This window comes from Streptomyces sp. NPDC059718 (assembly GCF_042733315.1).
In the GTDB taxonomy this organism is placed as follows: Bacteria; Actinomycetota; Actinomycetes; order Streptomycetales; family Streptomycetaceae; genus Actinacidiphila.
The window spans coordinates 1-57,671 of record NZ_JBHWGA010000054.1; the positions used below are offsets into that span (position 1 = coordinate 1).

Consider the following 57,671-nt stretch of genomic DNA (forward strand, 5'->3'; position numbering starts at 1 on the left):
GATGGCGGTGGCGGGTGCGGCGGCGGAGTTCGTCCGGCCGTACGCGGTGACGGCGGTGGTGGGGGGTGTGGGGACGGTGTGCGTCCTGCTGGTGCCGGCGCGGGTGCGGGGGACTGCTCCGGCCGGCGGGGTGTGAGGGCGGCCGGGGCGGATACGCGTGCTCGTGGCGCCGCGGACCGTATGGGGCGGTCCGCGGCACCACGAGTGATGGGGGTGCCGGTCGGGTCAACCGGTCCCGGGTCAGCTGACGTTGACCCCGGTCCACGCGGCGGCGACCGCGTTGAACTCGGCGGAGCCGCTGCCGTACAGGTCCTTGGCCGCGTTCAGGGTCGCGGTGCGGGCCTTGGTGTAGTTGGTGGACGAGGTGAAGTACACCGTCAGCGCGCGGTACCAGATGGCGGCGGCCTTGGCGCGGCCGATGCCGGTGACGGTGGAGCCGTTCTTCGTCGGGCTGTTGTAGCTGACGCCGTTGATGGTCTTGGCGCCGCTGCCCTCGGAGAGCAGGTAGAAGAAGTGGTTGGCCACGCCCGACGAGTAGTGGACGTCGAGGTTCTTCACCGAGGACGACCAGTAGTCGGCGGAGGCACCGTCCTTGGACGGCTTGTCCATGTACCGCAGCGGGCTGCCGTCGCCGTTGATGTCGATCTTCTCGCCGATGAGGTAGTCGGGGGTGTCGGAGGCGAGGTTGGCGTAGAACTCCACCATGGTGCCGAAGATGTCGGAGGTGGCCTCGTTGAGGCCGCCGGACTCGCCGGAGTACGTCAGGCCGGCCGTGGCGCTGGTGACGCCGTGGGATATCTCGTGGCCCGCGACGTCGAGGGCGGTCAGCGGGTGGGTGTTGCCCGACCCGTCGCCGTAGGTCATGCAGAAGCAGCTGTCGTCCCAGAAGGCGTTGACGTAGTTGCTGCCGTAGTGGGCGCGCGACAGGGAGCCCTTGCCGTCGTTGCGGATGCCGGAGCGGCTGAAGGTGTTCTTGTAGAAGTCCCACGTCGCCGCCGCGCCGAACTGCGCGTCCACGGCGGCCGACTGGCGGTTGGAGGCGGAGCCGTTGCCCCAGACGTCGTCGGTGTCGGAGAAGGTGGTCCCCGTGCCGCTGGTGCGGTTGTTCAGGTCCGTGGTGTAGATGCCGCCGCGGCTCGCGTCCTTGAGCGTGTAGGTGCTGCCGGACTTCGTGGTGGTCAGCGGGACCGAGCCCACGTGGACGCCGGTGCCGATGCCGGTCTGGATGCCCTCGTAGGCCTGGATCACGGCGCCGGTGGCGGCGTCGGTGATGACGTTCAGCGCGCTGGGGGTGCCGTCGGCCTGGGTGCCGTGGACCACGGTCCGGTACGCCAGGCGGGGCGTGCCGCTGACGGCCCAGACGACCTTCTCGGGGGCCGCGGCCTGCCCGACCGCCTTCAGCGGCTCCTCGCCCTTGACGAGCGGGGTCTTCAGCAGGCCCTTGACCGTCGCCGCGGCCTTCTCCTCGGCGGCCGCGGCCGTGACGGAGGGCGTGAGCGTGGCGGGCGCGATTCTCGCGGTGACCGCGCGCGAGACGGACCGGGTGGCGCCGCTCTTGTCCTGGTGCACCACCAGGTCGCCGCCGAGCACCTCCAGGCCGGCGTAGGTGCGGTCGTAGCGCAGGTGACGGGTGCCGTCCGGGTCGACGACGACGTCCCTGACGGTCAGCTGCTCGCGGTCGCCGAGCCCGAGGCTCCCGGCGAGGCCGGCGGCCTTGCCGCGGGCGTCGGACAGGGCCTGCGCGTGGGAGGCGGCGAGGGCCGGAGCGGTGGGGGCGCTCTGGGCGTTCGCGGCGAAGGACTGGAGACCGCCGGCCAGGAGCGCCGAGGCGGCGGCGAGGGTGCCGAATGCCAGCTTCTTGCGCAATGTGACTCCTTGGGTCCCGTCGCGTGGGGGCGACGGGCGAGGACTCCGGGCAGGTGGGCGCCCGGAGCGGTGTGGGGGACGCGCGGTGTTCCGCGCGGCAAGGAGCCTCGCACCGAACGACGGGTTAATGACAGGTGCATTTCATGCATTGGCCGGTTCGTGCGACGACGGCCCCGGCCCATGCGGCCATCTCCCGGCCCAAAGGGTGACAACTCCGTCCCACGGGTAGGGGAAACCCTCCCCAGGGAGGGCGGCTTTCCGGTCACGATCCGTTGCCCGGGTGGCTGAAACACCGCGGTAATACGTGTGACGGGAGCCCGGCGTATGATCACGCGCACCATGGCGCCGGTGAGGCGCGGCGTCCCGCCCCGCGAGACGCGGCTGCCCAGCATGTGACCGACGGGTAGGCTCGGGCCTGTGCCCAAGCCGCTGAGCCTGCCCTTCGACCCCATCGCCCGTGCGGACGACATCTGGACCCGGCGCTGGGGGCGCGTGCCCTCGATGGTCGCGATCACGTCGATCATGCGCGCCCAGCAGATCCTGCTCTCCCAGGTCGACTCCGTCGTCAAGCCCTACGGGCTGACCTTCGCGCGCTACGAGGCCCTGGTGCTGCTGGCCTTCAGCAAGGAGGGCGCGCTGCCGATGTCCAAGATCGGCGAACGCCTCATGGTGCACCCCACCTCGGTCACCAACACCGTCGACCGGCTGGTCGCCGCCGGCTTCGTCGCCAAGCGGCCCAACCCCAACGACGGGCGCGGCACGCTCGCCTCCATCACCGTCAAGGGCCGCGAGGTGTGCGAGGCCGCCACCGAGGACCTCATGGGGATGAAGTTCGGGCTCGGCGCGTACGACGACGAGCAGTGCGCGGAGATCTTCGACCTGCTGCGGCCGCTGCGCATAGCCGCGGGGGACTTCGAGGAGTGACGCGCGCCACGGCCGGGGCCGGGGGAAGCGCCGGAATCGCACCGGTTACGCTCGTCCGCATGAAGCAGAGTGTTCTGACCCGGTACCGCGTGCTCGCCTACGTGACGGGCGTGCTGCTGGTGCTGCTGACCATCGGCGTGATCGCCAAGTACGCGCTGGAGGTCGACGGCGCCGCGGGCTTCACCAAGGTCGTCAGCATCGCCCACGGCTGGCTGTACGTCCTGTACCTGGTCTTCGCCTTCGACCTGGGCTCCAAGGCGAAGTGGCCGCTCGGCAAGCTGGCGTGGGTGCTGCTGGCCGGGACGATCCCCACCGCCGCGTTCTTCGTCGAGCGCAAGGTGAGCCGCGAGGTCACCCCGCTGGTGGCCCCCGCGGGTGAACCCGTCAAGGTCTGAGACCGGCCTGACCTGCGGTTTCCTCCCCTCGTTCGGCGGACGGGGGGATCCGCTGTCGACAGGTACTAGGACGTCCTAGTATTTTCGCCTTGTAGGGGTCATCCTCGTGGTACGGGGAACGGCCCGGCAGGCGAGAGAGGCGGAGACACGGCATGGACGCTGCAGCCATCGAGGAGGGGCGCAGCCGCTGGCAGGCGCGCTACGACACCGCGCGCAAGCGCGAGGCCGACTTCAGCACGCTCTCCGGCGACCCGGTCGAGCCCGTGTACGGCCCGCCCGCCGGCGCCGAGGTGCCCGGCTTCGAGCGGATCGGCTGGCCCGGCGAGTACCCCTTCACGCGCGGTCTGCACGCGACCGGCTACCGGGGCCGTACGTGGACGATCCGCCAGTTCGCGGGCTTCGGCAACGCCGAGCAGACCAACGAGCGCTACAAGATGATCCTCGAGGCGGGGGGCGGCGGCCTGTCCGTCGCCTTCGACATGCCCACCCTCATGGGACGCGACTCCGACGACCCCCGCTCGCTGGGTGAGGTCGGCCACTGCGGTGTCGCCATCGACTCCGCCGCCGACATGGAGATCCTCTTCAAGGACATCCCGCTCGGCGACGTCACCACCTCCATGACGATCTCCGGCCCCGCGGTGCCGGTCTTCTGCATGTACCTGGTGGCCGCCGAGCGCCAGGGCGTCGACCCCGGCGTGCTCAACGGCACCCTGCAGACCGACATCTTCAAGGAGTACATCGCGCAGAAGGAGTGGCTCTTCGCCCCCGAGCCGCACCTGCGCCTGATCGGCGACCTGATGGAGCACTGCGCGGCGGGCATCCCCGCGTACAAGCCGCTGTCGGTCTCCGGCTACCACATCCGCGAGGCCGGATCCACGGCCGCGCAGGAGCTCGCCTACACCCTCGCCGACGGCTTCGGCTACGTGGAGCTGGGCCTGTCGCGCGGGCTGGACGTCGACACCTTCGCGCCGGGCCTGTCCTTCTTCTTCGACGCCCACCTGGACTTCTTCGAGGAGATCGCCAAGTTCCGTGCCGCGCGCCGGATCTGGGCCCGCTGGATGCGCGACGTGTACGGCGCGAAGACCGACAAGGCGCAGTGGCTGCGCTTCCACACCCAGACGGCCGGCGTCTCGCTGACCGCCCAGCAGCCGTACAACAACGTCGTCCGCACCGCCGTCGAGGCCCTGGCCGCGGTTCTCGGCGGCACCAACTCGCTGCACACCAACGCCCTGGACGAGACGCTGGCGCTGCCCAGCGCCCAGGCGGCGGAGATCGCGCTGCGCACGCAGCAGGTGCTGATGGAGGAGACCGGCGTCGCCAACGTGGCCGACCCGCTGGGCGGTTCCTGGTACGTCGAGGCGCTGACCGACCGCATCGAGGCGGACGCGGAGAAGATCTTCGACAAGATCAAGGAGCTCGGCGCCCGCGCCGTGCCGGACGGCAGGCACGCGGTGGGTCCGATCACCTCGGGCATCCTGCGCGGCATCGAGGACGGCTACTTCACCGGGCGGATCGCCGAGGCCGCCTTCGAGTACCAGCGCGCCCTGGAGAAGGGCGACAAGAAGGTCGTCGGCGTCAACTGCCACACCGGCTCCGTGACGGGCGACCTGGAGATCCTGCGGGTCAGCCACGAGGTCGAGCGGGAGCAGGTCCGCGTGCTCGCCGGCCGCAAGGGCGAGCGCGACGACGCGGCCGTCCGCAAGGCGCTGGACGCGATGCTGAACGCCGCCCGGGACGGCAGCAACATGATCGGGCCGATGCTGGACGCGGTGCGGGCCGAGGCCACCTTGGGCGAGATCTGCGGGGTCCTGCGCGACGAGTGGGGCAGCTACACGGAGCCCGCCCGCTTCTGACGAACGACGCGGGGCCCGGTGGGGACAGTTGCGTGTCCCCACCGGGCCCCGCTGCCGTGCCCGCCGCCCCCGGAGCCCGGAGACGGCGGGCACGCTGCTCAGAACTGCTGGACGAAGTACGGCTGGAGGGTCATCCAGCCGTTGCCGCGGGCGCCGTAGCGGGTGCCGTTGTCGCTCTGCGCCAGCGTGTACCAGGAGTCGACGTAGTCCGGGTCGTCCGTCCACCAGTCGTCCGGGATGGCGTCCAGGACCGCGTTCACCAGCGGGATGTAGGTGCCCTGGTCGGCGATGGTCAGCAGGATTCCCGCGATGGCCTTGGCCAGGTCGCGGTAGTTGGTGCTGCCGTCGTCCTCCATCATCACGGCGTCGGCGAGGTTGTACTTGTACAGCGACCAGTTGACCAGGATCTGGTTCGGGCTGTACGTCGTCCCGTCGTTGTCCAGGTACGGCATGTCGACGGGGTCGACCCGCACGAGGCCGTCCTGGCCGAATCCCGTGACGAGGGTGTAGATCTCGGCGTCGCCCTTGACCCACGGCTCCTCGTCGTCGGAGAGCCGGACCTGGGTGATGCGCGTGGTCCAGAAGCCGGCCGCGGCCGCCGCGGCGGAGGACGGCGCCGCGGGGCGCCGGGCGGACGAGGTCAGGCCCTGGCGGCCCAGCTCCGACTGGAGGACGTCCAGGCCCGCGGCCAGTGCCTTGGAGCCGTCGATGTCGACGACGTACACCGGGTGGGTGGGAGCGCTACGGGCGTCGAGGCGGTGGGCCCGGCCCCGGCTGTCGTAGGCGGTGACGGTGCGGACGTCCTCGTCGGAACTGGCCGCGGCCACCCACGGGGTGACGCCGGAGGCCAGCGCCCCGCGCATCGAGTCGTCCCCGAGGCGCAGCCGCAGCAGGGAACCGACGTCAGCGCCGAGGCCCTTGGCGGCGGCGATCCGCCGGTCGGCGTCGGCGAGTGTGGGCCGCAGCTGCGGGCCGGCGAGCTCGGTGACGGCCACCTCGTCCGAGGCCAGCGCCGCGTGGCGGACGCGGGCGCGCCATGAGGCGTCGGAGAGGGAGCCGGCGATGGCGCGCGCCGCCTGTTCCTCCGCCACGGTGACGGCGGACGACGGGGCGTGGGCACGCGGGGTGGCGGTCGCGGGGAGCGCGGTGGCGCTCTGCGCGGCCGTCAGGGCGATCAGCGAGGCGGCGACGGTGGCGACGACGCCGCGCCGACCGGGGTGAGGGTGTCTCACGTGGATCGATCCTCCTGGGGGCGAGCGATCAATGGGCGCGCTGACAGGGTGGAACGAGGGAACGCCGAGCAACGGCCATGCCTGGCCGCCGGGTTGTCTATGCGAGTAGATGACCCGCCGGTAATCATGACGATGACATGCCATGCGGGCAAGAGGTGTCGCGGCTCCATCGAGGAAAGGGAAGCCGAACTCCCGGCGACGGCTAGGCCGTTGGCGTCGCCGCGAGGCCGCCCAGCAGGACGGTGGTGAAGCGGGCCGCCCAGTCGGCGTCCACGGGTTCGCAGCTGACGAGCGCGCGGTGCACCACGGCACCCGCGATGACGTCGAAGATCAGGTCGATCTGCGGCGCGGGGTCGCCGTCGTCCGGCGGGATCTCCCCGCGCTCCTGGGCGCGCCGGCGGCCCTCGATCACCAGGCGCTTCTGCCGGTCGACGATCGCCTCCCGGATCCGCTGCCGCAGTGCCTCGTCGTGGGTGGCCTCGGCGACCACCGCCATGAGCGCGGTCTTGGTGGCGGGCTGCTCCAGCAGGGCAGCGAACTGCAGGACCACGCCCTCCACGTCGGCGCGCAGGCTGCCGCGGTCGGGCAGTTCGAGCTCGTCGAAGAGCGCGGCGACCGCGTCCACGGCGAGTTCGTTCTTGTTCGCCCAGCGCCGGTAGAGGGTGGTCTTGGCGACCCTCGCGCGCGCCGCGACGTCGCCCATGGTGAGCTTGCCCCAGCCGAGCTCGACCAGGGCCTGCCGCGCGGCGTCCAGGATCGCCCGGTCGGCCTCCGCACTGCGGGGGCGTCCGGTCCTTCTGCCTGTTTCACGCGCGCACATGGCTGGGAACCCTATCCCCGTTGCGTATGGTGCGGCCTACAGTTACGCTACGGGTCGTATCGAAAGGGTGGCGGCCGCCGCGCGGGGTGGGGACCTCGTGCCGGACAGCGCGTCATCGTCGTGCGCCGCAGGTGGCGCTTTCGGGGGGCGATTCCCCGGGAACCGCGACGAGGGGGGAGGATTGGTCTCATGCAGCCACGGAACATGTCCATGAGCGGCGTGGTCGACCTCGCCGCGGTGAAGGCGGCCGGAGAGGCCAAGGCGAAGGCCGAGCAGGCCCGCGCGGAAGCCGCCCGCAACGGGGGAGAGCCCGCCGCCCCCGCCCTGGTGACCGAGGTCACCGAGGCCACCTTCGAGAGCGATGTCCTGCAGCGTTCCACCGAGGTCCCGGTCGTCGTCCACTTCTGGACCGACCGCGCGGACGCGAGTGTGCAGTTGCAGGACACGCTGGAGTACCTCGCCGCCTCCTACGCGGGCCGGATCGTCGTCGCGAAGATCGACGTGTACGCGAACCAGCTGCTGGTGCAGCAGTTCGGCGTGCAGGGCATCCCCGCGGTGTTCGCGGTGCTGGCCGGCCAGGCCATGCCGCTCTTCCAGGGCGCCGCACCCGAGGACCAGATCCGCGAGGTGCTGGACCAGCTGGTCGCCGTGGCGGAGCAGCGCTTCGGCATCACGGGCGTACCGGTCGAGGGCGGCGCCGAGGTGCCGGTCGCCGAGGAGCGGCCGCCCAGCCCGCAGGAGCTCGCGCTGTCGGCCGCGCACGACGCGCTGGACCAGGGCGACCTCGGTGGCGCGATCCAGGCGTACCGCAACGTGCTCTCGGACGACCCGGCGAACACCGAGGCGAAGCTGGGCCTGGCGCAGGCCGAGCTGCTGCAGCGGGTGCAGGGCGTCGACGCGCAGGCCGCCCGCAAGGCCGCGGCGGACGCCCCGGCGGACGTGGCGGCGCAGATCGCCGTGGCCGATCTGGACCTGGTCGGCGGCCATGTCGAGGACGCCTTCGGCCGGCTGGTGGACACCGTGCGGCGCACCGCGGGCGAGGACCGCGACACCGTGCGGCTGCGGCTGCTGGAACTGTTCGAGGTGATCGGGTCCGACGATCCCCGGGTGACGGCCGCGCGTGCGGCGCTGGCGCGGGTGCTGTTCTGACCTGATCACATAAGGTGGCCGTGCCTCGAAAGCCATTTCGAGCCTCGATCAAGACCGGCCGCGCTTTACCAAATCTTGATGAAGCGCGGCCGCTGTTACTTCCGGTAAGAGAGTGACGGGGCTCTGTCCGGATCCATCACCCGATGGGTGATTTTCACACCCCCGTCGCAACTACGCAGCGTAGCGGTTATGGTCTAGACCATAACTCCTGGGTTATCGCACCGTTACCCGCTAGTAACGACGCCCCTTGTGCAGCGGCGCCGAATGGACCACGATCGGCCAAGCCCGGTCCGTCGCCGAGCAGTCGGCATCCAGCCGTCCGATCGCCGAACGGGTCCCCACCGGGCCGGGACGCCGATGCTGTGCCAGCAGTGGACGCGGACCGCGGGCAGGGGGGTCTCTGCCGTCCGGCAGGGCCTGTCCAGCAGGTTGCGCGAGAGCGTGGCCGTGTGGTTGTCGCTCGGGGGTGATCGCCGATTTTTCGGACAGCGTCGTCCGCTCTTTCCCGCGTGACGGCCGTCGATACGGCGCTCTCCTTCCCGAGGACGTAGCACTTCTCCCATCCCGCCGCAATCCCCACGATTCCGGCCGGAGATGTACGTCCGAGAAGGAGGAAAGTCATGGAGTCGCTCATCCGCGGCGGTACCAGATGGAAGCGGTTCGCCGTCGTCATGGTGCCGAGCGTCGCGGCCACCGCGGCGATAGGCGTGGCCCTGGGTCAGGGTGCGCTCGCCGCGTCGTTCAGCGTTTCGGGCCAGCAGTTCAAGGTCGCCGCCCAGGACCTGGACGGTGACGGCTTCGTCCAGTACGGAGCCATCGACGTCCAGCACGGCGGCAAGCCGATCCCGGTCGCGGTCTCCGCGTTCGACAGCGCCACGATCACCGGACTGTGCCAGTCCGTGGTCGTGCCGACGCCGATCGGCGACGTCACGCTGAAGCTCGGTGCCGGCAACGACGGCAAGAAGGTCGAGGCGAAGAACCTCTACATCGACCTCGACCAGCTCGACGCCGATGCGGAGTTCACCGACATCAACATCGGTGTCGCCGCCGGTGACACCCAGCAGGGCCCCGGCATCAAGACCGGTGACAAGACCGACCCCGGTTCCTTCGCCCAGGAGGCCCGGAAGGCGCACCTCACCGGTGTGACCCAGACCGCGTGGGCGACCAGCGCGGGCACCTTCAAGCTCAGCGGGCTGAGCATGTCGGTGAAGGTCGGTTCCGGCAAGAAGTACGAGTGCTTCTAGCCTGACCAGAGGGGGTGGGGGGCACGGGATGCCCCTCACCTTCCTCACCCCTGACTCTTTCTAGAAACGCCAGTCCCAGGGAGCTGTTTTCCATGAGCGCCGAGACACACGGACTGAGGGGCCGGTTCGGCTATTGGCGGTTCCGCTTCCGCGTATGGCGCGGACAGCGGCCGTTCTGGGCAGGCCTGCTGACACTGCTGGCCGGACTGCCCATCGCGTACTTCCCGTACGCCCATCTCTCACTCGGCGCGCTGAGCCTGACCATGGCCACCACGGCCGGGTCCGGTTCACTGATCATCGGCGTGCTGCTGGTCGTACTCGGCCTGACCATGTGGTTCCAGTCGGCGGTGCGGGTCTTCTCGGGCGTCGCGTCGATCCTGCTGGCGCTGGTGTCGCTGGTGGTCTCCAACTTCGGCGGCTTCCTGATCGGCTTCCTGCTGGGCCTCATCGGCGGTGCCCTCGCCGTCTCGTGGGCCCCGGGCGTACCGCCCGCCGACGGCGGCGCGGACCCGGCGGAACTGCCCGGCAGCGGCAAGGGTGACGACGGTGACGCCGGCTACGTGCCGCCGCCCGGCTCCCCCTACGCGGCGGCCTACGGCGAGTACCCGGCCGACCCGGCCGCCGGCCAGGCGGGGACCGCCCCGCAGTACCCGGCGGACGGCGCCGAGACCGTAGACGCGAACGGGAGGCACAGTGCGGGGTGATGAGGTCCAGCCCGCTTCCGGGGTCGCCGCCGGCAGCGGCACCCGTGAGAGAACGGGGCCGCGGCACGCGGCGCCGAGGAAGTCGCTGCTGACCAAGCTGCAGATGCCCGCGGGCAAGGCGATAGCCCTGGCCGCGATGCCGACGGCTGTCCTGATGGGCATGGGACTGACGCCGAGGCTTGCCTCTGCCGACGAACTGCCGAAGAACCCGTTCTCGGGCACGAAGTGCATCGAGCAGCCCGACGAGCCGGCGGAGTCCGCGACGCCGAGCGCCACCCCGTCGGGCGGCGGCACCAAGACCCCGACCCCGGATCCGTCCGGGAGCCCGTCGAGCGACCCCTCGGGTTCCCCCGGTTCCGGTGACGAGGGCGGCAAGGGCGACGAGAGCGGCGGCGGTTCGTCCGGTGGCACGGGGACGACGGCGCCCACCCCGTCGGCCTCGCCCTCGGCGACCCAGCAGAACAACCCGCTGGACCCGCTGGGTGTCGGTGACGCCCTGGGCGACCTGCTGGGGCTCAACACGAAGAGCGAGGAGCCCGCCGCGGCGGCCCCCTCGGCGACCTCGACGCCCGCCCCGGGCGCGACCTCGGCCGCTCCCAAGCCGAGCGCCTCCACGGGCACGGTGAAGACGAAGGCCGAGGACACCACCGCCACGCTGAAGAAGACCGTGTCGGAGGCGGTCGAGAAGCTCTCGGAGACCACCGGGAAGGCGACGCAGACCCCGGACTCCTCGCAGAGCTCCCCGGCCGTGTCGGCGGACGGCAAGACCCCGTTCCCGTGCCCGACCCACGACGCGCAGGCCCTGGCGGACGCCGCCTACCAGGAGACGCAGTCCCTGCTGCCGGACGACCCGTGGGTCCTGCGCAGCAGCCTGCTGACCCTGACCGGGCTCGACTACAAGGGCATCGTCGAGGTCAAGACCTGGAGCGGGAAGGTCAAGAAGGTCCTGAAGTTCACCGCCACCGGCGTGGACATCAAGGACCTGCAGCAGGAGGTCGTGGGGCCGAACGGCACCGTCGGGCACGTGGACGCCCGCAAGGGCAGCACCTCCACGATCCGCAACGGCACGGTGACGATGTACACCGAGTCGCTGAAGGGCAACCTCTTCGGGCTCATCCCGATCGAGTTCACCCCGGACACCCCGCCCCCGATCAACGTGCCGGCCGCCTTCTTCACCAACGTCACGGTCAAGCAGGCCGGCCAGTTCGGCGGCACGCTGAAGCTCCCCGGCATGCACGTGTACAACACCGCGGACTGAGCCCCGCCGCACAGGACCCCTCCGGGAGCCGCACAAGGAAACGGCGGAGGGCGCCGTCCCCGCAGGGGGAGGTGCCCTCCGCCGTTCCCGTGTACCGGGCGGCCCGGCGGCCGGTCAGACCGCGCGGTGGCCGAGGTGGTGGACCCGCACCAGGTTGGTGGTGCCGGGGACGCCGGGCGGGGAGCCGGCCGTGATGATCACGGTGTCGCCCTCGGCGTAGTCGCTGAGCTTCAGCATCTCCTGGTTGACGATCTCGACCATCTCGTCGGTGGTGTTCACGTGCGGGACGACGGTGGTCTGCACGCCCCAGGTGAGCGCCAGCATGTTGCGGGTCGACTCGTCGGTCGTGTACGCCACCACCGTCTGCGGCACGCGGTAGCGGGCCAGCCGGCGGGCGGTGTCGCCGGACTTGGTGAACGCGACCAGGGTCTTGGCGTCCAGGTAGTCCGCGAGCTCGGCGGCGGCGCGGGCCACGGCGCCGCCCTGGGTGCGCGGCTTGCGGCCGTTGAGCGGCCACAGGCCCTGCTTGAGCAGTTCGACCTCGGCCGCCTCGATGATCCGCGACATCGTCTTCACGGTCTCGATCGGGTACTTGCCGACGCTGGACTCGGCGGACAGCATGACCGCGTCCGTGCCGTCCAGGATCGCGTTGGCGACGTCGGAGGCCTCGGCGCGGGTCGGACGGGAGTTGGTGATCATCGACTCCATCATCTGGGTCGCGACGATCACCGGCTTGGCGTTGCGGCGGCAGAGCTCGATCAGCCGCTTCTGCACCATCGGGACCTTCTCCAGCGGGTACTCCACCGCCAGGTCGCCACGGGCCACCATGACGCCGTCGAAGGCCGCGACGACGTCCTCCATGTTGTCGACCGCCTGCGGCTTCTCGACCTTGGCGATGACCGGCACGCGGCGGCCGACCTCGTCCATGACGCGGTGGACGTCGCGGACGTCCTTGGCGTCGCGGACGAAGGAGAGCGCCACCATGTCGACGCCCATGTGCAGGGCGAAGCGCAGGTCCTCGATGTCCTTCTCGGACAGGGCGGGCACGTTGACCGCGGCGCCGGGCAGGTTGATGCCCTTGTGGTCGGAGATGACGCCGCCCTCGACGACCAGGCAGCGGACCCGCGGGCCCTCGACGTCGATCACGCGCAGTGCGACGTTGCCGTCGTTGATCAGGACGGGGTCGCCGGCGCGCACGTCGGCGGGCAGGCCCTTGTAGGTGGTGCCGCAGATGGTCCGGTCACCGGGCACGTCCTCGGTGGTGATGACGAACTCGTCACCGGCGACCAGCTCCACGGGACCGTCCGCGAAGGTCTCCAGGCGGATCTTGGGCCCCTGGAGGTCGGCCAGCACGCCGATGGCACGTCCGGTCTCCACGGAGACCTTGCGCACCCGCTGGTAGCGCTCCTCGTGCTCGGCGTGGCTGCCGTGGCTGAAGTTGAAGCGGGCCACGTTCATACCGGCCTCGGCCAGCGTCTTCAGCTGGTCGTAGGAGTCGACGGCGGGACCCAGGGTGCAGACGATTTTCGCTCGGCGCATGAGGACGATCCTATCGGGTTTGTTCCGCTCCGGAATTTTCCCGTGCGGGGGAGGCATGGACGGTGCGGACGGCGGCCATAGAGTAGAGCCTCCGGGTGGCCGCAATGAGTCACCGGCCGGTGACCAGCGCGTACGTCTGCTGTGCGATCTCCAGTTCCTCATCGGTGGGGACGACCGCCACCGCCACCCGGCTGCCCGCGGCCGACACCACGCGGGCGGCACTGCCGCGCACCGCGTTGCGCACCGCGTCGAGCTCGACGCCCAGGCCCTCCAGGCCGGCCATGGCGGCGGCCCGGACCGCCGCGGAGTTCTCGCCGACGCCCGCCGTGAAGGCGATCGCGTCGACCCGCCCCAGCACGGCGGTGTAGGCGCCCACGTACTTGCGCAGCCGGTGGACGTAGACGTCGAAGGCGAGCTGGGCCGCCGCGTCGCCCTCGGCCATCCGGCGGGCGATCTCCCGCATGTCGTTGTCGCCGCACAGGCCCAGCAGGCCGGAGCGCTTGTTGAGCAGGTCGTCGATCTCCGCCACCGCCATCCCGCCCACGCGGGCCAGGTGGAAGACCACGGCCGGGTCCAGGTCCCCCGAACGGGTGCCCATCACCAGGCCCTCCAGCGGGGTGAGCCCCATCGAGGTCTCCACGCACTCCCCGCCGCGCACGGCCGAGGCGGAGGCCCCGTTGCCCAGGTGCAGGACGATGACGTTGACCTCCGCCGGGTCCCTGCCCAGCAGCCGCGCCGTCGCGCGGGAGACGTACGCGTGCGAGGTGCCGTGGAAGCCGTAGCGGCGCACCTGGTGGGCGTCGGCGGTCTCCCGGTCGATCGCGTAGCGGTAGGCGTGCTCGGGGATGGTGGAGTGGAAGGCGGTGTCGAAGACGGCCACCTGCGGGAGGTCCGGGCGCAGGTCGCGGGCGACCCGGATGCCGGTGACGTTCGCCGGGTTGTGGAGCGGGGCCAGCGGCACCAGTTCCTCGACGGCGGCGAGCACCTCGTCGTCGATCAGCGTCGGCTCGGTGAAGCGCGTGCCGCCGTGCACGACCCGGTGGCCCACCGCGGCCAGTTCGGGGGAGTCCAGGCCGAGGTCGCGGGCGGCGAGCTCCTCCGCGACCGTCTTCAGCGCCTCGGCGTGGTCCGCGACCCCGCCCGGCTCGCCGATCCGCTCGACGATCCCGGCCGCCGGCCGGCTGCCGTCGGCCATGTCCAGCAGCTGGTACTTCACCGACGAGGAGCCGGAGTTGAGGACGAGGACGCGGGTAGCGGTCACGGTGCCTTCCCTGTGGTGGCCGGTCACCGGTCGCCCTGCGCCTGGATGGCCGTGATGGCGACGGTGTTGACGATGTCCTGGACCAGCGCGCCGCGCGACAGGTCGTTGACGGGCTTGCGCAGGCCCTGCAGCACCGGGCCGACCGCCACCGCGCCCGCCGAACGCTGCACCGCCTTGTAGGTGTTGTTGCCGGTGTTGAGGTCCGGGAAGATCAGCACGGTGGCGTTGCCGGCGACCTTCGAGTCCGGCAGCTTGGTGGCCGCGACCTTGGCGTCGACCGCCGCGTCGTACTGGATGGGGCCCTCCACCAGCAGCTCCGGGCGCCGCTGCCGGACCAGTTCGGTGGCCCGGCGCACCTTGTCCACGTCGGCGCCCGAGCCGGAGGTGCCGGTGGAGTACGAGAGCATCGCCACCCGCGGCTCGACCCCGAACTGGGCGGCGGTCTCGGCGGACTGGATCGCGATGTCCGCCAGTTGCTCCGCGTCCGGGTCCGGGTTGACCGCGCAGTCGCCGTACACCAGCACCCGGTCGGCCAGGCACATGAAGAAGACGGAGCTGACGATGGCCGCGCCCGGGGCGGTCTTGATGACCTCGAAGGCGGGGCGGATCGTCGCCGCCGTGGAGTGGACGGCGCCGGAGACCATGCCGTCGGCGAGGCCCTGCTCCACCATCAGCGTCCCGAAGTAGGAGACGTCGGCCACGACGTCGTACGCCAGCTCGTAGCTGACGCCCCGGTGGGCGCGGAGCCTGGCGTAGAGCTCGGCGAAGTTCTCACGCAGCGGCGAGGTCTGGGGGTCGGTCAGGGTGCAGCCGGGCACGTCGACGTTGACACCGAGCTCTCCTGCCCGCTTGCGGATGGCGTCCTCGTCGCCGAGCAGGACGATGTCGCAGACGTCCCGGCGCAGCAGGACCTCGGCCGCGTGCAGGATGCGCTCCTCGGTGCCCTCGGGGAGGACCACCCGGCGGCGCCCGGTACGGGCCCGCTCGATCAGCTCGTGCTCGAACATCATCGGGGTGACGCGCTCGCCGCGGACCACCGACAGCCGTTCGGTCAGCTCGGGACCGTCCACGTGCTTCTCGAAGAGCCCGAGCGCCGTCTCCGCCTTGCGCGGAGTGGCCGCGCCCAGCCGCGCCTCCAGGGCGAAGAGCTCGGCGGCCGTCGGGAAGCTGCCGGTGGGCACCGACATGACCGGTGTACCGGGGGCCAGCCGGGCCGCCAGGGCCATGATCTCCGGGCCGGGCACCTCGTCCAGGGTGAGCAGGATGCCGGCGATGGGCGGGGAACCGGCGGAGTGCGCGGCCAGCGAGCCGATGATCAGGTCCGCCCGGTCGCCGGGGGTGATCACCATGCAGCCGGGGGTCAGCGCGCGGATGAAGGTCGGCAGCATCGCGCCGCCGAAGACGAAGCCCATCACGTCCCGGGACAGGCCGCCGTGGTCGCCGAGGAGCACCTCGGCGTGGAGCGCCTCGACGACCTGGGCGACCGTGGGGGCCGACAGCGCCGGCTCGTCGGGCAGCACGTACGCGGGCACCGGGAGCCGGCGGCGCAGCCGCGTCGCGGCCTCCTCCAGCACCTGCGGTGGCACCCGGTTGGCGATCATGGCGACGATGTCGCAGCCCAGGCCGGTGTAGGACAGGTGCGCGTTGCGGACCTCGTCCACGACCGAGTCGGCGGTCTGCTCGCGGCCGCCGACCACCGGGATCACCGAGGCGCCGAACTCGTTCGCCAGCCGGGCGTTGATGCCGAGCTCGCCCGGGAGGTTGGTCTCGTGGAAGTCCGAGCCGAGGACGAGCACGGTGGGGAACTCGGTGGCCACCAGGTGGTAGCGGTCCACCAGGCGGGCGATGAGCGCGTCCCGGCCCTGCTCGGCCTGGAGCGCGGCCGCTTCCTCGTAGGTCAGGCCGTGGGCGGTCGCCGGGTCCTGGGTGAGCCGGTAGCGGCTGCGCAACAGCTCGAACATCCGGTCGGGCGTGTCGTGGACCAGCGGCCGGAACACCCCGACGCGGTCCACCTGCCGGGTCAGCAGCTCCATCACGCCCAGCTCGACGACCTGGCGGCCGTCCCCCCTGCCGATACCGGTTACGTACACGCTGCGCGTCACGCGCTCTCTCCGTTCCTGCCCGGCGTGATCCACCCAGTCGGGTGGCGGATATCTGTTGACATTACCGTTCGGTGTGCGTATGGCGCGCGGCGGGTGCGGTGCGGACCTACGATGCGAAAAGGCGACCGTACACGCGACCGGAGGGAGCGTGGAGCGCCATGCGCATCGGAGTCCTCACCGCCGGCGGCGACTGCCCCGGACTCAACGCCGTGATCCGCTCGGTGACCCACCGCGCGCTGACCTACCACGGCGACGAGGTCATCGGCTTCGAGGACGGCTTCAAGGGCCTGCTGGAGGGCCGCTACCGTCCGCTCGACCTCAACTCCGTCAGCGGCATCCTCGCCCGGGGCGGCACCATCCTCGGTTCCTCCCGCCTGGAGCGCGCCCGCCTCCACGAGGCCGCCGACAACTGGCGCACCGTGTGCTCCGGCTACGGTCTGGACGTCCTCATCCCCATCGGCGGCGAGGGTACGCTCACCGCGGCCCGGCTGCTCGCCGAGGCCGGCATGCCGGTGGTCGGCGTCCCCAAGACCATCGACAACGACATCTCGGCCACCGACCGCACCTTCGGCTTCGACACCGCCGTCACCGTCGCGACCGAGGCCATCGACCGGCTCAAGACCACCGCCGAGTCCCACCAGCGCGTCATGGTCGTCGAGGTCATGGGCCGGCACGCCGGGTGGATCGCCCTGGAGTCCGGCATGGCCGGCGGCGCCCACGGCATCTGCCTCCCGGAACGGCCCTTCGACCCCGCCGACCTCGTCGCCATGGTCGAGGAGCGCTTCGCCCGCGGCAAGAAGTTCGCCGTCGTCTGCGTCGCCGAGGGGGCCCACCCCGCCGAGGGCACCATGCCGTACGCCCACGGCGAGATCGACGCCTACGGCCACGAGCGCTTCGCCGGCATCGGCGCCCGGCTCGCCGCCGAGCTCGAGCAGCGCATGGGCAAGGAGGCCCGCCCCGTCATCCTCGGCCACGTCCAGCGCGGCGGCGTCCCCACCGCCTACGACCGCGTCCTGGCCACCCGCTTCGGCTGGCACGCCGTGGAGGCCGCGCACAAGGGGGCCTTCGGCTGCATGACGGCGCTGCGCGGCACCGCGGTGGAACTGGTGCCGCTCGCCGACGCGGTGATGGTGCTCAAGCGGGTGCCCGAGGACCGCATGCAGGAGGCGGAGTCGGTCTTCTGACGCCCTGTCACGAACGGCGCTGCGGGGCCCAGCGGTAGGTGAGCTCCGGCCTGCCGACCTGGCCGTACTGCGGGGCGCGGACCGCGCGGCCGGTCTCCACCAGGTGCTCCAGGTAGCGGCGGGCCGTGATCCGGGAGACACCCACGGCCTGGGCCGCCGCGTTCGCCGACAGGCCCTCCGCCGCCTCGCGCAGCGCCGCGGTCACCGCTTCCAGGGTGGGGCCGCTGAGGCCCTTGGGGAGCACCGAGCCCTCCGGGCTGCGCAGCGCCGCCAGGGCGCGGTCCACCTCGTCCTGGCCGGAGGCCTCGCCGCCGGCCAGCTCGTCGCGGTAGCGCGCCCAGCGCTCCAGCCGGTCGCGCAGGGTGGGGAAGGTGAAGGGCTTCAGCAGGTACTGCACCACACCGACCGAGACCGCCTGCCGCACCACGCCCAGGTCGCGGGCCGAGGTCACCGCCACCACGTCGGCGGTGTGCCCGGCCGCCCGCAGCGTGCGCACCACCTGGAGCCCGTGCCCGTCGGGCAGGTTGAGGTCCAGCAGGATCAGGTCCACCTGGTGCCGTTCGAGCGCGCGCAGCGCCGCGCCCCCGGAGTGGGCCACCGCGGCCACCGTGAACCCCGGCAGCCGCTCGACGTACAGCCGGTGGGCGTCGGCCGCCACCGGGTCGTCCTCGACGACCAGCACCTTGATCATGCCCGCACCTCCCCGCGCAGCGGCAACCGTACGGTGAAGGAGGCGCCGCCGCCCACCGCCCGCTCCAGGTCCACGGTGCCGCCCGCGCGCCGGGCGGTCTGCTCGACGAGCGCCAGCCCGAGGCCGTGCCCGTGGCTCTTGGTCGTCCAGCCGCGCCGGAAGACCTCGCGCACCACGGCCGGGTCCACCCCGCGCCCGCTGTCGGTGACCCGCAGCAGCAACTCGCCGTCGTCGGTGCGTGCGGTGACCTCGACGTGCGGGCGCGCCGCCGTCTGCGCGGCGCCCTCGATGGCGGCGTCCAGGGCGTTGTCGATCAGGTTGCCCAGGAGGGTGACGAGGTCCCGGGAGGTGAGCGAGGCGGGCAGCACCCCGTCGTCGATGCGGCTGTCCTCGGTGACCGTCAGTTCCACACCGCGCTCGTTCGCCTCGGCCGCCTTGCCCAGCAGCAGCGCGGCCAGCACCGGTTCCGCCACCGCCGCGACCACGCGGTCGGTCAGCGCCTGGGCCAGCTGCAGTTCGGCGGTGGCGAACTCCACCGCTTCCTGGGTGCGGCCCAGTTCGATGAGGGAGACGACCGCGTGCAGACGGTTGGAGGCCTCGTGCGCCTGCGAGCGCAGCGCCTCGGCGAAACCGCGCACGGAGTCCAGTTCACCGGTGAGCGACTGCAGGTCGGTGTGGTCCCGCAGGGTCACCACGGTGCCCCGGCGCTCCCCGCCGCGCACCGGCGAGGTGTTGACCACCACCACCCGCTCCGCGGTCAGGTGCACCTCGTCCACCCGCGGTTCGGCCGCCAGCAGCGCGCCGGTCAGCGAGGCGGGCAGCCCGAGGTCGGCGACGTAGGAGCCCACCACGTCCCCCGGCAGGCCCAGCAGTTCGCGGGCGGCGTCGTTGCACAGGGCGACCCTGCGGTCGGCGTCCATGAGGATCAGGCCCTCGCGCACCGCGTGCAGCGTCGCCTGGTGGTAGTCGTACATACGGCTGAGCTCGTCCGCGGCCATGCCGTGCGTGTGGCGGCGCAGCCGGGCGTTGGCGAAGTAGGTGCCGAGGCCGCCGACCGCCAGGGCCGCCGCGGCGATCCCGATCAGCACCGCCAGCTGGTCCCGCACCTGGTCGGTGATGGTCTCGACCGTGATGCCGACGCTGACCAGCCCGACGATCCGGCCGTCGTCCAGCACGGGGGTGACGATGCGCACCGACGCGCCCAGCGTGCCGGTGTACGTCTCCGTGAAGGTGCCGCCGCGCTGGGCGCGCTCTATGTGCCCGAGGAAGGGGCGGCCTATCTGGTCGCTGTCCGGGTGCGTCCAGCGGATGCCGTCCGGGTTCATGATGGTGATGAAGGACACGCGGGTGTCGTGGCGGACCTGCTCCGCGTAGGGCTGGAGCGCGGCGGTGGGGTCCTCGCCGCGGATCGCCGCCGCCACCGAGGGGGCGTCCGCGACCGCCCACGCGGCCGCCGCGACCCGGTCCTTCGCGGCGTCCTCGGCACGCTCGGCGGCGTTGACGTAGACGAGCACCGCGATGCCCGCGACCACCAGGGCCACGATGACCACCTGCATCGCGAACAACTGGCCCGCCAGGCTGCGCGCACGGCGGCGCGGCCGGGGGTGGTGGAGACGGGTCGGGAGCGGCATGCCCACCAGTGTGCACAGGTCCCGCGAACACAATGAACGCAAACGTGACCTGGCTCACTGCCCGGGCGCATAGTCACCGGGACCTATCCAATCGCGGACGTCCTGGGACGACGTCCGGGTGGACCGAGGAGACGAAGGTGTCAGTGCCGGTACAGAGCCGTACCCAGGGTCGCAGGGACCGTACCCATTTCCTGTACATCGCGGTGGTCGTCGCCGCGATCGCCGGCGCCGTGCTCGGGATGGTCGCGCCCGACGCGGCCATCGAGCTGAAGCCCATAGGCACCGGGTTCGTGAACCTGATCAAGATGATGATCTCGCCGATCATCTTCTGCACGATCGTGCTCGGCGTGGGCTCGGTCCGCCAGGCCGCCAAGGTCGGCAGGGTCGGCGGCCTCGCCCTCGGCTACTTCGTGGTGATGTCCTTCGTCGCCCTGGCCATCGGCCTGGTGGTCGGCAACATCCTCCAGCCCGGCGACGGGCTGCACCTGACCGACGCGCTCAAGGACGCGGGCCAGGCACAGGCCAAGGACGCCCCGGCCGAGACCCTGCCGGACTTCCTGCTCGGCATCATCCCGGTCACCCTGGTCTCCGCCTTCACCGAGGGCCAGGTGCTGCAGACCCTCCTGGTCGCGCTGCTGGTCGGCTTCGGCCTGCAGGCCCTGGGGACGGCGGGCGAGCCGATCCTGCGCGGCGTCGGCCACATCCAGAAGCTGGTCTTCCGCGTCCTGTCCATGATCATGTGGGCGGCCCCGATCGGTGCCTTCGGCGCGATCGCGGCGGTCGTCGGCTCGGCGGGCGTGGACGCCCTCAAGGCGCTCGCCACGATCATGCTCGGCTTCTACGTCACCTGCCTGATCTTCGTCGTGGTCGTGCTCGGCCTGATGCTCCGCTTCTTCGCCGGGGTCAACCTCTTCCAGCTGCTGAAGTACCTCGGCCGGGAGTTCCTGCTGATCGTCTCCACCTCGTCCTCGGAGTCGGCGCTGCCCCGTCTGATCGCCAAGATGGAGCACCTGGGCGTGAGCCGCCCGGTCGTCGGCATCACCGTGCCGACCGGCTACTCCTTCAACCTCGACGGCACCATGATCTACCTGACCATGGCCTCGCTGTTCATCGCCGACTCGATGGGCCAGCCGCTCGCCATCGGCCAGCAGATCACCCTGCTGCTCTTCATGATGGTCGCCTCCAAGGGCGCCGCCGGCGTCACCGGCGCGGGCCTGGCGACCCTCGCGGGAGCGCTCCAGTCGCACAAGCCGGCCCTGGTCGACGGCGTCGGTCTCATCGTCGGCATCGACCGCTTCATGAGCGAGGCGCGCGCCGTCACGAACTTCGCGGGCAACGCCGTCGCCACGGTGCTGATCGGCACGTGGACCAAGGAGTTCGACCGTGAGCAGGCCCAGCGCGTGTTCGCGGGTGAGCTGCCCTTCGACGAGACCACGCTCGTCGACGACGGCCACGGCACGGCCGCCGAGCCCGCCGCCCCCGTGGACACCGGCAAGGAGCCGGTGAAGACGGCCTGACCGGCCGTCACCCCTGAACGGTCCCGCCGGGTGGATCCCCCTCCGCCCGGTGGGACCCGTTGTGGTGTGTGGGGGCGGGGGAGTTCACCTGATCGGCCCAGGGTGCGGCGCGAGTTCCGTGAGGCGCGCCGGGGTGCGTCGGTGCAGGTCAGCGCGCCGGTGTACGGGACTCATGCGCGGGGCGCCCGGCATGCGGCGCGATGCGCCGGGAGGCTTGACGAGGGGATGTGTGGGGAGCGGCGCACGAACCGCTTCAGAAAGTTCGTCTCGGTTCGTGGATATGGCCAATTCCCGTTCCCCGTAAGGGAGATAATCACACGGCCCGGCGTTGGGGGGCGGGGAGTGCGTGTGTCCGCCGTCTGCTGCATTTGGCGTAAACCGCACACTTGCGGACGGCTCGCTCGTTAGGAGTGCTGCGTCGCCTTTCAAGGTCTGGGATGTAGTGAGATGATTCTACTCAATTCCGGACAAATGGTGTGCGCGCCAACGCACCTTACCGAACAAGGACCCCGCTATGACTGCCACCCCCACCGTGAACGCCGGCCACGACGCTCCGACCCGGCGCTCGCAGACGCGGCGGAGGATCCCGCTGGCGGAGCTGGCCTCCCGCGGCAGCTCCGTGGCCTCCCCGGCCCTGGACCGCGTGATGCCCGCCGCCGCCTCCGCCGGGAACGTCCCGGTCGCGGCCTTCCAGTCGTTCAGCAGCAAGTAGGCCCGACCGACTCGGGGGTCCGGGCCGCAGTCATGGAGACATCAGCACCGGCCAGAGCGCTGTCACAATTCGTGCTGAAACTGCACAGCCGGTGCGATTTGGCGTGCGATCACTGCTACGTCTACGAGCACGCCGACACCAGCTGGAAGACGCGTGTCCGGGCCACCCCCGACGAGGTGTTCGAACGGGTGGCCGCACGGATCGCCGAGCATGCCGCGGCGCACCGTCTCGCGGCCGTCCAGGTGGTGTTCCACGGGGGAGAACCCCTGCTGGCAGGTCCGGCCCGCATCCGGCGGGCGGCCGAGGCGCTGCGCCGGGCGCTCGACGGCGTGTGCGCCCTGGAGCTCGGCATCCAGACCAACGCCGTCCTCCTGGACGAGCGGTTCTGCGACGTCTTCGACGAGTTCGGCATCTCGGTCGGCGTCTCCCTGGACGGCGGCCGGGCCGAGAACGACCGCCACCGGCGGTTCGCCGACGGGCGTGGCAGCTACGACCGGGTCGTGGCGTCGCTGGGGCTGCTCCGCGAGCCGCGCTACCGCCATCTGTACGGCGGTCTGCTCTGCACCATCGACGTGGAGAACGACCCGCTGGCGGTGTACGAGGCCCTGATGGCGCTCGAACCGCCGCGCATCGACTTCCTGCTGCCCCACGCCACCCACGACGCCCCGCCCGCGCGCCCCGGCGGCGCCCGGGCGCCCTACGCGCAGTGGCTGCTGACCGTCCACCGCCGCTGGGCGGCCGAGGGGCGCCCGGTGCCCGTGCGGGTCTTCGACTCCGTGCGCCGGATGCTGCGCGGCGGGAGCAGCCTCGTCGAGTCGATCGGCACCGACCCGGTCGACCTGGTCGTCATCGAGACCGACGGGACCTTCGAGCAGGCCGACTCGCTCAAGACCGCCTACGACGGCGCCCCGGCCACCGGGATGGACGTGTTCGCCCACTCCCTGGACGAGGTCGCCGCCCACCCCGGCATCGCGGCCCGGCAGCAGGGCAAGGAGGGGCTGTGCGACGAGTGCCGCCGGTGCCCGGTCGTCGACGTCTGCGGCGGGGGACTGTACGCGCACCGCTACCGCACCGGGACCGGATTCGAGAATCCGTCCGCGTACTGCGGTGACCTGATGGAGTTGATCCTCGGCATCCGTGACGCCGAGGAGACGGAACGGGAGAATCCGGTGAGCACCGCGTCGGGGCGGCAGCCCCAGTCCTCGCTGACCGAGGACCAGATCGACCAGCTGGCCGCCGGCTACGGCGACGCGGCGACGGTCGCCGCGCTCGCCGCCGAGCAACTGGAGATCACCCGCGGGCTGCTCACCGCCGTCTGGGAGCGCGCTCCCCGGGACGGCAGGACCGCCGCGGTCTGGCGGGTGCTCGCCGAGGTCGACGAGGCCGCTCCGGAGGCCCTGGACGAGGTGCTCGCGCATCCCTACGTCCGGCCGTGGGCCCGGCACTGCCTGGAGACGGGCGGCGACGGCGGGGCGGACGTGGCGGGGCTCGCCGAGTTCGCCGCCGCCGCCGTGGTGCGGGCCGCGGGCCGCTACGGGGCGAGCGTGCGGGTGCCCGTCCGCGACGGCGCGGTCCGGCTGCCGGGGCTCGGCCGCGTCCTGGTCGGCGCCCCCGACGGCGAGGACGCCGACGTCACCGCGACCGCCGACGGTTTCTCGGTGAGCGCCGCGGGTGGCACCGTGCGGATCGACGTGCACGACCCCGGGGACGCCCGGTGGCACCCCGTACGGCGGGTCGGCCCGGCCGGCTGGAGCGTCGCGCTGGAGGACACCGACCCCTACCGCGACGCCCACCAGTGGCCCCTGGTGCCCCGGCAGGACGAGGCCGAGGTCAAGGCCTGGCACGAGGACCTGGTCGCCGCCTGGGACTTCCTCGGCCGTGAGCTGCCCCGCTACGTGCCGGGACTGGCCGCCGGGCTCGGCACCGTCACCCCGCTGGTCCCGCCGGGCGACGGCAGCGACGTCAGCGGGGCCGCCCGGCAGGCGTTCGGCGCGGTCGGCATCGCGCGGCCCGCCGCCCCGGACACGCTGGCCCTGCTGGTCGCCCACGAGTTCCAGCACGTGAAGCTCGGTGCCGTACTGGACCTGATGGACCTGTACGACCCCGAGGACACCCGCCTCTTCCACGCCCCGTGGCGCCCCGACCCGCGCCCGCTGGAGGGGCTGCTGCAGGGGACGTACGCGCACGTCGCCGTCGCCGAGTACTGGCGCGCGCTGGCCCGCCGGGGCGTCCCGGAGGCGGCCGCGCCCTTCGCCCGCTGGACCCGCGAGACCGCGGAGGCGGTCGACCGGCTGGCCGGCAGCGGATCGCTGACCCCGCTCGGCAAGCGCTTCGCGGACGGGATGGCCGGCACCGTCGCCCCCTGGCTCTCCGAACTGAACGGGGTCTGAGGTGCACACTCTGGAAAGCCTGACCCGTGATCTGCGCGCGCTGGGCGTCGAGGCGGGGGACGTGCTGCTCGTCCAGGGCTCGCTGAAGGCGGTCGGCCCGGTCGAGGGCGGCGGACGCACCGTGGTCGAGGCGCTGCGGGCGGCGCTGGGCGAGCACGGCACCCTGGTCGCGTACGCGGCGACCCCGGAGAACTCCGTCACCTCCCGGCTGGACCGGCAGCGCACGGAGGGCATGAGCGAGGCGGAACTGGCCGCCTACCGCGACGCGATGCCCGCCTTCGACCCGCTGACCACCCCCGTCTCGCCCAGCGTGGGACGGCTCGCCGAGGAGGTCCGGCTGATCCCGGGCGCGCTGCGCAGCGCGCACCCGCACACCTCCTTCACCGCCTTCGGCCCGGCCGCGCGCTTCGTCACCGAGGGCCACGAGCTGGAGAGCCACCTGGGCGAGGACTCGCCCACCGCCCGGCTGTACGACCTGCGGGCCCGTGCCCTGCTGATCGGTGTGGACCTGTGGGTCTGCACCGCCTACCACCTCGCCGACTACCGGGCGGTCCCGCCGCCGGACCGCCCGTACCAGGCCCTGGTGCGCACGGCGGACGGCGGCAAGGAGTGGGTGCACTTCCAGGCGCCCGACATCGACGACCGCCACTTCCCGCGGCTGGTCCCGGTGGTGGCGCGCGAGTGCGCGGTGCTGGACGGTCCCCTCGGCGACGCGCCCTGCCATCTGGTGCCGATCGCCGACGCCGTGGACGTCATCGCCAAGTGGCTGGTGAGCAACGGCCGTTGACGTAATCCGGGCAAAAATGATGGTCATGCGCTATTCCGCCGGAGAATAGACGGTTCCTACACTGAGGTTCCCTCACGAGGGGCGGAGTGGGGTCGTGCAGGCGGGCGGGGGAGATGGCGCATGGCATTACCCGTGGGGCAGGGAGACGCCTCGGACAAGCCCTATTTCTTCCTCAGCTACGCGCACACCCCCAGGAACGATCCCTCTGATCCCGACCCCGACCTGTGGGTCGCCAAGCTCTACAACGACCTGTGCGCGCACATCCTGCAGATGACGACGCTGCCCGCCGGGGTCAAGGCGGGCTTCATGGACCGGGGGATGAACGTCGGCGAGGGCTGGCCGGAATCGCTCGCCGAGGCGCTGGCGCACTGCCAGGTCTTCGTCCCGCTCTATTCGCCCCGCTACTTCCGCAGCCAGCAGTGCGGCAAGGAGTGGTTCGCCTTCTCGCAGCGCGCCGTCCACCACCGGTCCCTGCACGACCGCCCGATATCCGGCATCGTGCCCGCGCTGTGGGTGCCGGTCGCCACGAACGACATGCCGGGCCCGGCCGAGGGACTGCAGTTCAACCACGCGGACTTCGGCGAGGACTACGCCGCCGAGGGCTTCTACGGGCTGATCAAGCTCAGCTACCTCAAGCACGAGTACGAGCGGGCCGTCTACCGCCTCGCGCAGCGCATCGTGCAGGTGGTCGAGGACACCAAGATCGCCAAAGGGCGCCACCTCGACTACCACCACGTCCCCAGCGCCTTCGGCCCCCCGGGCGCCAGCCGGCCGCTGCGCGTGACGGTGCTCGCCTGCTGCGACGCCGAGGAACTGCCCGCGGGCCGCAGCTCCACCTGCTACGGGCCCTCGCCGCGCGACTGGAACCCCTACCGCCCGCAGAGCAGCCGGCCGCTCGCCGACCACGCGGCCGACCTGGCGCGCAACCTCGACTACCGGGTCAGCGTGGGGGTGTTCGAGGAGGAACTGGACCGCCTGCTGGACCCCACGCCCACCGCCCCCGGGCTGCTGCTGCTCGACCGCTGGGCCCTGGACTCGCCCGACCGGCGGGAGATGCTGAGCCGCTTCGGCAGCGAGCACCGGCCCTGGGTCAGCGTCCTGGTGCCGTGGAACCGCGCCGACCCGGAGTCGAACGGCCATGAGGAGACCCTGCGCCGCCTCGCCGACGACGCCCTCGACCCCTGCCGCGCGGACGGCCCGGGCGGGCGCTTCGTCCGCAACAACATCCCGAGCCTGGAGGCGTTCAGCGACGACGTGCCCCGGGCCGTGGGACGCGCCGCCAAGCACTACGCCGCCCACGCCCCGGCCTTCCCGCCCCAGGGCCTGCACAGTTCGCGCCCCAGGCTCCGGGGACCGTCCCCAGGGGCGTACGGACCCGAACGCTCCTCCCCGTACGGCCTGCACGACGACCGCGGCACCACGGAACCCGACAAACCGGAGGGCCAGGATGACCGAGAGCCGTAACGGACGTGTGATCACGTTCTACTCGTACAAGGGCGGCACCGGACGGACCATGGCCCTGGCGAACACCGCCTGGATCCTCGCCGCCAACGGCCACCGGGTGCTGACGGTGGACTGGGACCTGGAGGCCCCGGGCCTCTTCCGCTTCTTCCACCCCTTCCTGGACCCCTCCGCGCTCGCGGCCACCACCGGCATGATCGACCTGATCACCGAGTACCGGGAGGAGGCGCTGCGCGACGTGCCGCGGCCGCCCGACTGGCACCGCCAGTTCGCCCGGGTCCGCCCGCACGCCATATCCCTCAACTGGGCCTTCCCCGGCGGCGGCAGCCTGGACTACCTGTCCGCGGGCCGGCAGGACCGCAACTACTCGACCGCGCTCACCGGCATCGACTGGGACGTCTTCTACGACCGCTTCGGCGGCGGCCAGTTCCTGGACGCCATGCGCGCGGACATGCGCCGCCACTACGACTACGTCCTCATCGACAGCCGCACGGGCCTCAGCGACATCGCCGACATCTGCACCGTCCACATGCCCGACGAGCTGGTGGTCTGCTTCACCCTCAGCGACCAGAGCATCTTCGGCGCCGCCGCCGTCGCCCGCGACATCGAGGAGCGCTACAACGGCCGGGGCATCCGCATCTTCCCCGTGCCGATGCGCATCGACGACGGCGAGAAGGAGAAGGCGGACGCCGGACGGGCCCTGGCCCGCGCCCAGTTCGACGGTCTCCCGGCCGGGATGGACGACGACGAACTCGTCTCCTACTGGGGGTCGGTGGAGATCCCGTACCGTCCCTTCTACGCCTACGAGGAGATCCTGGCGACCTTCGGGGACGCCCCGGGCCTGTCCAGTTCGATGCTGTCGGCCTGCGAACGCCTGACCTCCGTGGTCTCCGGCGGCGCCGTGAACTCACTGCCCCCGATCGCGGAGTCCGAACGGCTGCGGTGGGCGGCGGAGTTCACCCGGCGCAGGCCCGTACCTCCGTCCGGCCTGGTGCTGGCGTACGTGCCCGAGGACCGCATGTGGGCGGACTGGATCGAGTGGATCCTGACCCGGGCCGGTTTCCGGGTCGTCCCCTGGGACGTGGAGACCCACACCGCCCCCGCGGAACAGCCCGCCGTGGCCGGGGCCTCCGCCCGCACCCTCGTCGTGCTCTCCGCCGCCTACCTGCGGTCCCGGCGGGCCATGCGGGTGTGGGAGTCGAGCTCGGGCACCGACCCCTCGGGCCCGCAGCACCAGCTGCTGCCGATCCGGGTCGGCGACGTCCGCCCCGGCCCGCCGCTGGCCCAGCGCAGCCCGGTCAGCCTGGTGCGGCTCGACCACGCCGCGGCCGCCACCACGCTGCTGCGCGCCCTCGGCCGTGACGACACGGACCTCAACCCGACCGCCATGACCAACGGCCCGCGCTACCCCGTCGGCGACCCCAAGGTGTCCAACCTGCGGCCCCGCAACACCTTCTTCACCGGCCGCTCCACCGTCCTGGACCGGCTGCGCGACCGCCTGGGCGGCGGCAACCCCTCCGTCCAGCCCTTCCCGCAGACCCTCCACGGCCTCGGCGGCGTCGGCAAGACGCAGGTGGCGCTGGAGTACGCGCACCGCTTCAAGGCCGACTACGACCTCGTGTGGTGGATCGAGGCGGAGCAGGAGGACCGGATCGCGCCCTCCCTCGCCGAACTCGCCCGCCGCCTGGAGCTGAGGGTCGGCGACAGCGTGTCCGAGGCCGCCGAGGCGGCCCGCGAGGAACTGGCCACCGGAACCCGCTTCCCGCGCTGGCTGCTGGTGTTCGACAACGTCGAGGACCCCGAGCGGGTGCGCCGCTTCTTCCCCGGGGGACGCGGCCACATCGTGGTCACCGCCCGGAACAAGCCGCCGACGGGACCGACCGAGCCCCTGGAGATCGAGGTCTTCAACCGTTCGGAGAGCGTGGAGCACCTGCGCCGCCGGGTCGGCGGGATGAGCCGGGAGGACGCCGGGCAGGTGGCCGAGGCGGTCGGTGACCTGCCGCTGGCGGTCGAGGTGGCCGCCGCGTGGCTCGCCGAGACCGCCACCCCCGTCGACGTCTACGTGCACCAGCTCAAGGAGCAGACGACCAAGGCGCTGTCGGTCACCACCGCCGCCGGCTACCCGCGGGAGGTCGGGGCGACCTGGAGCATCTCCATCAGCCGGCTGCGCAACCAGTCCAAGGCCGCCGTCCGGCTGCTGGAGCTGTGCGCGTTCTTCGCGGCCGAGCCGATCTCGATGACCCTCATCGAGAGCGACTCCATGATCCAGGCGCTGCTGCCGCACGACCCCCAGCTGCGCGACCGCTACATGCTCGGCAAGGTCATCCAGGCGCTCAACCGCTTCGCCCTGGCCAAGGTCGACCCGGCCGACAGCAGCATCCAGGTGCACCGGCTGGTGCAGGCCGCCGTGCGCTCGGAGATGTCGGAGGACGACCAACAGGACACGATGCACGAGGTGCACCGCATCCTCGCCGAGGCCCGGCCGCCGGAGGACGCCATCAACGACCCGGCGAACTGGCCCGGGTTCGAGCTGATCTGGCCGCACCTCGCGCCGTCGCAGGCCGAGGACTGCCGCGAGGAGAAACCGCGCCAGCTGCTGGTCAACCGTGTCCGCTACCTGTGGAAGAGCGGCGAACTGGAGCAGGCCAGGCAACTGGCCGAGCAACTGCTCGGCGTGTGGCAGCAGTCCCTCGGCGAGGACGACCTGCAGACCCTCAACCTGCAGTTCGAGCTCGCCAACGTGCTCCGCTCGCAGGGCAAGTACCAGGAGGCCCGGCAGTACGACGAGGACACCCTGGCCCGGCAGACCGCCCTGCTGGCCCCCGGCCACCCGCACACCCTGATCACCGGCGGCAGCCTCGCCGCGGACCTGCGGGCGCTGGGCCTGTTCCAGGAGGCCAGGGAACGCGACGAGCAGATCTACGCCGGCTTCAAGGACATCTTCGGCGAGCAGCACCCGCGCTCGCTCGTCGCGGCCAACAACCTCGCCATCGACTACCGGCTCACCGGGGACTCCGAACTCGCCCGCCGGCTGGACCAGGAGACCGTGGACCGGCGCACCCCGATGCTCGGCGACCGCCACCCGTACACCCTGTCCACCAAGGCCAACCTCGCCCGCGACCTGCGGGAGATCGGCGACTACACCGGTTCCGTCGCGATGCTCGAAGAGGTGATGGACGTCTTCCAGGACGTCCTCAACCCCGACGTTCCCGAGACCCTCCGCAACGCCAAGAGCCTCGCCGTCTCGCTGCGCAAGGCGGGCCGCGCCGCGGAGGCGATGCGGCTCACCCAGGTGACGTACGACCGCTACCTGGAGCGGTACGGGCCCGACGTGCCCGACACGCTCGCCTGCGCGCTCAACCTCGCCGCCGACTACTCGGCGGCCGGCGACAAGGCGAAGGCCCGCGACCTGGCGACCGACGCCCTCGCCGCCTACCGCCGGCTGCTCGGCGACGACCACCCGTTCACCCTGGCCTGCCGCAACAACCTCGCCATCTACCTGCGGGGCAGCGGCAACGCCGAGGAGGCCGTGGCGGTCGGCACCGACACCCTGGCCGGGCTGGAACGCGCGGTCGGCCCCCGGCACCCGTACACCCTCAACTGCACGATCAACCTGGGCAACGCCACCGGCGAACAGGGGGACACCGACCGTGCCGTGACCCTCCTGGAGACCGCGCTGCGCGGCCTCACCGAGCGCTACGGTCCCGAGCACCCGGACGCCCTGGCCTGCGAGATCAACCTGGCCTACGCCCTGCGGCAGTCCGGCCGGCACGCACGGGCGCAGGCGATCCGCAGCAAGGTGCTCCCGGAGTGCGTACGGCTGCTCGGCGAGGAGCACCCCCTCAGCCGGGCCGCCCGCGAGTGGTACCGGGTCAACCGGGACCTGGAGCCGCAGCCGGTGTGAGCGGCGGTCAGGCGGGCATCGACCGTGCCCGACCGCCCCCGGCGGCCGCCCAGGCGAGCACCTTGGGCAGCACCGACAGGGCCGCGAAGTGCGCGGCCCCCGGCTGCACCACCATGCTCGCACCGGGGATGTGCTCGGCCAGCCAGCGGGAGTGCGCCACCGGCGAGAACACGTCGTCCTCGCCGTGCCACAGCAGCACCGGCGCCGCGATGCGGTCCAGGCCGAACCCCCAGCTCCGGTTGAACGCCAGCGTGTCGTCGATCCAGCCGTCGGCCGAGGTGCGCAGCGCCTCCGCGTAGGTGCGCAGCAGCATCGTGCGCAGGCCCGCGTCCGCGATCACCCGCTGGTCCGGCTCCGGCATCTCCTCCCGGAGCACGGCGAGCAGGCTGGCCGGGTCGTCGCGGATGGTGCGGGAGCGCAGTTCCAGCCGGGCGGCCAGCCGCCGTTGCGCCGCGTCGGCGGTGGTGTGGTCGCGGACGTTGGACCGGGTCATCCCCGCGTACCAGGCGAGCCCCTGCGCGTCCCGCGGCGCGAGCCCCACCAGCACCGCCACCCGCGTCACACGGTCGGGCAGCAGCGCGGCGCACGCGAGCGAGTGCGGCCCGCCGCCCGAACGGCCGACCACCGCGAACGTGTCCAGGCCCATGGCGTCGGCGATCGCCGCGACATCGGCGGCGACGTCCGCCACCCGCCGGCCGGGCAGCCGCTCGGAGCCGCCGTACCCGGGCCGGTCGAAGGAGATCAGCCGCACCCCCAGCCGGTACAGCACGGCGCTGCGCGGCACCGGGCCGAGCCGGCTGCCGGGTGTGCCGTGCAGCAGGAACACGGGCCTGCCCCGCGGATCGCCCCGGGTCTCCACCGCCAGTTCCCGCCCGTCCCTCGCCCGTACGACACGCACTCCGAGCGGCCCCCTCTCGTGTCCTGCGGCCCGTCCCTCACACGCGCATCTCGCGCCTCGCCTGCCAGGTGGTGTGCTCCCGGGACACCGCGTCCTCGGCGTCCCGGGTCAGCTGCGACCACAGGTGCTCGGCATGCGGGTCGTCCAGGTCCAAGGACGCCAGCTGCACCCGGATCAGCTCCAGTTCGTCGGCCGCCACCCGGTACGCCGCGGCCAGCGGGCTGTACTGGCGCAGCTGCGCCCAGGCCGCGACCGAGGCCGTGATGGCCGACACGAAGCCCAGGGTGTCGAAGGGGGACCAGCCGCCCGCCCGCAGCACCAGGAAGAGGACGCCGAGCAGCGGGAAGGCCATCGCCAGCCGTCCCGCCCGGCGCCCGTTCACCTCGCAGCGGACCGCCTTCATCGTGTACCACTCGTGCTGCACCCGGATGCGCTCCCGCAGGTACACGTCGTGCCGCACGCGCAGCGGCGCGTCCCGCAGCCGCCGCATCGCCGGGGTGATGCCCGAGTCGACGTGGGAGGGCAGGGCCCTGCTGCGCCGGAAGGTGTGCAGGACGTCACCGAGCTGCAGCCGGTACAGGGCGTCCGGGTCGCGTTCGTCGCCGGGCGGCGTGAAGGGGTCGGCCCGCACCGAGTACTTCCAGGCGAGCGTCTTCATGGACTCGGCCAGGGCCCGGCCCTCGTACCACAGCGCCTGCGGGTTCTGGCGGTGGATCACCCAGGTGGTCCACGCCGCGTACGCGAACAGGACGGCCGCCAGCCACGAGGCCCAGTGCAGGCGGCCCGCGGTGACGTCGAACGAGCTGAAGACGGAGGCCACCGTGAGCAGGCCGAGCTGCTGGCGCGACAGCCGTACGGTCTGCCACTGGCCCCGCAGTGACGCCCGGTCGGCGGACCGGAAGAGGTCCGGGAGCAACTCGCGTTCGCTCACCATCGGCAGCGGCCCCCCGCACTCGCTGAATCCCGCAGTCATCCCAGTATGGGCGTGCCGGGGGCGGCAAGCCCAGTAGGCGTCCGGCCGAACTCCCGCTCCCCGCACGCGCTGCGCCCGCACGCGCTGCGCCCGCGCGGGCGGCGCCCGCGCGGGCGGCGCCGCGCGCGGCACGTCCGTCACGCCCTCGGCGAACGCGCGCCGCACGGGCCGGAGCGGCGGGCAGGCTGACGGGTGTGCTGAGACGAGTCGCGGTCCTGTCCGACGTCCACGGCAACCTGCCGGCCCTGCAGGCCGTACTGGCCGAGCCCGACGTCCGCGCCGCCGAGCGGGTGGTCCTCACCGGCGACCACGCGGCGGGCCCGATGCCGGTGCCCACCCTCGACGCGCTGCGCGACCTCGGCGGGCGCGCCCTGTGGATCCGCGGCAACGCGGACCGCGAGCTGGTCGAGCACCGCCGTACCGGCGGGACCACCGGGTACCCGGAGTCGGACTGGGCCGCGCGACGGCTCCGCGCGGACCAGGTGACCCTGCTGGCCGGCCTCCCGGACACCATGGAGCTGGAGGTCGACGGCCCGGGCCGGACGCTGTTCTGCCACGCCACCCCGCGCGACGACGAGGAGATCGTGCTCGTCGACTCCCGCGCCGAGCGCTGGGCCGAGGTGATGTCCGGCGTCGCCCCCGAGGTGGAGACCGTCGTCTGCGGGCACACGCACATGCCGTACGCCCGGGTCGTCCACGGCCGGCTGATCGTCAACCCCGGGAGCGTCGGCATGCCGTACGGCCGCGGCGGCGCCCACTGGGCGCTCCTGGGCGCGGGCGGCGTCCAGTTGCGTCGCACCCTCTACGACCGCGAGGCGGCGGCCGCGCGGATCGTCGCGGAGTCCGGCTTCGACGGCGCGGCGCGGTGGGTGCGCGAGTACGTCCTCGGCTGCCATCCGGCCGAGGCCGTGATCGATGCGTGGGGCCCGCGCGACGGGCGGCCCGCGCCGGAGCGCCCGGGCGACGGCGGCTGACGCCACGGCTCACGCGACCCGCGGTGAGGACCGCTCGGTCCCACCGCACGACGACGTACAGCCCCCGCCGCGAGGCTTCCCCGTGGTCCGCCCCGTGCGCCCTCACCGCGTCCCGGCCGAGGTCGAGCACATCCTCGCGCGGCGGGTCCCATCCCGGGTCGCCGCCCGGCTCTCCCGGGCCGCCGTACGGCATCGGGCCGGGAACTCCTCCGTCACCCGTGCGAGTTGCTGTGTCACCGCCACGGGAACGGTGTTGTCCGGCTCCGGCGCCGCTGGTAGGAACGCCGCATGGATGTGGGGACGCTCACCGCGGTGGCCGGCCTGCCGCTGGCGGCCGTGGCTGCGTATCTGGCGTGGGAGCCGCAGCGCACCGTGCGCCGGCAGCGGGCGGTCGACCGCTTCATCGAGGTGCGCCGGCACCTCAAGGAGCACCGCGCGGAGCTGGCGGAGGCGGGACTGGCCGCGCATCCCGCGCGGGACGGGGAGCTGGCGCTGCTCACGGCGCCGGGGTGGATCCCCGAGGAGCCGCTGCCGGCCGCGCGGGTGCGGCTGAGCCTGCGGCCCGAACCGGAACCGGGCAGCGGGGAGTTCGACGCCGCGAAGCGCAGGCTGCGCGGCTACTGACCGCGCCGGGACGGCTTCGCCTCGGCCGTGGGGGAGTACGACCGGCCCGCGATGTGGTTCAACGGGCCCGGCTACCGGCTGACCGGGGTGACGCCCGGGGAGGGGGCACCGGCCCTGGAGTTCGCACTGGCCGGCTACTTCGATTCGTACGACACCGCCGAGCCGCTCGCCTACGAGGCCGCCCTGCGCCACCGTGACGGCGACGCCCCGATGGCCGGCCGCTACCGCCGCTGGCTGGGGGACCCCTTCGACCTGGGCCGCCGCTGCGCCCAGTCCGGCGTCAGCACCCTCACCGTCAGGGTCGACGGCGACCGGGCGTACTTCTTCCTCCACCGGCGCGACGCCCAGGGCGTGGCCACCGCCATGAACACCACCCACGTCGTCCCCGCCGGGGAGTTCCAGCCGCACGCCGACGTGCTGCCGGTCTGGCACTCCGACCTGGACCTGTGGCACAACACGATGCGCGAGTACGCGGAGGAGTTCCTCGGCGCGCCGGACGCCGGGGGCGTCGGCGGGGCGACCCTCGACTACGACACCGACGAGCCGTACGCGAGCATGAACCGCGCCGCCCGCGAGGGCCGGGCCCGCTTCAGCTTCCTGGGGCTCGGGCTGGATCCGCTGAACTGGAAGCCGGAGCTGCTCACCGTCTGCGTGTGGGAGGCCGCGACCTTCGACACCGTCTTCGGCGGCATGACCGAGCGCAACGAGGAGGGCGTGATCGTGGTCGGCCACGGCCACCGGGGGCTGCCCTTCACCGAGGAGAACGTCCTCGGCTACGCCCGGCACCCCCGCACCCACTCCGCGGGGCGGGCCTGCCTGCACCTGGCGTGGCGCAGGCGGGCCGCACTCGGCATCCCGTGACGTACGGTCAGGCCGGCCGGAGCCAGACCGTGGCCAGCGGCGGCAGGGTGAGCTGCACGCTCTCGCGCCGGCCGTTCCAGGCGACCGGCTCGGACTTCAGCGGTTCGGGGTTGGTGACGTCGCTCCCGCCGTACGCGGCGGCGTCGGTGTTGAGCACCTCCCGCAGCGCCTCCACCCCGTCCGGCACGCCGATCCGGTAGGCGTGGCGGACGACCGGCGAGAAGTTGCTGACGGCGACCAGCGGGTTCCCCCCGGCGTCGAGTCGCACGAAGGAGAAGACGTTGTCCTCGGCGGCGCCGCCGTCGAGCCAGGCGAAGCCGTCCGGGGTGGTGTCGAGCTGCCACAGCGCCGGTGTGGCCCGGTAGCAGGTGTTGAGGTCCCGGACGAGGTCCCGCACGCCGCGGTGGTCGCCCGCCGCGGAGTAGGTCTCGTCGAGCAGCCACCAGTCCGGCCCGTGGTCGTGGGACCACTCGGCGCCCTGGGCGAACTCCTGCCCCATGAAGAGCAGTTGCTTGCCCGGGTGGGCCCACATGAAGCCGAGGTAGGCGCGGTGGTCGGCGCGCTGCTGCCACCAGTCGCCGGGCATCTTGGCCACCAGCGCGCCCTTGCCGTGGACGACCTCGTCGTGCGAGATCGGCAGGACGTAGTTCTCGCTGTAGGCGTACACCATCGAGAAGGTCATCTCGTTGTGGTGGTACTTACGGTGCACCGGCTCGTGCTTGATGTACTCCAGCGAGTCGTGCATCCACCCCATGTTCCACTTCAGACCGAAGCCGAGCCCGCCGAAGCCGGCCGGGCCGACGTGGTGGGTGGGCCGGGTGACGCCGTCCCAGGCGGTGGACTCCTCGGCGATGGTGACGACACCGGGGCAGCGCCGGTAGACGGTCGCGTTCATCTCCTGCAGGAAGGCGACGGCGTCCAGGTCCTCGCGCCCGCCGTACGCGTTCGGCGCCCACTGGCCGTCCTCGCGCGAGTAGTCCAGGTAGAGCATGGAGGCGACGGCGTCCACCCGCAGCCCGTCGATGTGGAACTCCTCGCACCAGTAGACCGCGTTGGCCACCAGGAAGTTGCGGACCTCGGTGCGGCCGAAGTCGAACTCCAGCGTCCCCCAGTCGGGATGGTCCCCGCGCCAGGGGTGCTCGTAGAGGTTGGTGCCGTCGAAGTCCGCCAGCGCCCAGTCGTCCTTGGGGAAGTGGGCCGGCACCCAGTCCATGATGACGCCGATGCCCGCCCGGTGCAGCGCGTCGACCAGGTACCGGAAGTCGTCCGGGGTGCCCATCCGGGCGGTGGGGGCGTAGTACGAGGTGACCTGGTAGCCCCACGATCCGCCGAAGGGGTGTTCGGCGACCGGCATCAGCTCCACGTGCGTGAAGCCCAGGTCGCGCACGTACGCCGGGAGCTGCTCGGCCAGTTCGCGGTACGACAGCCCCGGCCGCCACGAGGCGAGGTGCACCTCGTACACCGACAAGGGCGCCTCGTGCACCGGCACGCGGCCGCGCGAGCCCATCCAGTCGGCGTCCTGCCACTCGTACCGGGACGCGGTGACGACGGAGGCGGTGGCGGGCGGTGCCTCGGTGCGGCGGGCCATCGGATCGGCCTTGAGCCGCCGCCCGCCGTCCGGCCCGCAGACCTCGAACTTGTAGCGCTGCCCCTCGCCGACCTCGGGCAGGAACAGCTCCCACACGCCGGACGAGCCCAGTGAGCGCATCGGGAAGGCGGTGCCGTCCCAGCAGGTGAAGTCGCCGACCACCCGCACCCCGCGCGCGTTGGGCGCCCACACGGTGAACCGGGTGCCGGTGACGCCCTCATGGGTCATCGGCTCGGCGCCGAGCGCCTTCCACAGCTGCTCGTGCCGCCCCTCGTTGATCAGGTGCAGGTCGAACTCGCCGAGCGCCGGCAGGAAGCGGTACGGGTCGTGCACCTCGCGCTCGTCGCCGTCGTAGGTGACGGCCAGCCGGTACGCGGGGACCTCGGTCAGCGGCAGCACACCGCTGAACAGCCCGTCGCCCTCGTGGTGCAGCACCGTCCGCGCTCCGTCGCCGGTGACGACGGCCACGCTGCGCGCGTACGGCCGCAGCGCCCGGAAGGCCAGGCCGTCCGCCACGCGGTGGACGCCGAGCAGCCCGTGCGGGTCGTGGTGGGCGCCGTCCAGCAGCCGGCGCCGCTCGCCGGGGTCGAGCTCCGGGGCCGGGGGCACATCGCCGGTCACAGGGCCGGCGGCCGGGGTGACCTCGGGTGCGGGCGGCGGCGCCTGGTGGCCGACCCCCGCGGCGGGCGCGGTGCGCGGCGCGGTGCCCGAGGCGGCCGGCCGCCCGGACCCGGCGGGGTCGTAGCCCCGCGCGACGGCCTCGGAGGAGCCGGACGGGTCCGCTCGCGGGCGGTCCGCGGCGGCCGGGCGGGCGGCCTCGGCCGCGGGTTCCGCGCCGGCGGCCTTACCCCCGCGTGCGGGCTTCGCGCCGGCGGCCTTCTGCGGCCGGGTGGCCGAGGCCGGCGGGGTCGGCGGGGCGGCGGGGGGCGGCGGGGGAGCCGAGCCCTCGGACCCGGTGCCGCGTGCGGGACGTGCGGCGCGGGCCCTCCCGTTCCCGCCCGGGCCGGGGGTGCCGGGGGTGGAGTCGGGGAACGGCTGGCGATCGGTCACGGTCAGGTCCTCCTCGGATGGGCGTGGGGGCGCCCGGTCAGGGGGTGCGGCCGTACGGCGGCTGCGCGAGGCGGCGCACCGCGGCCATGGGGATGGGGAGCCAGGCGGGCCGGTGCCTGGCCTCGTAGAGCACTTCGTAGACGGCCTTGTCGGTCTCGTAGGCGCGTATGACGACGGGCTCGTCCCTCGGATCGGTCCCGGTGGCCTCCGCGTAGCCCGCGCAGAAGGCGGCGCGCTGCGTCGTGGCCCATTCGGGCGCCCCGGAGGCGGACGGGTCGTGGTGCCGGGCGGCGTAGTCGAAGGAGCGCAGCATCCCGGCGACGTCCTGCACCGTGGACGCGGGACGGCGGCGTTCGGGCAGCGGCCGCGCCGGCTCGCCCTCGAAGTCGATCAGCACCCACCCCCCGGGCCCGGTCCGCAGGGCCTGGCCGAGGTGGAGGTCGCCGTGGATGCGCTGGGCGGCCAGCGTCGTGCCGAGCGTCCCGAGTGCGGCGAGGTCGTCGAAGGCGGCCCGCAGTGCCGCGCGGTACGGCCGCAGGGCGGGCACCGCCGCGGCGGCGGCGTCCAGCCGTCCGGCCATCGCGGCGGCGAGCAGTTCGATCTGCGGACGGCGCAGGGTGCTCGTCGGCAGGGCGCGCGCCAGCGCCAGGTGGACCTCCGCGGTCGCGCGCCCCAGCGCGTGCGCCTCGCCGGAGAAGTCCGTGCCGTCCTCCACCGCCTGCAGGGCGAGTTCCCAGGCTCCGGCGGAACCGGGCAGGAAACGCTGCAGCACGCCGAGCGTGGCGGGCTCGTCGTACAGGCCCAGCGCCTCGAACCAGGCGGCGGGCGCGGCGACGCGCCGCGAACCGGCCCGCGCGAGGGCGAGCGACAGCTCCAGGTCGGGGTTGGGGCCCGGGGCGACCCGCCGGAACAGCTTGAGGATGAACGTGTCGCCGTAGATGACCGAGCTGTTGGACTGCTCCGCGGTGGACAGCCGCGGCGCCAGCCCCGCCGGGATCGCCGCGGCGGGCTCGGAGCCGAAGCGCAGGTGCCCGGTGCGGCCGGGCGCGCGCAGCCGCTCCAGCAGCAGGGACGTCAGACGCGGGTCGTGCAGCGCCTCGTAGATGGTGAGGCCGTCCAGGGGCCCGCCGACGGCGTGCCCGACGAGCGCCGGGGCCAGCGCGGGCGGCAGCAGCGCCCGGGTGCCGAGCAGCAACTGGTAGGTGTCGGCCGGCTGCCCGTGCCCGCTGCCCGGCAGCCGCTCCTGCACGTCCTGGTGGACGTCGAGCAGCAGATGGAGCAGTCCGGGGGTGCCCAGCCGCCCGTCGGCGGGCAGCAGTTCGGTGGCCGAGACCAGTCCGAAGCCGCTGATCGGCCGCCCCTTCCCGGCGAACCACCGCTGCCGGGGCAGCCATTCCCGCAGCAACGGGCCGAGCGCGGAGAGCAGTCCCGGTGCCTGGGGCACGGTGGTCCCCGACCGGACTGCTGAGGTGCGAAGCCACGAGGTGTCCGACATGACGTCCTTTCCTCGGGTGCCGGGCCTGCTGGTTCCCTAAGTGAAGGGGCGCGCTGCGGCGATGGTCCGACGAGTGGGACGTGTCGGACGAATATCATCCGAGCCGGTGGAGCAATTGGCGTACTTGGCGTACGAGGGACAAGGGCCCGTACAGCATCCGATATGACGCTGGATCCGGCAGGGGGAGCCTGCCCCGGCGGGGTCCGCCTACGCCACGTCGCGGCGGAGCCGGAACCAGTAGAAACCGTGACCGGCGAGGGTGAGCAGGTAGGGCCACTCGCCGATGGCCGGGAAGCGCACCCCGCCGATCAGTTCGACGGGATGCCGGCCGGTGAAGGCCCGCAGGTCGAGTTCGGTCGGCTGGGCGAAGCGCGAGAAGTTGTTCACGCACAGGACGAGGTCGTCCTTGTACTCGCGCAGGAAGGCCAGGACGGCCGGGTTGGTGGAGGGCAGCTCGGTGTACGAACCGAGGCCGAAGGCCGGGTTCTGCTTGCGGATCTCCACCATCCGGCGGGTCCAGTGCAGCAGCGAGCTCGGGGAGCTCATCTGTGCCTCGACGTTGGTGACTTGGTAGCCGTAGACCGGGTCCATGATGGTCGGCAGGTAGAGCCGGCCCGGGTCGCAGGAGGAGAAGCCCGCGTTGCGGTCCGGGGTCCACTGCATCGGGGTGCGCACCGCGTCGCGGTCACCGAGCCAGATGTTGTCGCCCATGCCGATCTCGTCGCCGTAGTAGAGGATCGGCGAACCCGGCAGGGAGAGCAGCAGGGCGGTGAAGAGCTCGATCTGGTTGCGGTCGTTGTCCAGCAGCGGGGAGAGCCGGCGCCGGATGCCGATGTTGGCCCGCATGCGCGGGTCCTTGGCGTACTCCGCGTACATGTAGTCGCGCTCTTCGTCCGTCACCATCTCGAGCGTCAGCTCGTCGTGGTTGCGCAGGAAGATGCCCCACTGGCAGTTGTGCGGGATGGCCGGGGTCTTGGCCAGGATCTCCGAGACCGGGTAGCGGGACTCCCGGCGCACCGCCATGAAGATGCGCGGCATGACCGGGAAGTGGAAGGCCATGTGGCACTCGTCGCCGCCCTTGGCGTAGTCGCCGAAGTAGTCGACCACGTCCTCGGGCCACTGGTTGGCCTCGGCGAGCAGGACGGTGTCGGGGTAGTGGGCGTCGATCTCCTCGCGCACCATCTTCAGGAAGCCGTGGGTGCGCGGCAGGTTCTCGCAGTTGGTGCCCTCCTCCTGGTACAGGTACGGCACCGCGTCCAGCCGGAAGCCGTCGATGCCGAGGTCCAGCCAGAAGCGCAGGGCGGCCAGGATCTCCTCCTGGACCTTGGGGTTCTCGTAGTTGAGGTCTGGTTGGTGCGAGAAGAAGCGGTGCCAGTAGTACTGCTTGCGTACCGGGTCGAAGGTCCAGTTGGAGCTCTCGGTGTCGACGAAGATGATGCGGGCGTCCTGGTACTGCTTGTCGTCGTCCGCCCAGACGTAGTAGTCGCCGTAGGGGCCGTCGGGGTCCGTGCGGGACTGCTGGAACCAGTCGTGCTGGTCGCTGGTGTGGTTGACGACGAAGTCGATGATCACGCGCATACCGCGTTGGTGGGCGGCGTCCACGAACTCCACGAAGTCGGCCAGGTCCCCGAACTCCGGCAGCACGGCCGTGTAGTCCGAGACGTCGTAGCCGCCGTCGCGCAGCGGCGAGGCGAAGAACGGCGGCAGCCACAGGCAGTCGACCCCGAGCCACTGCAGATAGTCCAGTTTGGCGGTGAGCCCTTTGAGGTCGCCGATGCCGTCGCCGTTGCTGTCCTGGAAGGACCGTACGAGCACTTCGTAGAAGACGGCCCGCTTGAACCAGTCGGGGTCCCGGTCCTTGGCCGGGGTGTCTTCGAACGTGTCAGGTACGGGTTCGTTGACGATCAAGTGGGTGACCCTCCTGTCGATGGAGTAGGTCGCAGGGTGAGGATGTGCGCGGGCGCGCGGCCCGGCTCGAGGCGCACATAGTTGTCCCTGCCCCAGTGGTAGGTCTCGCCGGTGAGCTCGTCGCGCACCGGGGTGGACTCGTGCCACGCGAGGCCGAGTTCCGGCATGTTCAACGAGACGGTCGCCTCCTGGGTGTGGTGCGGGTCCAGGTTGACGACCACCAGTACGACGTCGCTGCCGTCGCCCGAGCGCTTGGAGTACGCCAGCACCGCGTCGTTGTCCACGGGGTGGAAGCGCAGGTCGCGCAGCTGCTGGAGCGCGGGGTGGCGGCGTCGCAGCCGGTTCAGCGTGGTGAGCAGCGGAGCCAGCGAACGGCCTTCGGCCTCGGCTGCCGCCCAGTCACGGGGCTTGAGCTCGTACTTCTCCGAGTGTAGGTACTCTTCGCTTCCCTCGCGCACCGGCGCGTTCTCACAGAGCTCATATCCGGCGTACACCCCCCATGTGGGGGAAAGGGTCGCGGCGAGGACCGCACGCGCCTCGAACGCCGGGCGGCCGCCGCGCTGCAGGTAGGCGTGGAGGATGTCCGGGGTGTTGACGAAGAAGTTGGGCCGCATGTAGGCCGCGGCCTCGCCGGACAGCTCCGTCAGGTACTCCGTCAATTCCTGCTTGCCGTTGCGCCAGGTGAAGTAGGTGTACGACTGCTGGAAGCCGATCTGGGCCAGCGTGTGCATCATGGCCGGACGGGTGAACGCCTCCGCCAGGAAGATGACGTCGGGGTCGGTGCGGTTGATGTCGGCGATGACCTTCTCCCAGAAGACCACCGGTTTGGTGTGCGGGTTGTCGACCCGGAAGATCCGCACCCCGTGGTCCATCCAGTGCCGCAGCACCCGCTCGGTCTCCTGCACGATGCCGCTCAAGTCGGCGTCGAAGGCGATCGGGTAGATGTCCTGGTACTTCTTCGGCGGGTTCTCGGCGTATGCGATCGAGCCGTCCGCCCGGGTGGTGAACCACTCGGGGTGCTTGCCGACCCACGGGTGGTCCGGCGAGCACTGCAGCGCGAAGTCCAGTGCGATCTCCAGGCGCAGCTCACGGGCCCGCTCGACGAAGAAGTCGAAGTCCTCGATCGTCCCGAGGTCCGGGTGGACGGCGTCGTGGCCGCCCTCCGCGGAGCCGATCGCCCAGGGCGAGCCCACGTCGTGCGGGCCGGGGTCGAGCGTGTTGTCGGGCCCCTTGCGGAACGCTGCGCCGATCGGGTGGACGGGCGGCAGGTAGACCACGTCGAAGCCCATCGCGGCGATCGCCGGCAGTCGCCCGGCCGCCGTGCGGAAGGTCCCGGACCTCGGTGGCCGGCGGCCCGTGGGGTCCACCACGGCGCCTTCGGACCGGGGGAACATCTCGTACCAGGACCCGAACAGCGCCCGCTGCCGCTCCACCTGGAGGGCCGCCGGACGGGAGGCGCTCACCAGGTCGCGCAGCGGGTGCCGGTCGAGCACCGCCACCACGTCCGGTGCGAGGGCGGCGGCGTGCCGCTCGGCGGCCGTACGGGAGGTGTCGCGCAGGGCGTCGACCGCGGCCAGCACCACGGCCCGGCCGTCCTTCTTCGGTACTCCGGCCGCCGCGCGCTCGTGCAGCTCGGCCCCCTCGGCGAGGACCAGTGCGGTGTCGATGCCGGCGGGGACCTTGATGCCCGCGTGGTGCCGCCAGGTGGCCACCGGATCGCTCCAGGCCTCCACCGTGTACGTCCAGCGGCCCTCCGCGGTGGGCGTCACCTCGGCGCCCCACCGGTCGGTGCCGGGGGCGAGTTCGCGCATGGGGATCCGTGGCCCGGAGCGCCCCGCGGGGCTGCGCAGGACCACGTTCGCCGCCACCGCGTCATGTCCCTCCCGGAACACCGTGGCGGTGACCTGGAAGGTTTCGCCGACCGCGGCCTTGGCTGGGCGGCGGCCGCAGTCGACCAGCGGGCGGACGTCCAGGACGGGGATGCGACCGATCATTGCGCCTCACCAGTTTGTGCGGGTGGCCGGACGGGTACCTTCCGCTCTTTTTATCTGCTCCTTCGGATGCCTGCCTGTGGGCATGACCGCTCCTGTCCGCGTTCACTCGGGTGGGCGGATACGAGTTGTGGTGTGGGAGGGTTCGGCGCCGCGTCGCGCAAGGGTGAGCCTGCCCATTGGATGACGGTCGAATACTCCCCGGGAAGGGGTACTGGCGCGTAAGTTGCGCGCCGGGCGGCCCCGGCGGCGCCCGGACGCAGACAACCGGCCACCGTCCGGCGGACCGGCGCGCGCGGTCGCCGGGGCGCCGGGCCCCGCCCGTGCCCCGGTCCTGGCCGCCGGTCGTAGCCCCCGCGGTGCGCCCCGGCCCGGCTGCCGTGCTGCGGCTGTCGTAGCCGCCGCCCGACACGCTGACGAGGCGTCCACCGGGCCGCGTGCGGGGGTCCCGGGACGCCCGGGGCGTCCTGGTGCGCCAGGGGACGGGTGCCGCGCGGCGGCGCCGGGCCGCGGGTGTTGGGTCCCTGGATGTCACCACCGCACCGAAAGATGCCGCTACCGTCGGAGATGTGAAGGCTATTCGTCGATTCACCGTGCGAACCGTCCTGCCCGAACCACTACGTCCCCTGGGGGAGCTCGCGCAGAATCTGCGCTGGTCCTGGCACAACGAGACCCGTGAGCTGTTCCAGTCCGTCGACCCCGAGGGCTGGAGAGCGGCGGCCGGCGACCCGGTGCGGCTGCTCGGTGCGGTCTCGAAGGACCGGCTGAACGCCCTCGCCAAGGACCGCAGGTTCCTCCGCCGGCTCGGCACCGCCGTCGAGGACCTCCACGACTACCTCGGCAACCCGCGCTGGTACCAGGGCGCGGCCGAGGCCGGGGAACTCCCCGCCGCCATCGCCTACTTCTCGCCCGAGTTCGGCATCACCGCGGCGCTGCCGCAGTACTCCGGCGGCCTCGGCATCCTGGCCGGCGACCACCTCAAGGCCGCCAGCGACCTGGGCGTGCCGTTGATCGGCGTCGGCCTGCTCTACCGGCACGGCTACTTCCGCCAGTCCCTGTCCCGGGACGGCTGGCAGCAGGAGCACTACCCCGTGCTCGACCCCAACGAGCTGCCGCTGTCGCTGCTGCGGGACGAGGACGGCGGCCCCGTCCTGATCGCCCTGGACCTCCCCGGCGGGCGCAGCCTGCGCGCCCACGTCTGGCTGGCCAGGGTCGGCCGGGTCCCGCTGCTGCTGCTCGACTCCGACGTCGAGGAGAACCACCCCAACGAACGGGACGTCACCGACCGCCTCTACGGCGGCGGCAGCGAGCACCGGCTGCTCCAGGAGATGCTGCTCGGCATCGGCGGCGTCCGTGCCGTGCGCACCTACTGCGCGCTGACCGGGCACCCGGCGCCCGAGGTCTTCCACACCAACGAGGGGCACGCGGGCTTCCTCGGCCTGGAGCGCATCCGCGAGCTCGCGGCCGACGGAGAAGGGCTGGATTTCGACTCCGCCCTGGAGGCCGTGCGGGCCGGCACGGTCTTCACCACCCACACCCCCGTAGCGGCCGGCATCGACCGCTTCGACCGCGAACTGCTCGCCCGGCACCTGGGCGACGACGGCGAACTGCGCGGCGTCGACGTCCAGCGGGTGCTGGAGCTGGGGATGGAGACCTACCCCGGCGGCGACCCCAACGTCTTCAACATGGCCGTGATGGGGCTGCGGCTGGCGCAGCGCGCCAACGGCGTGTCCACCCTGCACGGCGGCGTCAGCCGCGAGATGTTCGCCGGGCTGTGGCCGGGCTTCGACCCGGAGGAGGTGCCGATCACCGCCATCACCAACGGCGTGCACGCCCCCACCTGGGTCGCGCCCGAGGTGTTCCGGCTCGGCGCCCGGCAGGCCGGCGTCCAGAACGCCGAGGACGCGATGACCACCGGGCTCGCCGACACCTGGGAGAGCGTCTTCCGCATCCCCGACGCCGCGATCTGGGAGCTCCGCCGGGAGCTGCGCGAACAGCTGGTGCGGGAGGTGCGCCGCAGGGTGCGCGCCTCCTGGCGGCAGCGCGGCGCCGGCTCGGCCGAGCTGGGCTGGGTCGACGACGTCCTCGACCCGGACGTGCTGACCATCGGCTTCGCGCGCCGGGTCCCGTCGTACAAGCGGCTCACCTTGATGCTGCGCGACCAGGACCGGCTGATGGAGCTGCTGCTGCACCCGACCCGGCCGATCCAGATCGTCGTCGCGGGCAAGGCGCACCCGGCCGACGACAGCGGCAAGCGGCTGGTGCAGGAGCTGGTGCGCTTCGCCGACGACCCCAGGGTGCGGCACCGCATCGTCTTCCTGCCGGACTACGACATGGCCATGGCCCAGCACCTCTACCCCGGGTGCGACGTCTGGCTCAACAACCCGCTGCGGCCGCTGGAGGCCTGCGGCACCTCCGGCATGAAGGCCGCGCTGAACGGCTGCCTCAACCTGTCCGTCCTGGACGGCTGGTGGGACGAGTGGTTCGACGGCAACAACGGGTGGGCGATCCCCACCGCGGACGGCTTCGGCGCGGCCGGCGACCCCGACCGCCGCGACGACATCGAGGCGGCCGCCCTCTACGACCTGGTCGAGAACCAGGTCGCGCCCCGGTTCTACGACCGCGGCACGCACGGTCTGCCGGTCCGCTGGATCGAGATGGTCCGGCACACCCTGAGCACCCTGGGGCCGAAGGTGCTCGCCGGGCGCATGGTCCGCGAGTACGTGACCCGGCTGTACGCGCCCGCCGCCCGCGCCCACCGTCTCGCGGGGGGCGGGGAGTCCGTCGAACTCGCCGGGTGGAAGCGTCGGGTGCGCGAGCAGTGGCCGATGATCGCGGTCGACCACGTGGAGACCGGTGCCTCGGTCGGCGGCTCCCCGGAGCTCGGGACCACGCTCACCCTGCGCGTCCAGGTGGCCCTCGGCGGCCTGGAGCCCGGGGACGTGGACGTCCAGGTGGTGTCCGGGCGCGTCGACGACTCCGACCGGATCGCCGACCCGACCGTGGTATCCCTCAAACCGGGCGGACGGCCGGACCTGGAGGGCCGCTGGCTCTACGAGGGCCCGCTCACCCTCGACCGCACCGGCCCCTTCGGCTACACCGTCCGCGTGCTGCCGATGCACCGGCTGCTCGCCTCGGTCGCCGAGCTCGGGCTGATCGCGGTGCCGCCCGAGGCGACGGGGATGACGGCCGGCGTGCTGCGCTGAGCCGGACGTCCGCGGAAGCGGGAACGGGACCGGGCCCCGGCCGTCGTTGACGACGGCCGGGGCCCGGCGTGCGCGGTCAGCCGACGGGGGTCAGCTGCTGGTGTTCACCGCGGTGTCGTCGACCACGAAGCTCGTCTGCAGCGAGGAGTCCTCGGTGCCGGTGAACTTCAGGGTGACGGTGGAGCCGGCGAAGGAGTTCAGGCTGAAGGACTTCTGGGTGTAGCCCGTGGCCTTGTTGAGGTTGGAGTAGGTGGCCAGGGTGGTCGACCCGGCCGTGACGGTCAGCTTGTCGTACTGGGTGCTGGTGGTCGTCTCGGCGGAGTCGATGTGCAGCCAGAAGGTGAAGGTCGCCTTGCAGCCGGCCGGGATCGTCACCGACTGGGTGAGCGTGTCGGTGTGCGTCGAGCCGTAGCCGTCCAGCCACGCCTTGTACGAACCGCCGTGGGCGGCCTGGCTGCTGGAGTTGGTGATCACACCGCTGGTGGCCGTCCAGGAGGCGCTGCCGGACTCGAAGCCGGGGTTGCCGAGCAGCTGGCTGGAGGCGCAGCTACCGGGGGTGGTGACGGTCCAGGTGAAGGAGGCGGTGCCGGTCTTGGACGCGGAGTCGGTGACCGTGACCGTGGTGTTGTAGGTGCCCGCGGCGGACGGGGTGCCGGAGATCAGGCCCGTGGAGGCGTTGATCGACAGACCGGAGGGCAGGCCGCTCGCCGCGTAGCTCAGCGCGCCGCTGTTGGTGCTGCTGGCCTGGATCTGCAGGCTGGCGGCGGTGCCGACGGTGCTGCTCTGGTTGCCCGGGTTGGTGACCGTGACGCCCGAGACGGGCGCGTGGCTGCCGACACCGATGCCCGCGAAGGCGTTCTGCACGCCCGCGTACTGGGCGGAGCCCGCGCCGTACAGGGCCGTCGCGGCGTTCAGGGCGGCGGTGCGGGCGGCCGCGTAGTTGGTGCTGCTCGTCATGTACGTGCTCAGCGCCTTGTACCAGATCTGCAGCGCGGCGGCGCGGCCGATGCCGGCGACGGCGATGCCGTCGGCGGTCGGGCTGTTGTAGCTGACCCCGTTGATGACCTTGGCGCCGCTGCCCTCGGAGAGCAGGTAGAACATGTGGTTCGCCGGGCCCGAGGAGTAGTGGACGTCCAGGTTGCCGATGCCGGAGTACCAGTTGTCGGGCGACGTGCCGTCGCGGGACGGCTTGTCCTGGTAGCGCAGCGGGGTGCCGTCGCCGTTGATGTTGATCTCTTCACCGATGAGGTAGTCACCGATGTCGTTGCTGTTGTTGGCGTAGAACTCGACGCCCGTGCCGAAGATGTCGGAGGTCGCCTCGTTCAGGCCGCCGGACTCGCCCGAGTAGGTGAGGTTCGCGGTGGCGGAGGTGACGCCGTGGCTCATCTCGTGGCCCGCGACGTCCAGCGAGGTCAGCGCGTGGGTGTTGCCCGAGCCGTCGCCGTAGGTCATGCAGAAGCAGCTGTCGTCCCAGAAGGCGTTGACGTAGCCGCTGCTGTAGTGGACCCGCGAGTACGCGGCGACACCGTCGTTGCGGATGCCGCTGCGGCCGAAGGTGTTCTTGTAGAAGTCCCAGGTCGTCTGGGCGCCGTAGGCGGCGTCGGCGCCCGCGGTCTGGGTGTTGGAGCCGGTGCCGTCGCCCCAGACGTCGTCGGCGTCGGTGAACAGCGTCCCGGTGCCGGAGGTGCCGCGGTTGAGGTTGTACGTCTTGTGGCCGCCGCGGGTCGTGTCGTACAGCTGGTACGTCGAGCCGGACAGCGTCGTGGTCAGCGACACCTGGCCGCTGTACTGGGTGTTGCCGGTGCCGGTCTTGATGTCCTGGTACCGGTAGAGCTCCTTGCCGGTCACGGCGTCGGTGACGACGTGCAGCCGGCTCGGCGTGCCGTCGTCCTGCAGGCCGCTCACCACGGTCTCCCAGGCGAGCTTCGGCGTGCCCTGGCCGGCCCAGATCACCTTGCGGGCGTCGTCGGCGGCGGGCGCCTGGGCCTTCAGCGTCTTGGCGGTCTTCAGCGCGGCGGTCGTCGCGGCGGACTCGGCGACCTTCGGCGTCGTCGAGGCGACCGTGATCGGCTGGTTCGTGTTGAACGTCGTGCCGACCGTGCCGGTGCCCTTGGCGGGCGTGTGCACCACGAGGTCGCCGCCGAGCACCGGGAGCCCGGCGTAGGTGCGCTCGTAGCGGGTGTGCAGCGCGCCGTCGGCGTCCTTGACGACGTCCTTGACGACCAGCTTCTCCTTGCTGCCCAGACCCAGCGACTGCGCCGTGACGGCCGTGCGGTCGCTCGCGCTCTTGATGAGCGCGGTGCGCTGGGCGGGGGTGAGCTTCGCCTCGAGGGCTCCGGTGCGGAGCTGGCTCGTGTGGGGGGCGGCGTTCGCCGTGGCGGAGGTGGCCGGTATGCCGACGGCGATGAACGCGGCGGTGGCGACCACACTGGCGGCCGCGACTGCCTTGCGGGGGGATCGTCTCACTCGGACTCCTACTGCGTCGGCCGCGGTTGGCGGCCGGGGACAGCCGGGCAGACGGGGTGTGCTGCCCGGGCGGAACTAGCCGTGCGGGTGGGACGTGCGGAGTTCGGCCGGTGCGTCAGCACGAAGCGGTGCGGTGTGTGGGCGTACTGACGGCCGACGGGGGGAAGAGTGCCACTGTTCATGGCTTGGTGTCATGTACGTGGCGAGAAGTTGGCCGAATTCGTCCTTTGAGGGGGACGTCGGGTTCGCATTCCGGACAGGGAGGGGCGAAGCGTGCCGGAAAGAGTCCGGGGCGTGGGGGGGGGGGCGGGGCCCCCCCCCCCCCCCCGCGGGGCGGGGGGGGGGGGGGGGGGGGGGGGCGGGGGGGGGGGGGGGGGGGGGGGCGCCGCCCCCCCCCCCACGCCCCGGAAGGTGCCGGTGGCTCAGACGAGGCTGTCGCGCCAGGCCTGGTGCAGATCGGCGAAGCGGCCCGCGCCGGAGACGAGTTCGGCCGGGGTGCCGTCCTCCACGACGCGGCCCTGGTCCATCACCAGCACCCGGTCCGCGATCTCCACCGTCGACAGCCGGTGGGCGATGATCACGGCGGTGCGGCCGCGCAGCACCTCGCGCATCGCCTGCTGCACCGCGCGCTCGCCCGGTACGTCCAGCGAGGAGGTCGCCTCGTCCAGGATGAGCACGGCCGGGTTGGCGAGCAGGGCGCGGGCGAAGGCCACCAACTGGCGCTGGCCCGCGGAGATGCGGCCGCCGCGCTTGCGGACGTCGGTGTCGTAGCCCTCGGGCAGCGCCGCGATGAAGTCATGGGCGCCGATCGCCCTGGCGGCGTCCTCGATCTCCTCACGGGTGGCCTCCGGACGGCCGATGGAGATGTTCTCGGCGACCGTGCCGGAGAAGAGGAACGCCTCCTGGGTCACCATCACCACCCCGCGGCGGAGCTCCGGCAGGGCCAGCTCGCGCAGGTCCACCCCGTCCAGGGTGACCCGGCCGTCGGTCGGGTCGTAGAACCGGGCCAGCAGCTTGGCCAGCGTCGACTTGCCCGCGCCGGTGGCGCCGACCACCGCCACCGTCTGCCCGGCGGGCAGCCGCAGGTCGAAGCGGGGCAGCACCTCGCCGCCCGTGCGGTAGGCGAAGCGGACCTGATCGAAGACGACCTCGCGGCCCGGGATGTCCGCCTGCGTGGCCGGCAGCGCCCGCGGTGTCCGCGGCTCGGGCACCGACGGCCGCTGGGCCAGCAGCCCGGCGATCTTCTCCAGCGAGGCGGCCGCCGACTGGTAGGAGTTGAGGAACATGCCGAGCGGGTCGATCGGCGCGTACAGCCGTCGCAGGTAGAGCACGAACGCGGCGAGCACGCCCAGCGCGAGCGAGCCGGAGGCGACGCGGTACGCGCCCCACAGGACCACCAGCGCCACCGACGTGTTGGCGATCAGCCAGGAACTCACGGTGAAGCGGCCCATCTCCAGGATCGCGTCACCGTTGGCCTGCCGGTGGGCGGCGTTGAGCTCGTCGAACGCCTCGTCGTTCGCCTTCTCGCGGCGGAAGGCCTGTACGGGCCGGATGCCGTTCATCGTCTCGGTGAAGCGCACGATCACGGAGGCGATCGCCGCGGAGCGGCGTGTGTAGACCGTGGCCGACCGGCGCCGGAAGATCCGGACGGTCACCACCAGCGGCACCGCGGTGGCGAGCGCGAACAGGCCGAGCCCCCAGTCCAGCCACAGCAGGACCGCCGAGATGTAGAGCACCGACAGCCCGACGTTCAGCAGCTCCTGGAGGCCCTCGGTCAGCAGCTCCCGGATCGACTCCACGTCGGAGGTGGCACGGGCGATGATCCGGCCCGAGGTGTAGCGCTCGTGGAAGTCCAGGCCGAGCGCCTGGGCGTGCCGGAAGATCCGGCCGCGCAGGTCGACCAGCACGTCCTGGCAGAGCCGGCCGGCCTGCCGGACGAACGTCCGCTGCAGGAGACCGCCGGCGACGGCGCAGCCGATGTAGCCGACCGCGACCGCGATCAGCGGTCCGTGGTCGTCGCGGCGCAGCGCCGGGATGGCCCGGTCGATGGCCACCGCGACGATGAGCGGGCCCGCCTGCACGGCCGCCTGCTGCAGCAGCAGGACCACGGCCGCCAGCCACACGCGCCGCCGGTGCGGCCCGACCAGTTCCCGCAGCAGGGCGCGTGACGCCCCCTCGGGTGCCGGGAGCCGGTCCCGGTCGAAGAGGTCGTCCTCCCTGGCCTGCCGGGCCTCCTCGGTCTCCCGGTGCCCCGCCGGTTCCCCGTCGGCCGACTGCTCGGCAGGCTGCGACTCCGCGACGGAGGTCATCGGGTGCTGCTCCCCTCGAATTGCGGACGGTCCGGCGCGGCGGGCGCGCTCCCGTCCTGGCCGGACATCAGGCGGCGGTAGGCCGCGGAGGAGGACAGGAGTTCCTGGTGGGTGCCGACCGCGGTGACCCGGCCCTGCGACAGCAGCGCCACCCGGTCGGCGAGCATCACCGTGGAGGGGCGGTGGGCGACCACCAGCGCCGTCGTGGTGGCCAGCACCTGGCGCAGGGCCGCCTCGACGAGGGCCTCGGTGTGCACGTCGAGGGCGGACAGGGGGTCGTCCAGCACCAGGAAGCGGGGGCGGCCGACGACCGCGCGGGCCAGCGCGAGCCGCTGCCGCTGACCGCCGGACAGGCTCAGGCCCTGCTCTCCCACCTGGGTGTCCACACCCTGCGGCAGCTTGTGGACGAAGTCGCACTGGGCGATCTCCAGCGCCCGCAGCAGGTCCGTCTCGTCTGCGTCGGGAGCGCCCATCAGCACGTTCTCCCGCACGCTGGCGGAGAACAGGGTCGGTTCCTCGAAGGCCGTCGCGACCAGGGAGCGCAGCGCGGACCGGGTGAGCTGCGCGGCGTCGGTGCCGTCCAGCGTGATGCGGCCGCCGGTCGGCTCGTACAGCCGCGGGATGAGCGAGGTCAGGCTCGTCTTGCCGCTGCCCGTCGCGCCGACCAGCGCCACGGTCTCGCCGCTGCGGATGTGCAGGTCGATCCCGGTGAGCAGGTCGGGGCTGCCCTCGGGGGCGTCGGGGTAGCGGAAGCGCACGGCGCTGAAGCGGATGCCGTCGGCGGGCCGCCCGTCCTCGCCGGGGACCGGGCCGGTCCCCGTCCCCGAGCCGGTCTCCGGCGGGACCTCGGTGTCCAGGACCTCGAAGACGCGGTCGGCGGCGGTGGCCGCCTCGTTGCTGAAGGAGAGCAGCCAGCCCAGCGACTCCACCGGCCAGCGCAGCGCGAGCGCCGTGGAGAGGAAGGCGACCAGCGTGCCCGCCGACAGCTCGCCGTCGGCGACCTGCACCGCGCCCAGGACCAGCGCCGCGCCCAGCGCCACGTCCGGCAGCCCGGTGATCACCATCCACAGGTCCGCCAGCAGCCCGGCCTTGCGCAGCTCGGTGCCGCGCAGTTCGCGCGACTGCCGGCGGAAGGCGTCGGCCTGGCTGCGGTGCCGGCCGAAGGCCTTGATGATGCGGATGCCGAGCACCGACTCCTCGACGAGCGTGGTCAGGTCGCCGACCTGGTCCTGCGCGGTGCGGGAGGCGACCTGGTAGCGCGCCTCGAAGTACGAGCAGAGGATCACCAGGGGCACGACCGGGCCCAGCAGGATCAGCCCCAGCGACCAGCGCTGCACGAACAGGATGCCGAAGCCCGCCGCGATGGTGGCCGTGTTGACCGCCAGGAAGACCATCGGGAAGGTCAGGAACATCCGCAGGATCTGCAGGTCGTTCGTGGCCCGTGAGAGCAGCTGCCCCGAGCCCCACCGGTCGTGGAAGGACACCGGCAGGCGCTGCAGCCTCCGGTACAGGTCGGCCCGCATCCCGGCCTCCAGCGCGGCCATGGGGCGCGCCACCAGCCAGCGCCGTACGCCGAAGAGCCCGGCCTCCAGGAGACCGAGCAGCAGCACCAGCCCGCCGCCGAGCCACACCCCGGACGGCTCGTGGTCGGCGACCGGGCCGTCCACGATCCACTTCAGGACCAGCGGGATCAGCAGCGCCAGGCAGGACGCGACCACGGCCACGCCCGCGGAACCGAACAGCCGGTGGCTGACCGGCTTCACGTACGGCCACAGGCGCAGCAGTGAGCGCACGGCGGATCGGGAACGTGCGGGCGCGGGTTGGTTGGTCGACTCAGGCATCGTTTCAGAGACTACGTGCGACCACCGACAACGCTCATCCGGATTTTCGGCCGAGGTCGCGCACGGCGGGCACCGCCAGCAGCGCCACGCACACCAGCAGGGTCACCGCACCCCCGGCCACCAGCACCGGGCGCGCCCCGAAGACACCCGCCGCCGGCCCCGCGAGGGCCTGGCCGACGGGCAGCATGGCGACCGAGCCGGCGACCTCGTACGCGTGGATGCGGTTGAGGATCTCGCCGGGCACCTGGGTCTGGACGCTGGTGGCCCACATCACACTCCAGAACGCCCAGGCCGTCCCGGCGACCAGCACCGCCGCCGCGACCGCCGGCACCGGCAGCCCGGCGCCGACCGCGGCCGGGTAGAGCGCGAACCCGAACAGCGCCACGGCCCCGCCCCGCAGCGGCCGGGCCGGCCGCAGCCGTATCGCCAGCAGCCCGCCGAGCGCGGTGCCCGCCCCCAGGGCGGAGGAGACCAGCCCGTACGCCTTCGGGCCGTGCGCCGGCAGGATCTCGCCGGCCGCCAGCGGGGTGACCGGGCCCATGACGAGGATCATGAAGCCCATCCAGATGACGATCACCGACCACATCCAGGTGCGGGCCCGGAACTCCCGCCACCCCTCGACCAGGTCGGCCCGGAAGCTGCTGCGCCGGGCGGCGTCCCGGGGCTCCCGCGCGGTCCGGGCCGGCAGCCGGAGCAGCAGCAGGCAGACGGCGCTCACCGCGTACGTGGCGGCGTGCGCGGCGAACACCCCGCCCGCCGAGGTGAAGGCCACCAGCACGCCGGCGAGCGCCGGGCCGGCCAGCGCCATCAGCGACTCGGCGGTGCGGACCACCCCGTTGGCCTCCTGGACGTCCCGGGCCACCTGGGGCACCGTGCTGGCCACCCCCGGCTGGAACATGGCGCCCGCCACGCCGTTGACGGCGCCGATCAGGCAGATCTGCCAGAGCACGACGTGCCCCGAGAAGAAGACCCAGGCGGCCAGGGACTGCGTGCCGACCCGCACCAGGTCGGCGCCGATCATCAGGCCGCGGGCGCTGAACCGGTCGGCGAACACGCCGCCGAGGACGACCAGCCCGGCGAAGCAGGCGGTGAAGGAGGCCATGGCGTAGCCGATGTCGCCCGCGCCGTAGCCGTGCTGGAGCAGCCCGGCCGACAGGGCGACGGGCAGCATCGAGTCGCCGAGCATGGCGACGCTGCGGGCGGTGAAGTACAGGCTGAACCCCCGTGACCACAGGCGGTCCCGGGGGGTGTCCGGCAGGGCGAGGCCGGAGGCGCACGGCGGCGAGGGCGGAGGTGCGGAGGTCACGGACGACCAGTGTGGACTGGACCAATTGGCCGAGTCCACACCTTTGCCGCCGCGTCTCGTCCCTCAGACGGCGCGCAGCAGCAGCACCGTCCGCCCCGGCACGGTCAGCGCCTTCCCGCCGCGGTGCCGGCTGCCCGGTGCTTCCGTCTGGTCCTCGCGCGAGGTGTCGAGCAGCAGCTCGTACTCCCTGGCCCACGGCCCGCCCGGCAGTGTGAAGCGGACCGGGCGGTGCGAGGCGTGGAAGACCGCCAGGAAGCTGTCGTCGGTGACCGGGCGGCCGCGCGCGTCGCGGTGCGGGATGTCGGCGCCCGACAGGTACATCCCGAGCGTGGACGTGGGGCTGTACCAGTCGCCGTCGGTCATCTCCCGGCCCTGCGCGGTGAACCAGGCCAGGTCCCGCAGGCCTTCGGCGGACTGCGGCCGGCCGGAGAAGAAGGCCCTCCTGCGCAGCACGGGGTGGGCGCGGCGCAGCGCGATCAGCCGGGCCGTCAGCTCGCGCAGCGAGGCCCAGTCCGGCTCCTCCGGCAGCGACCAGTCCAGCCAGCTGATCTCGTTGTCCTGGCAGTACGCGTTGTTGTTGCCGCCCTGGGTGCGGCCCGTCTCGTCACCGGCCACCAGCATCGGCACGCCGGTCGACAGCAGCAGCGTCGAGAGCATGTTGCGCAGCTGACGGCGGCGCAGCCCGCCCACGGCCGGGTCGTCGGTCTCGCCCTCGTGCCCGCAGTTCCAGGCGCGGTTGTCGTTGGTGCCGTCGCGGTTGTCCTCGCCGTTGGCCTCGTTGTGCTTGCGCTCGTAGCTCACCAGGTCGCGCAGGGTGAAGCCGTCGTGCGCGGTGATGAAGTTGACCGAGGCGTAGGGACGGCGCCCGCCCCAGGCGTACAGGTCGCTGGAGCCGGACAGCCGGTACCCCAGGTCGCGCACGTCGTGCTGGGTGCCGCGCCAGAAGTCCCGGACGGTGTCGCGGTAGCGGTCGTTCCACTCCGTCCACAGCGGCGGGAAGGCGCCGACCTGGTAGCCGCCGGAGCCGACGTCCCAAGGCTCGGCGATGAGCTTGACCCGGCGCAGCACCGGGTCCTGGGCGATGACGGCGAGGAAGGGGGAGAGCATGTCGACGTCGTGCATCGACCGGGCGAGCGCCGCGGCGAGGTCGAAGCGGAAGCCGTCGACGCCCATCTCGGTCACCCAGTAGCGCAGGGAGTCGGTGATCAGCCGGAGCACCTGGGGCTGGACGACGTGGAGGGTGTTGCCGCAGCCGGTGTAGTCGGCGTAGCGGCGCGCGTCGCCCGGCAGCCGGTAGTAGCCGCGGTTGTCGATGCCGCGCAGGGAGAGGGTGGGCCCGAACTCGCTCCCCTCGGCGGTGTGGTTGTACACGACGTCGAGGATCACCTCCAGCCCCGCGTCGTGCAGGGCGCGCACCATCCGCTTGAACTCGCCCACCTGCTGTCCGCGGGTGCCGGTGGCGGCGTAGCCGGCGTGCGGGGCGAAGTAGCCGATCGAGTTGTAGCCCCAGTAGTTGCGCAGGCCCCGGCGCAGCAGGTGGTCCTCGTGCGCGAACTGGTGCACCGGCAGCAGTTCGACGGCCGTCACGCCGAGGCCGGTGAGGTACTCGATCGCCGCCGGGTGCGCCAGCCCGGCGTAGGTGCCGCGCAGTTCGGGCGGGATGCCGGGGTGGCGCATGGTGAAGCCGCGGACGTGCAGCTCGTAGATGACCGAGTCGGCCCAGGGCGTCTTGGGCCTGCGGTCGTCCGTCCAGGGGTCGTCGTCGTCCACCACGACGCCCTTGGGCACGTACGGGGCCGAGTCGCGGTTGTCCCGCACGGTGTCGGCGACCTCCTGCTCCGGCCAGTCGCGGACGTGGCCGTACACCTCGGGGGGCAGCGTGAAGTCGCCGTCGACCGCCCGCGCGTACGGGTCCAGCAGCAGCTTGGCCGGGTTCCAGCGGGCACCGGTCCACGGGTCCCAGCGGCCGCCGACCCGGTAGCCGTACCGGTGGCCGGGCAGGACCCCGGGCACGAAGCCGTGCCAGATCTCATGGGTCAGCTCGGTCAGCGGGACCCGTGTCTCGGCCCCCTCGTCGTCGAACAGGCACAGCTCCACCGACTCGGCGCCGCCCGCCCACAGGGCGAAGTTGGTGCCCGGGCGTCCGTCGGGGCCGGTGTGGAAGCGCGCCCCCAGCGGCTGCGGGCTGCCCGGCCACACCAGGGTGTCCCCGGCCCCGGCGGGCCCCGGCACGGCCGGCGCGGTCTCCGGGCGCGGCAGCGGCACGGCCACGGGGGCGGTCCGGTGGCCGTTCGGGCGCAGCTTTCCGGCCCGGTCGACCGATTCGTCCTCGCGCGTCTCCGACACGTGCTCGCCTCCTGCGGCTCGGGGGACGCCGGACCCGGCCGGCGCCGGCCGTGCCCGTGCGCCGCGCGGTGTCCCTCCGCGCGCGCGTCGCGCCCTCCCGCTTTACCTTCCCGTTCACCCTGCGGCGTCACACGCGTGATCGATCGGACGCGTCGGAGACGTTTCCCCGGGGCCGTCCGGTCGTTGACCGAGCGTGACGACTGCGGTGCGGCGCGCTCTGCGCGCGGGGGCGGGGCTTGCCACCGCCATGTGGCTGGCGGGGATGCTGACGGCGTGCGGGCTCGGGTTCGGGCCGGCGGACAGCGGTGCGGTGGCCGACGACACCCCGAAGGTGTCCGAGGCGAGGATCAGGATCACTCCGGGGGACGGCGCCCGTGACGTGGAGGCGGACGACCCGCTGACGGTCGAGGCCGAGGACGGCCGGCTCACCTCCGTGCACGTCGAGGACGGGGAGGGGGAGGTGGTCGAGGGCGTGTTCACCGCCGACCGCTCCCGCTGGCACGCCCGGTCCAGGCTGTCGCTGTCGGAGAAGTACACGGTGGACGCCGTCGCCGAGGACACGGGGGGCCGGCGCGCCGCCAAGCACGCGGTGTTCACCACCCTCGTCCCCCAGAACACCCTCATCGGGTACTTCACCCCCGAGGACGGGCAGACCGTCGGCACGGGCATGATCGTCTCCCTGGACTTCAACCGGCCGGTCGCCGACCGCGCCGCCGTCGAGCGCGCCGTCCGCGTCGCCTCCTCGCCCGCCGTCGAGATCGCCCCGCACTGGTTCGGCGACCGGCGCCTCGACTTCCGCCCCCGCGAGCGCTGGGTCCCCGGCACGAAGGTGACGCTCTCGCTGCGGCTGCTCGACGTGGAGACCGGCCCCGGGGTCTACGGGGTGCAGTCCAAGGACGTCACCTTCGACATCGGCCGGGACCAGACCAGCACCGTCGACGCCGCCGCGCACACCCTGACGGTGCGCCGCGGCGGGCAGGTCACGCGCGTCCTGCCGATCTCGGCGGGCGCCCCGTCCAATCCGACGTACAACGGCGCGATGGTCATCTCCGAGAAGCTCCGGCTGACCCGGATGAACGGGGACACGGTGGGCTTCGGCGGCGAGTACGACATCCCCGACGTCCCGCACGCCATGCGGCTCACCCGCTCCGGCACCTTCGTGCACGGCAGTTACTGGGCCACCCCCGGCACCTTCGGCGCGGCCAACACCA

General features: G+C 72.5%; 38 protein-coding genes (1 of these 38 running past the window's edge). 19 read left to right on the forward strand and 19 right to left on the reverse strand.

Going from position 1 to position 57,671, the window contains the following annotated elements; all coding sequences use genetic code 11:
* Positions 1 to 240 precede the first annotated feature (240 nt).
* Complete coding sequence (locus tag ACFV3E_RS38850) at positions 241 to 1,866, reverse strand: M4 family metallopeptidase (RefSeq protein ID WP_500540059.1); 1,626 nt, start codon at positions 1,864 to 1,866, stop codon at positions 241 to 243.
* A gap of 417 nt (positions 1,867 to 2,283) precedes the next feature.
* Here ACFV3E_RS38850 and ACFV3E_RS38855 point away from each other — a divergent pair, with 417 nt between their 5' ends.
* The 3 genes from ACFV3E_RS38855 (at position 2,284) to icmA (ending at position 5,038) form a co-directional block, all read left to right on the forward strand.
* A complete protein-coding gene (locus ACFV3E_RS38855; RefSeq protein WP_500540061.1) occupies positions 2,284 to 2,790 on the forward strand; it encodes a MarR family winged helix-turn-helix transcriptional regulator in 507 nt (168 codons plus the stop codon).
* Between the two features lie 59 nt (positions 2,791 to 2,849).
* Entirely contained in the window at positions 2,850 to 3,185 is a 336-nt protein-coding gene (locus ACFV3E_RS38860) for a DUF3817 domain-containing protein (RefSeq protein ID WP_500540063.1), read from the forward strand.
* 152 nt (positions 3,186 to 3,337) lie between these two features.
* Positions 3,338 to 5,038 (forward strand): coenzyme B12-dependent isobutyryl-CoA mutase large subunit, encoded by a 1,701-nt coding sequence (gene icmA, locus ACFV3E_RS38865; protein WP_500540065.1) that lies wholly within the window; start codon positions 3,338 to 3,340, stop codon positions 5,036 to 5,038.
* Between the two features lie 98 nt (positions 5,039 to 5,136).
* Here the strand turns inward: icmA and ACFV3E_RS38870 are convergent, their stop codons facing one another.
* On the reverse strand, positions 5,137 to 6,270 hold the full coding sequence (locus ACFV3E_RS38870) for a DUF3103 family protein (protein WP_500540067.1): 1,134 nt from the start codon (positions 6,268 to 6,270) through the stop codon (positions 5,137 to 5,139).
* Between the two features lie 202 nt (positions 6,271 to 6,472).
* Positions 6,473 to 7,090: a TetR/AcrR family transcriptional regulator gene (locus ACFV3E_RS38875; RefSeq protein ID WP_500540069.1), complete on the reverse strand. Its 618-nt coding sequence runs from the start codon at positions 7,088 to 7,090 to the stop codon at positions 6,473 to 6,475.
* A 189-nt stretch (positions 7,091 to 7,279) separates the two neighbouring features.
* Between ACFV3E_RS38875 and ACFV3E_RS38880 the strand changes: the two genes are divergently transcribed.
* From ACFV3E_RS38880 to ACFV3E_RS38895, 4 genes are all read left to right on the forward strand, one after another.
* Positions 7,280 to 8,239 carry a tetratricopeptide repeat protein gene (locus ACFV3E_RS38880; RefSeq protein ID WP_500540071.1) on the forward strand — a complete coding sequence of 320 codons (960 nt, stop codon included), beginning with the start codon at positions 7,280 to 7,282 and terminating at the stop codon, positions 8,237 to 8,239.
* A gap of 620 nt (positions 8,240 to 8,859) precedes the next feature.
* On the forward strand, positions 8,860 to 9,483 hold the full coding sequence (locus ACFV3E_RS38885) for a DUF6230 family protein (protein WP_500366231.1): 624 nt from the start codon (positions 8,860 to 8,862) through the stop codon (positions 9,481 to 9,483).
* A gap of 92 nt (positions 9,484 to 9,575) precedes the next feature.
* Positions 9,576 to 10,187 carry a DUF6114 domain-containing protein gene (locus ACFV3E_RS38890; RefSeq protein WP_500540073.1) on the forward strand — a complete coding sequence of 204 codons (612 nt, stop codon included), beginning with the start codon at positions 9,576 to 9,578 and terminating at the stop codon, positions 10,185 to 10,187.
* Positions 10,177 to 11,445, forward strand: a complete 1,269-nt coding sequence (locus tag ACFV3E_RS38895) for a hydrogenase expression protein HypF (RefSeq protein WP_500540074.1) — start codon at positions 10,177 to 10,179, stop codon at positions 11,443 to 11,445. The genes ACFV3E_RS38890 and ACFV3E_RS38895 overlap by 11 nt, the downstream gene beginning before the upstream one ends.
* A 114-nt stretch (positions 11,446 to 11,559) precedes the next feature.
* Here ACFV3E_RS38895 and pyk read toward each other — a convergent pair whose 3' ends face one another.
* The 3 genes from pyk to pta all read right to left on the reverse strand — a co-directional run bounded on the left by pyk (position 11,560) and on the right by pta (position 16,347).
* The gene (gene pyk, locus ACFV3E_RS38900) at positions 11,560 to 12,984 is read right to left on the reverse strand and encodes a pyruvate kinase (protein ID WP_500366225.1); all 1,425 of its coding nucleotides are present in this window, start codon (positions 12,982 to 12,984) and stop codon (positions 11,560 to 11,562) included.
* A gap of 109 nt (positions 12,985 to 13,093) precedes the next feature.
* The gene (locus ACFV3E_RS38905; protein WP_500540076.1) at positions 13,094 to 14,245 is read right to left on the reverse strand and encodes an acetate kinase; all 1,152 of its coding nucleotides are present in this window, start codon (positions 14,243 to 14,245) and stop codon (positions 13,094 to 13,096) included.
* Positions 14,246 to 14,268: 23 nt separating this feature from the next.
* The gene (gene pta / locus ACFV3E_RS38910; protein ID WP_500540078.1) at positions 14,269 to 16,347 is read right to left on the reverse strand and encodes a phosphate acetyltransferase; all 2,079 of its coding nucleotides are present in this window, start codon (positions 16,345 to 16,347) and stop codon (positions 14,269 to 14,271) included.
* A 158-nt stretch (positions 16,348 to 16,505) separates the two neighbouring features.
* Here pta and ACFV3E_RS38915 point away from each other — a divergent pair, with 158 nt between their 5' ends.
* On the forward strand, positions 16,506 to 17,531 hold the full coding sequence (locus tag ACFV3E_RS38915; protein WP_499514079.1) for an ATP-dependent 6-phosphofructokinase: 1,026 nt from the start codon (positions 16,506 to 16,508) through the stop codon (positions 17,529 to 17,531).
* 7 nt (positions 17,532 to 17,538) lie between these two features.
* Here ACFV3E_RS38915 and ACFV3E_RS38920 read toward each other — a convergent pair whose 3' ends face one another.
* Both ACFV3E_RS38920 and ACFV3E_RS38925 read right to left on the reverse strand, forming a co-directional pair.
* Complete coding sequence (locus ACFV3E_RS38920; RefSeq protein WP_499514080.1) at positions 17,539 to 18,222, reverse strand: response regulator; 684 nt, start codon at positions 18,220 to 18,222, stop codon at positions 17,539 to 17,541.
* A complete protein-coding gene (locus tag ACFV3E_RS38925) occupies positions 18,219 to 19,853 on the reverse strand; it encodes a sensor histidine kinase (protein ID WP_500540080.1) in 1,635 nt (544 codons plus the stop codon). Before ACFV3E_RS38925 ends, ACFV3E_RS38920 begins: the two co-directional genes overlap by 4 nt.
* Positions 19,854 to 19,996: 143 nt before the next feature.
* Between ACFV3E_RS38925 and ACFV3E_RS38930 the strand changes: the two genes are divergently transcribed.
* The 6 genes from ACFV3E_RS38930 (at position 19,997) to fxsT (ending at position 30,624) form a co-directional block, all read left to right on the forward strand.
* Positions 19,997 to 21,370, forward strand: coding sequence for a cation:dicarboxylate symporter family transporter (locus ACFV3E_RS38930; RefSeq protein WP_500540118.1), 1,374 nt, complete (start codon positions 19,997 to 19,999; stop codon positions 21,368 to 21,370).
* 514 nt (positions 21,371 to 21,884) lie between these two features.
* The gene (gene fxsA / locus ACFV3E_RS38935; protein ID WP_500366217.1) at positions 21,885 to 22,082 is read left to right on the forward strand and encodes an FxSxx-COOH cyclophane-containing RiPP peptide; all 198 of its coding nucleotides are present in this window, start codon (positions 21,885 to 21,887) and stop codon (positions 22,080 to 22,082) included.
* 32 nt (positions 22,083 to 22,114) lie between these two features.
* Positions 22,115 to 24,472: an FxsB family cyclophane-forming radical SAM/SPASM peptide maturase gene (locus ACFV3E_RS38940; protein ID WP_500540082.1), complete on the forward strand. Its 2,358-nt coding sequence runs from the start codon at positions 22,115 to 22,117 to the stop codon at positions 24,470 to 24,472.
* Between the two features lies 1 nt (position 24,473).
* Positions 24,474 to 25,259 (forward strand): AAC(3) family N-acetyltransferase, encoded by a 786-nt coding sequence (locus ACFV3E_RS38945; protein ID WP_500540084.1) that lies wholly within the window; start codon positions 24,474 to 24,476, stop codon positions 25,257 to 25,259.
* Between the two features lie 120 nt (positions 25,260 to 25,379).
* Complete coding sequence (locus tag ACFV3E_RS38950) at positions 25,380 to 26,723, forward strand: TIR-like protein FxsC (RefSeq protein WP_500540086.1); 1,344 nt, start codon at positions 25,380 to 25,382, stop codon at positions 26,721 to 26,723.
* Complete coding sequence (gene fxsT / locus ACFV3E_RS38955; protein ID WP_500540088.1) at positions 26,707 to 30,624, forward strand: FxSxx-COOH system tetratricopeptide repeat protein; 3,918 nt, start codon at positions 26,707 to 26,709, stop codon at positions 30,622 to 30,624. The genes ACFV3E_RS38950 and fxsT overlap by 17 nt, the downstream gene beginning before the upstream one ends.
* Before the next feature lie 7 nt (positions 30,625 to 30,631).
* On the opposite strand, the gene ACFV3E_RS38960 is transcribed toward fxsT, so the two are convergent.
* Positions 30,632 to 31,522 (reverse strand): alpha/beta fold hydrolase, encoded by an 891-nt coding sequence (locus ACFV3E_RS38960; protein ID WP_500366209.1) that lies wholly within the window; start codon positions 31,520 to 31,522, stop codon positions 30,632 to 30,634.
* Between the two features lie 37 nt (positions 31,523 to 31,559).
* Positions 31,560 to 32,495: a DUF4231 domain-containing protein gene (locus tag ACFV3E_RS38965; protein WP_500540090.1), complete on the reverse strand. Its 936-nt coding sequence runs from the start codon at positions 32,493 to 32,495 to the stop codon at positions 31,560 to 31,562.
* A 194-nt stretch (positions 32,496 to 32,689) separates the two neighbouring features.
* Here ACFV3E_RS38965 and ACFV3E_RS38970 point away from each other — a divergent pair, with 194 nt between their 5' ends.
* The 3 genes from ACFV3E_RS38970 to ACFV3E_RS38980 all read left to right on the forward strand — a co-directional run bounded on the left by ACFV3E_RS38970 (position 32,690) and on the right by ACFV3E_RS38980 (position 34,954).
* A complete protein-coding gene (locus tag ACFV3E_RS38970) occupies positions 32,690 to 33,469 on the forward strand; it encodes a metallophosphoesterase family protein (RefSeq protein WP_500540092.1) in 780 nt (259 codons plus the stop codon).
* Positions 33,470 to 33,757: 288 nt separating this feature from the next.
* Complete coding sequence (locus ACFV3E_RS38975) at positions 33,758 to 34,093, forward strand: hypothetical protein (RefSeq protein ID WP_500540094.1); 336 nt, start codon at positions 33,758 to 33,760, stop codon at positions 34,091 to 34,093.
* 27 nt (positions 34,094 to 34,120) lie between these two features.
* Entirely contained in the window at positions 34,121 to 34,954 is an 834-nt protein-coding gene (locus ACFV3E_RS38980) for a hypothetical protein (RefSeq protein WP_500540096.1), read from the forward strand.
* Between the two features lie 7 nt (positions 34,955 to 34,961).
* Here ACFV3E_RS38980 and glgB read toward each other — a convergent pair whose 3' ends face one another.
* The 4 genes from glgB to ACFV3E_RS39000 form a co-directional block, all read right to left on the reverse strand.
* Positions 34,962 to 37,592: a 1,4-alpha-glucan branching enzyme gene (gene glgB / locus ACFV3E_RS38985; RefSeq protein ID WP_500540098.1), complete on the reverse strand. Its 2,631-nt coding sequence runs from the start codon at positions 37,590 to 37,592 to the stop codon at positions 34,962 to 34,964.
* A 37-nt stretch (positions 37,593 to 37,629) separates the two neighbouring features.
* Entirely contained in the window at positions 37,630 to 39,087 is a 1,458-nt protein-coding gene (locus ACFV3E_RS38990; protein WP_500540100.1) for a maltokinase N-terminal cap-like domain-containing protein, read from the reverse strand.
* Between the two features lie 207 nt (positions 39,088 to 39,294).
* Entirely contained in the window at positions 39,295 to 40,995 is a 1,701-nt protein-coding gene (gene treS / locus ACFV3E_RS38995; protein WP_499514093.1) for a maltose alpha-D-glucosyltransferase, read from the reverse strand.
* On the reverse strand, positions 40,992 to 42,989 hold the full coding sequence (locus tag ACFV3E_RS39000; protein WP_500540102.1) for an alpha-1,4-glucan--maltose-1-phosphate maltosyltransferase: 1,998 nt from the start codon (positions 42,987 to 42,989) through the stop codon (positions 40,992 to 40,994). Before ACFV3E_RS39000 ends, treS begins: the two co-directional genes overlap by 4 nt.
* Positions 42,990 to 43,555: 566 nt before the next feature.
* Between ACFV3E_RS39000 and glgP the strand changes: the two genes are divergently transcribed.
* The gene (gene glgP, locus ACFV3E_RS39005; protein WP_500540104.1) at positions 43,556 to 46,192 is read left to right on the forward strand and encodes an alpha-glucan family phosphorylase; all 2,637 of its coding nucleotides are present in this window, start codon (positions 43,556 to 43,558) and stop codon (positions 46,190 to 46,192) included.
* A 90-nt stretch (positions 46,193 to 46,282) separates the two neighbouring features.
* Here the strand turns inward: glgP and ACFV3E_RS39010 are convergent, their stop codons facing one another.
* The 5 genes from ACFV3E_RS39010 to glgX form a co-directional block, all read right to left on the reverse strand.
* Entirely contained in the window at positions 46,283 to 48,658 is a 2,376-nt protein-coding gene (locus ACFV3E_RS39010) for a M4 family metallopeptidase (RefSeq protein ID WP_500540106.1), read from the reverse strand.
* 422 nt (positions 48,659 to 49,080) lie between these two features.
* On the reverse strand, positions 49,081 to 50,967 hold the full coding sequence (locus ACFV3E_RS39015) for an ABC transporter ATP-binding protein (RefSeq protein ID WP_500540108.1): 1,887 nt from the start codon (positions 50,965 to 50,967) through the stop codon (positions 49,081 to 49,083).
* Positions 50,964 to 52,808 carry an ABC transporter ATP-binding protein gene (locus ACFV3E_RS39020; RefSeq protein ID WP_500540110.1) on the reverse strand — a complete coding sequence of 615 codons (1,845 nt, stop codon included), beginning with the start codon at positions 52,806 to 52,808 and terminating at the stop codon, positions 50,964 to 50,966. The genes ACFV3E_RS39015 and ACFV3E_RS39020 overlap by 4 nt, the downstream gene beginning before the upstream one ends.
* A gap of 34 nt (positions 52,809 to 52,842) precedes the next feature.
* Positions 52,843 to 54,042 carry an MFS transporter gene (locus ACFV3E_RS39025; RefSeq protein ID WP_500540120.1) on the reverse strand — a complete coding sequence of 400 codons (1,200 nt, stop codon included), beginning with the start codon at positions 54,040 to 54,042 and terminating at the stop codon, positions 52,843 to 52,845.
* Positions 54,043 to 54,177: 135 nt separating this feature from the next.
* Positions 54,178 to 56,373, reverse strand: coding sequence for a glycogen debranching protein GlgX (gene glgX, locus ACFV3E_RS39030; protein ID WP_500372646.1), 2,196 nt, complete (start codon positions 56,371 to 56,373; stop codon positions 54,178 to 54,180).
* A gap of 334 nt (positions 56,374 to 56,707) precedes the next feature.
* On the opposite strand from glgX, the gene ACFV3E_RS39035 reads away from it, so the two are divergent.
* A protein-coding gene (locus tag ACFV3E_RS39035) for a L,D-transpeptidase (protein ID WP_500540122.1) crosses the window boundary here: on the forward strand, positions 56,708 to 57,671 show its 5' portion. 188 nt of this gene lie beyond the right edge of the window; the window shows 964 of its 1,152 coding nt (coding positions 1–964); it begins with the start codon at positions 56,708 to 56,710; its stop codon lies beyond the right edge, outside the window.

Coding starts and splice junctions, on each gene's coding strand:
- ACFV3E_RS38915 (WP_499514079.1), top strand. CDS start 16,506: ATGCGCATCGGAGTCCTCACCGCCGGCGGCGACTGCCCCGGACTCAAC.
- ACFV3E_RS38890 (WP_500540073.1), top strand. CDS start 9,576: ATGAGCGCCGAGACACACGGACTGAGGGGCCGGTTCGGCTATTGGCGG.
- ACFV3E_RS38860 (WP_500540063.1), top strand. CDS start 2,850: ATGAAGCAGAGTGTTCTGACCCGGTACCGCGTGCTCGCCTACGTGACG.
- ACFV3E_RS38965 (WP_500540090.1), bottom strand. CDS start 32,495: ATGACTGCGGGATTCAGCGAGTGCGGGGGGCCGCTGCCGATGGTGAGC.
- ACFV3E_RS38925 (WP_500540080.1), bottom strand. CDS start 19,853: ATGCCGCTCCCGACCCGTCTCCACCACCCCCGGCCGCGCCGCCGTGCG.
- ACFV3E_RS38880 (WP_500540071.1), top strand. CDS start 7,280: ATGCAGCCACGGAACATGTCCATGAGCGGCGTGGTCGACCTCGCCGCG.
- ACFV3E_RS38885 (WP_500366231.1), top strand. CDS start 8,860: ATGGAGTCGCTCATCCGCGGCGGTACCAGATGGAAGCGGTTCGCCGTC.
- ACFV3E_RS38920 (WP_499514080.1), bottom strand. CDS start 18,222: ATGATCAAGGTGCTGGTCGTCGAGGACGACCCGGTGGCGGCCGACGCC.
- ACFV3E_RS39020 (WP_500540110.1), bottom strand. CDS start 52,808: ATGCCTGAGTCGACCAACCAACCCGCGCCCGCACGTTCCCGATCCGCC.
- fxsT (WP_500540088.1), top strand. CDS start 26,707: ATGACCGAGAGCCGTAACGGACGTGTGATCACGTTCTACTCGTACAAG.
- ACFV3E_RS38975 (WP_500540094.1), top strand. CDS start 33,758: ATGGATGTGGGGACGCTCACCGCGGTGGCCGGCCTGCCGCTGGCGGCC.
- fxsA (WP_500366217.1), top strand. CDS start 21,885: ATGACTGCCACCCCCACCGTGAACGCCGGCCACGACGCTCCGACCCGG.
- ACFV3E_RS38940 (WP_500540082.1), top strand. CDS start 22,115: ATGGAGACATCAGCACCGGCCAGAGCGCTGTCACAATTCGTGCTGAAA.
- ACFV3E_RS38990 (WP_500540100.1), bottom strand. CDS start 39,087: ATGTCGGACACCTCGTGGCTTCGCACCTCAGCAGTCCGGTCGGGGACC.
- icmA (WP_500540065.1), top strand. CDS start 3,338: ATGGACGCTGCAGCCATCGAGGAGGGGCGCAGCCGCTGGCAGGCGCGC.
- pyk (WP_500366225.1), bottom strand. CDS start 12,984: ATGCGCCGAGCGAAAATCGTCTGCACCCTGGGTCCCGCCGTCGACTCC.
- ACFV3E_RS38875 (WP_500540069.1), bottom strand. CDS start 7,090: ATGTGCGCGCGTGAAACAGGCAGAAGGACCGGACGCCCCCGCAGTGCG.
- ACFV3E_RS38950 (WP_500540086.1), top strand. CDS start 25,380: ATGGCATTACCCGTGGGGCAGGGAGACGCCTCGGACAAGCCCTATTTC.
- ACFV3E_RS39015 (WP_500540108.1), bottom strand. CDS start 50,967: ATGACCTCCGTCGCGGAGTCGCAGCCTGCCGAGCAGTCGGCCGACGGG.
- ACFV3E_RS39000 (WP_500540102.1), bottom strand. CDS start 42,989: ATGATCGGTCGCATCCCCGTCCTGGACGTCCGCCCGCTGGTCGACTGC.